This window comes from Kitasatospora phosalacinea (genome assembly GCF_000716545.1).
Taxonomy (GTDB): Bacteria; Actinomycetota; Actinomycetes; order Streptomycetales; family Streptomycetaceae; genus Kitasatospora; species Kitasatospora phosalacinea.
The window spans coordinates 114,359-169,820 of record NZ_JNWZ01000003.1 but is presented as its reverse complement, the minus strand read 5'-3'; the positions used below and the strand labels follow the sequence as shown (position 1 = coordinate 169,820).

Annotated in this window: 55 protein-coding genes and 1 pseudogene (2 of these 56 cut by a window edge); 28 read left to right on the top strand and 28 right to left on the bottom strand. The window is 74.8% G+C overall.

The features are described 5' to 3' along the window. On the bottom strand, positions 1 to 718 hold the 5' portion of the coding sequence (locus tag OO48_RS02760) for a class II fumarate hydratase (protein ID WP_033212378.1). The gene continues 698 nt to the left of window position 1, outside the view; only the first 718 of its 1,416 coding nucleotides appear in the window; its start codon is at positions 716 to 718; its stop codon lies beyond the left edge, outside the window. 205 nt (positions 719 to 923) lie between these two features. Between OO48_RS02760 and OO48_RS02755 the strand changes: the two genes are divergently transcribed. From OO48_RS02755 to OO48_RS02740, 4 genes and pseudogenes are all read left to right on the top strand, one after another. Then, positions 924 to 2,093: an acyl-CoA dehydrogenase family protein gene (locus OO48_RS02755; protein WP_033212376.1), complete on the top strand. Its 1,170-nt coding sequence runs from the start codon at positions 924 to 926 to the stop codon at positions 2,091 to 2,093. Positions 2,094 to 2,208: 115 nt separating this feature from the next. After that, positions 2,209 to 2,331 (top strand): annotated as a pseudogene (locus OO48_RS37185) (ADP-ribosylation/crystallin J1); the annotation flags it as partial. Positions 2,332 to 2,501: 170 nt separating this feature from the next. Next, entirely contained in the window at positions 2,502 to 2,969 is a 468-nt protein-coding gene (locus OO48_RS02745; RefSeq protein ID WP_051731654.1) for a hypothetical protein, read from the top strand. Positions 2,970 to 3,041: 72 nt separating this feature from the next. Beyond that, positions 3,042 to 4,313, top strand: coding sequence for a multidrug effflux MFS transporter (locus OO48_RS02740; RefSeq protein WP_033212374.1), 1,272 nt, complete (start codon positions 3,042 to 3,044; stop codon positions 4,311 to 4,313). Positions 4,314 to 4,341: 28 nt separating this feature from the next. Here the strand turns inward: OO48_RS02740 and OO48_RS02735 are convergent, their stop codons facing one another. The 12 genes from OO48_RS02735 to OO48_RS02680 form a co-directional block, all read right to left on the bottom strand. After that, entirely contained in the window at positions 4,342 to 6,390 is a 2,049-nt protein-coding gene (locus OO48_RS02735) for a glycosyl hydrolase family 18 protein (RefSeq protein WP_033212372.1), read from the bottom strand. 328 nt (positions 6,391 to 6,718) lie between these two features. Beyond that, positions 6,719 to 7,657, bottom strand: a complete 939-nt coding sequence (locus OO48_RS02730) for an ABC transporter substrate-binding protein (protein WP_033212370.1) — start codon at positions 7,655 to 7,657, stop codon at positions 6,719 to 6,721. Next, on the bottom strand, positions 7,654 to 8,409 hold the full coding sequence (locus tag OO48_RS02725) for an ABC transporter permease (protein ID WP_033212513.1): 756 nt from the start codon (positions 8,407 to 8,409) through the stop codon (positions 7,654 to 7,656). The genes OO48_RS02730 and OO48_RS02725 overlap by 4 nt, the downstream gene beginning before the upstream one ends. Beyond that, the gene (locus OO48_RS02720) at positions 8,406 to 9,068 is read right to left on the bottom strand and encodes an ABC transporter permease (RefSeq protein ID WP_033212368.1); all 663 of its coding nucleotides are present in this window, start codon (positions 9,066 to 9,068) and stop codon (positions 8,406 to 8,408) included. The genes OO48_RS02725 and OO48_RS02720 overlap by 4 nt, the downstream gene beginning before the upstream one ends. Then, positions 9,055 to 10,107 (bottom strand): ABC transporter ATP-binding protein, encoded by a 1,053-nt coding sequence (locus OO48_RS02715; protein WP_033212366.1) that lies wholly within the window; start codon positions 10,105 to 10,107, stop codon positions 9,055 to 9,057. The genes OO48_RS02720 and OO48_RS02715 overlap by 14 nt, the downstream gene beginning before the upstream one ends. A gap of 124 nt (positions 10,108 to 10,231) precedes the next feature. Further along, entirely contained in the window at positions 10,232 to 10,627 is a 396-nt protein-coding gene (locus tag OO48_RS02710) for a rhodanese-like domain-containing protein (RefSeq protein WP_033212511.1), read from the bottom strand. Next, a complete protein-coding gene (locus tag OO48_RS02705; RefSeq protein ID WP_033212364.1) occupies positions 10,627 to 11,154 on the bottom strand; it encodes a cysteine dioxygenase in 528 nt (175 codons plus the stop codon). Before OO48_RS02705 ends, OO48_RS02710 begins: the two co-directional genes overlap by 1 nt. Positions 11,155 to 11,557: 403 nt before the next feature. Beyond that, positions 11,558 to 11,761, bottom strand: a complete 204-nt coding sequence (locus OO48_RS02700; RefSeq protein ID WP_033212362.1) for a hypothetical protein — start codon at positions 11,759 to 11,761, stop codon at positions 11,558 to 11,560. Then, on the bottom strand, positions 11,758 to 12,141 hold the full coding sequence (locus OO48_RS02695; protein WP_033212361.1) for a hypothetical protein: 384 nt from the start codon (positions 12,139 to 12,141) through the stop codon (positions 11,758 to 11,760). The genes OO48_RS02700 and OO48_RS02695 overlap by 4 nt, the downstream gene beginning before the upstream one ends. Positions 12,142 to 12,322: 181 nt before the next feature. Beyond that, positions 12,323 to 13,777: a sensor histidine kinase gene (locus OO48_RS02690; RefSeq protein ID WP_033212359.1), complete on the bottom strand. Its 1,455-nt coding sequence runs from the start codon at positions 13,775 to 13,777 to the stop codon at positions 12,323 to 12,325. Further along, the gene (locus OO48_RS02685; protein WP_051731668.1) at positions 13,774 to 14,472 is read right to left on the bottom strand and encodes a response regulator transcription factor; all 699 of its coding nucleotides are present in this window, start codon (positions 14,470 to 14,472) and stop codon (positions 13,774 to 13,776) included. The genes OO48_RS02690 and OO48_RS02685 overlap by 4 nt, the downstream gene beginning before the upstream one ends. A 107-nt stretch (positions 14,473 to 14,579) precedes the next feature. After that, positions 14,580 to 15,182, bottom strand: coding sequence for a TetR/AcrR family transcriptional regulator (locus tag OO48_RS02680; protein ID WP_033212358.1), 603 nt, complete (start codon positions 15,180 to 15,182; stop codon positions 14,580 to 14,582). 154 nt (positions 15,183 to 15,336) lie between these two features. Between OO48_RS02680 and OO48_RS02675 the strand changes: the two genes are divergently transcribed. After that, complete coding sequence (locus tag OO48_RS02675) at positions 15,337 to 16,608, top strand: MFS transporter (RefSeq protein ID WP_063830594.1); 1,272 nt, start codon at positions 15,337 to 15,339, stop codon at positions 16,606 to 16,608. Positions 16,609 to 16,762: 154 nt separating this feature from the next. On the opposite strand, the gene OO48_RS02670 is transcribed toward OO48_RS02675, so the two are convergent. Then, complete coding sequence (locus OO48_RS02670; protein ID WP_033212357.1) at positions 16,763 to 17,179, bottom strand: Cif family virulence factor; 417 nt, start codon at positions 17,177 to 17,179, stop codon at positions 16,763 to 16,765. Positions 17,180 to 17,264: 85 nt separating this feature from the next. On the opposite strand from OO48_RS02670, the gene OO48_RS02665 reads away from it, so the two are divergent. The 11 genes from OO48_RS02665 (at position 17,265) to paaE (ending at position 26,788) form a co-directional block, all read left to right on the top strand. Further along, on the top strand, positions 17,265 to 17,633 hold the full coding sequence (locus OO48_RS02665; RefSeq protein WP_033212356.1) for a VOC family protein: 369 nt from the start codon (positions 17,265 to 17,267) through the stop codon (positions 17,631 to 17,633). A 209-nt stretch (positions 17,634 to 17,842) separates the two neighbouring features. Beyond that, entirely contained in the window at positions 17,843 to 18,397 is a 555-nt protein-coding gene (locus OO48_RS02660) for an RNA polymerase sigma factor (RefSeq protein WP_033212354.1), read from the top strand. Positions 18,398 to 18,408: 11 nt separating this feature from the next. Then, complete coding sequence (locus OO48_RS02655; RefSeq protein ID WP_033212507.1) at positions 18,409 to 18,699, top strand: hypothetical protein; 291 nt, start codon at positions 18,409 to 18,411, stop codon at positions 18,697 to 18,699. A 240-nt stretch (positions 18,700 to 18,939) separates the two neighbouring features. Then, positions 18,940 to 19,971, top strand: coding sequence for a terpene synthase family protein (locus OO48_RS02650; RefSeq protein WP_033212352.1), 1,032 nt, complete (start codon positions 18,940 to 18,942; stop codon positions 19,969 to 19,971). 185 nt (positions 19,972 to 20,156) lie between these two features. Then, entirely contained in the window at positions 20,157 to 20,423 is a 267-nt protein-coding gene (locus OO48_RS02645; RefSeq protein ID WP_033212350.1) for a GlsB/YeaQ/YmgE family stress response membrane protein, read from the top strand. Between the two features lie 1,370 nt (positions 20,424 to 21,793). Further along, positions 21,794 to 22,972, top strand: a complete 1,179-nt coding sequence (locus OO48_RS02640; RefSeq protein ID WP_209439418.1) for a M20 family metallopeptidase — start codon at positions 21,794 to 21,796, stop codon at positions 22,970 to 22,972. 88 nt (positions 22,973 to 23,060) lie between these two features. Beyond that, the gene (paaA, locus tag OO48_RS02635; RefSeq protein WP_033212348.1) at positions 23,061 to 24,026 is read left to right on the top strand and encodes a 1,2-phenylacetyl-CoA epoxidase subunit PaaA; all 966 of its coding nucleotides are present in this window, start codon (positions 23,061 to 23,063) and stop codon (positions 24,024 to 24,026) included. Next, positions 24,023 to 24,316, top strand: a complete 294-nt coding sequence (paaB, locus tag OO48_RS02630) for a 1,2-phenylacetyl-CoA epoxidase subunit PaaB (RefSeq protein WP_030913761.1) — start codon at positions 24,023 to 24,025, stop codon at positions 24,314 to 24,316. The genes paaA and paaB overlap by 4 nt, the downstream gene beginning before the upstream one ends. A gap of 32 nt (positions 24,317 to 24,348) precedes the next feature. Beyond that, positions 24,349 to 25,230 (top strand): 1,2-phenylacetyl-CoA epoxidase subunit PaaC, encoded by an 882-nt coding sequence (gene paaC, locus OO48_RS02625; protein WP_033212343.1) that lies wholly within the window; start codon positions 24,349 to 24,351, stop codon positions 25,228 to 25,230. After that, entirely contained in the window at positions 25,224 to 25,721 is a 498-nt protein-coding gene (gene paaD, locus OO48_RS02620) for a 1,2-phenylacetyl-CoA epoxidase subunit PaaD (RefSeq protein ID WP_033212341.1), read from the top strand. The genes paaC and paaD overlap by 7 nt, the downstream gene beginning before the upstream one ends. Further along, positions 25,721 to 26,788: a 1,2-phenylacetyl-CoA epoxidase subunit PaaE gene (gene paaE, locus OO48_RS02615; protein ID WP_051731653.1), complete on the top strand. Its 1,068-nt coding sequence runs from the start codon at positions 25,721 to 25,723 to the stop codon at positions 26,786 to 26,788. Before paaD ends, paaE begins: the two co-directional genes overlap by 1 nt. On the opposite strand, the gene OO48_RS02610 is transcribed toward paaE, so the two are convergent. After that, complete coding sequence (locus OO48_RS02610) at positions 26,776 to 27,483, bottom strand: alpha/beta fold hydrolase (RefSeq protein WP_033212340.1); 708 nt, start codon at positions 27,481 to 27,483, stop codon at positions 26,776 to 26,778. The two genes, paaE and OO48_RS02610, sit on opposite strands and share 13 nt — an antisense overlap. Before the next feature lie 182 nt (positions 27,484 to 27,665). Between OO48_RS02610 and OO48_RS02605 the strand changes: the two genes are divergently transcribed. Then, positions 27,666 to 28,661: a helix-turn-helix transcriptional regulator gene (locus OO48_RS02605; protein WP_033212338.1), complete on the top strand. Its 996-nt coding sequence runs from the start codon at positions 27,666 to 27,668 to the stop codon at positions 28,659 to 28,661. Between the two features lie 178 nt (positions 28,662 to 28,839). Here the strand turns inward: OO48_RS02605 and OO48_RS02600 are convergent, their stop codons facing one another. Both OO48_RS02600 and OO48_RS02595 read right to left on the bottom strand, forming a co-directional pair. After that, a complete protein-coding gene (locus tag OO48_RS02600; RefSeq protein ID WP_051731652.1) occupies positions 28,840 to 29,961 on the bottom strand; it encodes an NAD(P)-binding domain-containing protein in 1,122 nt (373 codons plus the stop codon). Beyond that, entirely contained in the window at positions 29,958 to 30,857 is a 900-nt protein-coding gene (locus OO48_RS02595; protein ID WP_033212335.1) for an ATP-grasp domain-containing protein, read from the bottom strand. The genes OO48_RS02600 and OO48_RS02595 overlap by 4 nt, the downstream gene beginning before the upstream one ends. Positions 30,858 to 31,194: 337 nt before the next feature. Between OO48_RS02595 and OO48_RS02590 the strand changes: the two genes are divergently transcribed. Then, positions 31,195 to 32,025: a YhjD/YihY/BrkB family envelope integrity protein gene (locus tag OO48_RS02590; protein WP_081951863.1), complete on the top strand. Its 831-nt coding sequence runs from the start codon at positions 31,195 to 31,197 to the stop codon at positions 32,023 to 32,025. Positions 32,026 to 32,177: 152 nt separating this feature from the next. After that, complete coding sequence (locus OO48_RS02585) at positions 32,178 to 33,293, top strand: vWA domain-containing protein (RefSeq protein ID WP_081951862.1); 1,116 nt, start codon at positions 32,178 to 32,180, stop codon at positions 33,291 to 33,293. Positions 33,294 to 33,343: 50 nt separating this feature from the next. On the opposite strand, the gene OO48_RS02580 is transcribed toward OO48_RS02585, so the two are convergent. Then, positions 33,344 to 33,715 carry a YbjQ family protein gene (locus tag OO48_RS02580; protein WP_033212333.1) on the bottom strand — a complete coding sequence of 124 codons (372 nt, stop codon included), beginning with the start codon at positions 33,713 to 33,715 and terminating at the stop codon, positions 33,344 to 33,346. A gap of 143 nt (positions 33,716 to 33,858) precedes the next feature. Here OO48_RS02580 and OO48_RS34840 point away from each other — a divergent pair, with 143 nt between their 5' ends. Together OO48_RS34840 and OO48_RS02570 are read left to right on the top strand one after the other, a co-directional pair. Next, the gene (locus tag OO48_RS34840; protein ID WP_157845364.1) at positions 33,859 to 34,776 is read left to right on the top strand and encodes a hypothetical protein; all 918 of its coding nucleotides are present in this window, start codon (positions 33,859 to 33,861) and stop codon (positions 34,774 to 34,776) included. A 50-nt stretch (positions 34,777 to 34,826) separates the two neighbouring features. Beyond that, a complete protein-coding gene (locus OO48_RS02570) occupies positions 34,827 to 35,555 on the top strand; it encodes an aminoacyl-tRNA hydrolase (RefSeq protein ID WP_051731667.1) in 729 nt (242 codons plus the stop codon). 828 nt (positions 35,556 to 36,383) lie between these two features. Here OO48_RS02570 and OO48_RS34835 read toward each other — a convergent pair. The 10 genes from OO48_RS34835 to modA all read right to left on the bottom strand — a co-directional run bounded on the left by OO48_RS34835 (position 36,384) and on the right by modA (position 48,094). Beyond that, positions 36,384 to 38,783 carry a glycosyl hydrolase family 8 gene (locus OO48_RS34835; RefSeq protein ID WP_051731649.1) on the bottom strand — a complete coding sequence of 800 codons (2,400 nt, stop codon included), beginning with the start codon at positions 38,781 to 38,783 and terminating at the stop codon, positions 36,384 to 36,386. Positions 38,784 to 39,531: 748 nt separating this feature from the next. Continuing rightward, positions 39,532 to 40,365 (bottom strand): SAM-dependent methyltransferase, encoded by an 834-nt coding sequence (locus OO48_RS02555; RefSeq protein WP_051731648.1) that lies wholly within the window; start codon positions 40,363 to 40,365, stop codon positions 39,532 to 39,534. A gap of 151 nt (positions 40,366 to 40,516) precedes the next feature. Then, positions 40,517 to 40,849 carry an STAS domain-containing protein gene (locus tag OO48_RS02550; RefSeq protein ID WP_033212330.1) on the bottom strand — a complete coding sequence of 111 codons (333 nt, stop codon included), beginning with the start codon at positions 40,847 to 40,849 and terminating at the stop codon, positions 40,517 to 40,519. Continuing rightward, positions 40,846 to 42,177: a PP2C family protein-serine/threonine phosphatase gene (locus OO48_RS02545; protein ID WP_033212326.1), complete on the bottom strand. Its 1,332-nt coding sequence runs from the start codon at positions 42,175 to 42,177 to the stop codon at positions 40,846 to 40,848. Before OO48_RS02545 ends, OO48_RS02550 begins: the two co-directional genes overlap by 4 nt. After that, complete coding sequence (locus OO48_RS02540; protein ID WP_033212324.1) at positions 42,177 to 42,980, bottom strand: alpha/beta fold hydrolase; 804 nt, start codon at positions 42,978 to 42,980, stop codon at positions 42,177 to 42,179. Before OO48_RS02540 ends, OO48_RS02545 begins: the two co-directional genes overlap by 1 nt. A 77-nt stretch (positions 42,981 to 43,057) precedes the next feature. Further along, positions 43,058 to 44,041 carry an acetylxylan esterase gene (locus tag OO48_RS02535; protein ID WP_033212323.1) on the bottom strand — a complete coding sequence of 328 codons (984 nt, stop codon included), beginning with the start codon at positions 44,039 to 44,041 and terminating at the stop codon, positions 43,058 to 43,060. 174 nt (positions 44,042 to 44,215) lie between these two features. Further along, the gene (locus OO48_RS02530) at positions 44,216 to 45,148 is read right to left on the bottom strand and encodes a DMT family transporter (RefSeq protein WP_033212322.1); all 933 of its coding nucleotides are present in this window, start codon (positions 45,146 to 45,148) and stop codon (positions 44,216 to 44,218) included. A 224-nt stretch (positions 45,149 to 45,372) separates the two neighbouring features. Further along, entirely contained in the window at positions 45,373 to 46,461 is a 1,089-nt protein-coding gene (locus OO48_RS02525; protein WP_051731647.1) for an ABC transporter ATP-binding protein, read from the bottom strand. Further along, complete coding sequence (locus OO48_RS02520) at positions 46,458 to 47,303, bottom strand: ABC transporter permease (protein ID WP_033212321.1); 846 nt, start codon at positions 47,301 to 47,303, stop codon at positions 46,458 to 46,460. Before OO48_RS02520 ends, OO48_RS02525 begins: the two co-directional genes overlap by 4 nt. Continuing rightward, complete coding sequence (gene modA, locus OO48_RS02515; RefSeq protein WP_033212320.1) at positions 47,300 to 48,094, bottom strand: molybdate ABC transporter substrate-binding protein; 795 nt, start codon at positions 48,092 to 48,094, stop codon at positions 47,300 to 47,302. Before modA ends, OO48_RS02520 begins: the two co-directional genes overlap by 4 nt. Before the next feature lie 268 nt (positions 48,095 to 48,362). Between modA and OO48_RS02510 the strand changes: the two genes are divergently transcribed. The 7 genes from OO48_RS02510 to OO48_RS02480 form a co-directional block, all read left to right on the top strand. Then, positions 48,363 to 49,721, top strand: a complete 1,359-nt coding sequence (locus OO48_RS02510; protein ID WP_033212318.1) for a cytochrome P450 — start codon at positions 48,363 to 48,365, stop codon at positions 49,719 to 49,721. Positions 49,722 to 50,019: 298 nt separating this feature from the next. After that, a complete protein-coding gene (locus OO48_RS02505; RefSeq protein ID WP_033212316.1) occupies positions 50,020 to 50,802 on the top strand; it encodes an MHYT domain-containing protein in 783 nt (260 codons plus the stop codon). Positions 50,803 to 50,911: 109 nt separating this feature from the next. Then, the gene (locus OO48_RS02500) at positions 50,912 to 53,437 is read left to right on the top strand and encodes a sensor histidine kinase (RefSeq protein ID WP_033212315.1); all 2,526 of its coding nucleotides are present in this window, start codon (positions 50,912 to 50,914) and stop codon (positions 53,435 to 53,437) included. Beyond that, entirely contained in the window at positions 53,434 to 53,835 is a 402-nt protein-coding gene (locus OO48_RS02495) for a roadblock/LC7 domain-containing protein (protein ID WP_033212313.1), read from the top strand. The genes OO48_RS02500 and OO48_RS02495 overlap by 4 nt, the downstream gene beginning before the upstream one ends. A 39-nt stretch (positions 53,836 to 53,874) precedes the next feature. After that, entirely contained in the window at positions 53,875 to 54,300 is a 426-nt protein-coding gene (locus OO48_RS02490) for a DUF742 domain-containing protein (RefSeq protein ID WP_051731646.1), read from the top strand. After that, positions 54,281 to 54,874: a GTP-binding protein gene (locus tag OO48_RS02485; RefSeq protein WP_033212311.1), complete on the top strand. Its 594-nt coding sequence runs from the start codon at positions 54,281 to 54,283 to the stop codon at positions 54,872 to 54,874. Before OO48_RS02490 ends, OO48_RS02485 begins: the two co-directional genes overlap by 20 nt. A gap of 159 nt (positions 54,875 to 55,033) precedes the next feature. Continuing rightward, on the top strand, positions 55,034 to 55,462 hold the 5' portion of the coding sequence (locus OO48_RS02480; protein WP_033212310.1) for an MFS transporter. The gene runs 738 nt beyond the window's last position; only the first 429 of its 1,167 coding nucleotides appear in the window; it begins with the start codon at positions 55,034 to 55,036; the stop codon falls past the right edge of the window.

Sequence of the window (55,462 nt, the reverse complement as noted above, 5' to 3'; positions counted from 1 at the left end):
GCGGGGTGTTGATGCCGGTGCCCACGGCCGTGCCGCCGAGCGGGAGTTCGGCGACCCGGGGGAGCGTCGCGTGCAGCCGCTCGACGCCGTACCTGACCTGGGCCGCGTAGCCGCCGAACTCCTGGCCGAGGGTGACGGGGGTGGCGTCCATCAGGTGGGTGCGGCCGGACTTGACCGTCTCGGCGAACTCCGCCGACTTGGCCTCCAGCGCGCCCGCCAGGTGCTCCAGGGCCGGGACCAGCTCGTGCAGGACGGCGCCCGTCGCCGCGATGTGGATCGAGGACGGGAAGACGTCGTTCGACGACTGCGAGGCGTTGACCTGGTCGTTCGGATGGACCGGGCGGCCCAGCCGCTCGGCGGCCAGGGTGGCGATCACCTCGTTGGCGTTCATGTTGGAGGAGGTGCCGGACCCGGTCTGGAACACGTCCACCGGGAACTGGTCGTCCCAGCGGCCCTCGGCCACCTCCTCGGCGGCCGAGCGGATCGCCGCGGCCGTCTCCCCGTCCAGGACGCCCAGTTCGGCGTTGACGGTGGCCGCCGCCGCCTTGATCCGGGCCAGCGCCGCGATGTGGGCGCGCTCCAGGCGCTGCCCGGACACCGGGAAGTTCTCCACCGCCCGCTGGGTCTGCGCCCGCCACTTCGCCGCCGCCGGGACGCGCACCTCGCCCATCGAGTCGTGCTCGGTCCGCCACTGCCGTTCCTGCTGTCCGTCCGCCATGGTCGGTACACCTCCTGGACCGGTCAGCCTTCCACGGGCGCCCGGCATTCCCGGCGCGCCGCGGCAGCGTGTCGGCGAACCGGGCCCGCCGTGGCGCCCTTGACCGCGCGGCGTACCGACCGGTAAGGACGGCGTGACGCACCCGCGCACCCGTGTGCCCCGTGCCCCCTCGCTCGCACCCCCGAACCCTCCGAGGAGCCCGACCGTGACCACCCCCGACCCGCTCGACCTGCTCGGCGTCGACGAACTGCTCACCGAGGACGAGCGGCTGATCCGCGACAGCGTCCGCGCCTTCACCGGCCGGCGGGTGCGCCCGCGGATCGCCGACTGGTACGAGCGGGGCACCTTCCCGGTGCGGGAACTCGCCCCGGAACTCGGCGAGCTGGGCGTCCTCGGGATGCACCTGGAGGGCTACGGCTGCACCGGCTCCACGGCCACCGAGTACGGGGTGGCCTGCATGGAGCTGGAGGCCGCCGACTCGGGGCTGCGCAGCTTCGTCTCGGTGCAGGGCTCGCTGGCGATGCGCTCCATCCACGCCTTCGGCTCCGAGGAGCAGAAGCGGCACTGGCTGCCGGAGCTGGCCGCCGGCCGGGCCGTCGGCTGCTTCGGCCTGACCGAACCGGAGGCCGGCTCCGACCCGGCGTCGATGCGCACCCGGGCCCGGCGCGACGGCGGCGACTGGATCCTCGACGGCACCAAGACGTGGATCACCAACGGCTCGGTCTCCGACGTCGCGGTGGTCTGGGCCGCCACCGAGGACGGCGTGCGCGGCTTCCTCGTCCCGCGCGGCACCCCCGGCTTCACCGCCCACGACATCCCCGGAAAGCTCTCCCTGCGCGCCTCCGTCACCAGCGAACTCGCCTTCGACGGCGTCCGGTTGCCCGCCGACGCGATGCTGCCGCAGGCCCGCGGCCTGCGCGCCCCGCTCTCCTCGCTCGGCGAGGCCCGCTACGGGATCCTGTGGGGCACCGTCGGCGCCGCCCGCGACTGCTACCGGGCCGCCGTCGAGTACGCCCGCGACCGCGTCCAGTTCGGCCGTCCGATCGGCGGCTTCCAGCTCACCCAGCAGAAACTCGTCGACATGGCACTGGAGTTGGAGAAGGCGTACCTGGTCGCCGTGCGGATCGGCCGGCTCAAGGACGAGGGCCGCGCCCAGAGCGCGCACATCTCCTTCGGCAAGCTCAACAACGTCCGCACCGCGCTGGAGATCGCCCGCACCGCCCGCACCGTCCTCGGCGCCAACGGCATCACCACCGCCTACCCGGTGCTCCGGCACGCCAACAACCTGGAGTCGGTGCTCACCTACGAGGGCACCGCCGAGATCCACACCCTGGTCCTCGGCGAGGCGATCACCGGCGAATCCGCCTACCGCTGACGGAAAACCGCTGGTCCGCAGGCGGCCGGGCGGCCAGGATGGGCGGCATGACGACGCGACAGGCACCGACCACCACCCGCTGACGGGGACCCGGCGCTGGTCGAGGCGCCCGGAGCGGTACCCCGTGCGCCGGGCCGGTGGCGAGACCATCCTCGAACTGTGGGTGCCCGCGGAGGAGCTGGAGGAGTTCAACCGGCACCTGGTGGGGGAGATCCAGGTGGTGCGCGAGTACCGCTGAGTCCCCCTCGCGGGGGGTGCCGGGTCCGCCGGAAGTCCTGGTCCCGGGAGGCGGGGTCCGACTTGCGGTGGACCGGGGTCGGTACCTGGTGCGCATGGATCCCGGGGGTGGGCGCCGCCACCATGGAAGGACGGGGACGGGGACGGGGACGGCGAGAAGGGGCGAGGACGATGCGCGGCGGACGGGCGGCGACGGTGGTGCTGGGGGCAGCGGCCGCCGTGATGCTGCTGGTGATGGTGGCACCCGCGGCGTTCCAGCGGATGCAGGACCGGATGGACCACACCGCCCGCTACCCCAGCGGGGCCGCCGCCAAGGCCGACCGCCGTGGCGCGGCGCCGGGCTGGCTGCCGGACTCCGCCACCGGGGTCGTCCTGCTCGGCTCCGACCGGCAGGGCGACCGGCTGATCCGCGCCACCCTGCCGGAGCGCGCGCTGCCCGCCGGATGCACCAGCGGAGGCCCGCTCGGCGGCGTCCGCCTCAGCGCCCCCTGGTTCCCGGCCGACGCCCCGCAGCGGGCCACCGCGCACTGCGGCCTGTACGACGTCGCCCTGGTCGGCGACCAGCTGTACGGCTGGCAGGACGCCGCGGTGGTCGCCGCCAGCCGCAGCGCGGCCCCGAACGGTCCAGTCGTCCCCTAGGACTCCGGCTTTCCCGGGTGCGGCCCGATGGGATAGGACGGTGCGCGTACCCCGCCACCCGTGAGGAGCCCCATGCCAGGCCCGACCGTCGGCCCCGACGGCGACCGGAGCGCGACCGCCGTCCCGTTCCGGCCGGAGGAGGTGCGCCCGGAGACCCCGGGGCGCGCCCCGTTCGCCGCCGCCACCGTGATCACCCTGGGCAGCCTCGTCGCGCTCGGGCCGTTCACCACCGACCTGTACCTGCCCGCACTGCCCGACCTGACCGCCGACCTGCACTCCACCGCCCCCGCCGCCCAGCTCACCCTGACCGGTTCGCTGCTCGGCATGGTGATCGGCCAGCTGCTGTTCGGCCCGCTCAGCGACCGCCTCGGCCGCCGCCGCCCGATGCTGGCGGGCCTGGCCGCGTACACCGCCGCCAGCCTGCTGTGCGCGTTCGCCGGCTCGATGCCGGTGCTGGTCGCGGGCCGGGTGGTGCAGGGCGCCGCGGGCTCGGCCGCGCTGGTGATCGCCCGGGCGGTGGTCCGCGACCGGCTGGAGGGGGCCGCGATGATCCGCTTCCTGGCCACCATGGGCCTGATATCCGGGCTCGCCCCGATCGTCGCCCCGCTGGCCGGCGCCCAACTGCTGCACGTCACCGACTGGCGCGGCACCTTCGTCACGCTCGCCCTGCTCGGCGCGGTGCTCACCGTCGCCTGCGCGTTCGGCGTCCACGAGACGCTGCCGCCCGAACGGCGGCACGGCGGCGGCCTCGGCACCACCGTCCGGGCGATCGGCGGGCTGCTGCGCGACCGGCTGTTCCTCGGCTACCTGCTGACCGGCACCTTCGCCTTCGGCGCGCTGTTCGCGTACGTCGGCGGCTCCTCGGTGGTGCTGCAGGAGGTGTACCGGATCACCCCGCAGACCTACAGCCTGGTGTTCGCCGTCAACTCCGTCGCGCTGCTGGTCGCCACCCAGTTCAACGGCCGCTTCCTGGTGCAGCGGTACTCCGAACGGGCGCTGCTGCTGGGCGGCCTGTCCGTCGCCGCGGCGGCCGGCGGGGCCGTGGTGCTGTGCACCACCGTGTGGGACCCCGGCCTGGCCGGGGTGTGGCCCGCGCTGACGCTGCTGATGGCCTCGATGGGCGTCATCCTGCCGAACGCCAACGGCCGGGCGCTGACCATGGCCCCGCACGCCGCCGGCTCGGCGTCCGCGCTGCTGGGCACCGGCACCTACCTGTGCGGCGCGGTGGTCGCCCCGCTCAGCAGCCTGGGCGGCCGCCCGTCCGCGACGGCGCTCGGCGCGGTCGTGCTGGGCTGCGCGCTGCTGGCGCTCGGGTCGTACCTGCCGCTGTGCCGGGAGCGCTGACGGGCCCGGCCCTTCGGCTGAGCGGGGGTCAGGCGATCGAGAAGTCGTCGCCGTAGACCGCGCCCTGGCCGTACCAGCCGTGCAGGTAGACCGTGACGGTGCCGTTGGCGCCGGTGGTGAACGGGACGGTCAGCTTGGTCCAGGAGGAGCCGTTCGCCCAGGAGGAGGCGGTGGCGCCGCCGCTGACACCGACGTACGAGTACGGGCCCTGGACCCAGGCGGTCAGGGTGTACGCGTGGTTCGGGGCCAGGGTGACGGTCTGGCCGCACTCGCCGGTGGCGCCGGCGGTCGGGACGGCCTTCAGGGCCTTGGAGCCGCCGTGCACCGGGGAGGTGACGACCGCGCCGCCGCTCTGGCAGGTCCACGGGGCGAGGTTGCCGCTCTCCAGGTCGCCGTTGCTCAGGCCGGTGGGGGGCGGGGTGGTGCCGTTGACGGTCAGCGCGTAGGTGGCGGTGTGGGTCTTGCCCGCGCCGGTGCCGGTGACGGTCAGGGTGTAGGTGCCCGGGGCCGCCGAGGCGGTGGTGGAGACGTTCAGGGTGGCGGAGCCGCCCGCGGTGACGGTGGAGGGGCTCAGCGAGGCGGTGACGCCGGCCGGGGCGCCGGAGACCGTCAGGTTGACGCTCGCGGCGGTGCCGGAGGTGACCGCGGTGCTCACGGTGCTGGAGACCGCCGAGCCGGCCTGGACGGAGCCCGCAGCGGGCGACAGGGAGACCGAGAAGTCGGAGGCGGTGGTGCCGCCGGTGACGGTCAGGGTGTACGTCGCCGAGTGGGTGCCGCTCGCGCCGGTGCCGGTCACGGTCAGCGGGTAGCTGCCGTTGGCGACGCCCGAGGTGGTGGAGACGTTCAGGGTGGCGGAGCCGCCCGCGGTGACGGTGGAGGGGCTCAGCGAGGCGGTGACGCCGGCCGGGGCGCCGGTCACCGACAGGTTGACGCTCTGGGCCGAGCCGGAGGTGACCGCGGTGTTGACCGTCGCCGAGGTGGCGGAGCCGGCCGCGACCGAGCCGGAGGCCGGGCTCAGCGACACCGAGAAGTCGTTCGCCGGCACCGAGGAGCTGGTGAACTTCGAGAAGATGCGGCTGAAGTCCCAGGTGCCCTGCGCGATGCCGGAGCAGCTGTCCGATCCGCTGGTGCCCGGGCAGCCGCCGTTGTCACGCTGCAGCGCCCAGAAGGACAGCGTGTTGATGCCCTTGGAGACGGCCCAGTTGTAGACCGTGGTGGCGTTGGCGACGGTGAAGGTCTCGGCGGCGCCGAAGTCGTCGATGCCGACCATCTCGGTGATGCCGATCATGCCCCACAGCTGGGCCGCGGTCTTCGTCGGGTACAGCTTCGCCAGCTGGTTGTACAGGCCCTGCGCGGAGGTCTGGGTGTCCGCGGCCATGTCGTGCGACTGGTTGTCGTAGTAGTCGAACGTCATCATGTTGACGACGTCGATCCGCGCGTTGTTGGTGACCGCGTTCTTCAGCACTGCCAGGCCGCTGGAGGCCAGGCCGCTGGTGGTGGTCGGCAGGGTGTAACCGAACTGGATGCTGCGGCCGTTGGCCGCCGCCCAGTCCTCGACGATCTTGATCGCCTTGTTGCGGCGGTCGATGCCGGCCGTGTTGGTCAGCGAGTTGTCCTCGATGTCCAGGTCGATCCGGGAGACGTCGTAGGTGGTGATGACGTTCTCGAACTGCGCGGCGATCTGGTTGACGTCCGTGCAGGAGTCGGCGATCTCGGTGCCCGTGTTGTCCGCGGTGTAGCCGCCGAAGGACGGGATCACGTCGCCGCCGTTGGCGCGGATGGTGTTGATGTCGGCGCCGAAGACGGAGCTGGACACCGGCATCGAGGTGTCGCCGTTCCACAGCGCGGTGCAGGAGCCCTTGGTGGCGGCCTGGAGGAACGCCATGGTGAGGTGCTTGGCACCGGACTGCGCGGCCAGGGCGGCCGGGCTCTCGCCCGTCCAGGCCTCGAAGTACGGGGCGAAGACGTGCTGCGGCAGCGGGGTGGCGGCCTGCGCGGGGGCGGAGATCAGCCCCAGCGAGGCGGCCGCCATCGCGCCCGTGGCGAGCAGCGCTTGGAGTGGTCGGTGAAGGCGCATCGAGTCTCCATCAGGCATGGAAGGGTGGCCCGCGTGCCGGTGTTCGGGCACGGGGCGGGGGTCGGCCTGGTACAGGGATTGCCGGGGTGGTGCGGGGCAGTACGGCTCGCCCCGGCCGGTGGTCACACCCCCACGATGCGTCCCGGTCGGGAAGTACAGCGGACTCATGGTTGGTCTGGACCACTGCGTCTGTCAAGACTCTTTCCAGTTCCCCGGCGAGGCCGGCCCGGAGCTTTGCCAAGCCTTGGGGATGGGGCCCTTGACGTGCCGTCGGCCCCGCCCCCGACTGCTCGGGGCGGGGCCGACGGACGGCTCGCGGCGGCGCGGATCAGCTCAGGCCGGCGCCCTTCAGCCAGCTCTTGGCGACCGCCGACGGGTCCTCCTTGTCGACCGCGACCCGCTTCATCAACGCGGTCAGTCCGGCCGTGTCGAGCTTCGCCGAGACCGCGTTCAGCGCGGCCGTCCCGGTGGCGTCCAGACCGGCGGTGTTCACCAGCGGGGTGACGTTCTGCGAACTGAACAGGTTCTTCGGGTCGTCCAGCGGCACCAGCTTCAACTGGACGATCTTCGGGTCGGTGGTGAACACGTTGCCGACCTGGATCCCGCCGTCCTTCAGCGCGTTGGCGGTGGTGTCGCCGGTCGGCTTCCACTCCTTGAACGTCAGCCCGTAGACGTCCTTGAGCTGCTGCTCGCGGCGGGACTTGAACTCCGGCGGGCCGCCGATCACCAGGTCCTGCGCCTTGCCCGCCAGGTCGGCTATCGACTTCACGCCCAGCTTGTCGGCGGTCTCCTGGCTGACCGTCAGCGAGTCCTTGTCCTCGGCTGCGGCCGAGTCCAGGATCGCCAGCCCGGCCGGCAGCTTCGCCTTCAGCTCGGTGTTCACCGCGTCCTTGCCGGTGGCCGCGGACTTGGCGTCCAGGTAGCCGAGCAGCGCGCCGTTGTACTCCGGCAGCACCGTCAGCGCGCCGGACTGCAACTGCCCGTACAGCACCTCCCGGCTGCCGACGTTGAACTTCTCCTCCACCTTCACGCCCTTGGCCTGCAGGGCCTGCGAGTAGATCGAGGCCAGCAGCACGTTCTCCGGGAAGTTCGCCGAGCCGACCACCACGGTCTTCCCGGACGCGGCACCCGCCCCGGAGGCGGAGGTGGACGGCGCCGGGGCGGGCGACTTCGCGGCCAGCGGGTCGCTGCCGCCGGAGGAGGAGCAGGCCGCCGCACCCGCCAGCAGGGCGACGGCGAGGGCGATACGGACCGGACGGGGCGTCATGGGGTTTCCTTCACGAGTGCGGGAGGGCTTGCGGGATCGTCGACGGGTACGGGTTCTTCGGTGCGGCCGGTGCGGCCGGCGCGGCGGGCCCGGGTGCGGGTGCCGGGCGGCGCGGCGAGCCGGATCAGCAGGGCGAACAGCAGTTGGACGGCCACCGCCAGCAGCACCACCAGCAGGGCGCCGCCGACCGTGGTCGGGTAGTTCCGGGTGGCCAGCCCGTCGATCACGTACCGGCCCAGGCCGCCGAGGCCGACGTACGCGGCCACCGTGGCGGTCGCGATCACCTGTACCGACGCCGTCCGCAGGCCCGCCAGCAGGGTCGGCGCGGCGGCCGGCACGCACACCCGCAGCAGCGTCTGCGGGTGGGTCAGGCCGATGCCGCGGGCCGCGTCCCGGACGTCCGGGTCGGTGCCGCGCACCCCCTCGGCGGCGGCCACCAGCACCGGCGGCGCGGCCAGCGCCGTCAGCGGCAGCAGCACCGCCGCGTCGCCGACGCCCGCCAGCAGCACCGCCAGCGTCACCAGGCCCAGCGTCGGCAGCGCGCGGGCGACGCCGGCCAGCGCCGTCACCACGAACAGGCCGCGGCCCGAGTAGCCGATCAGCAGCCCCAGCGGCAGCGCCACCAGCACGGCCAGGCCCAGCGCCTCGGCGGAGAACGCCAGGTGCTCCAGCACCCGGTGGACCACCGAGTCCGGGCCCGAGCGGTGCGCCGGGTCGGCGAAGAAGTCGTGCAGCCAGCCCAGCCAGTTCACCGCGCCACCCCCCGGGCCCACGGCGCCAGCACCCGGCGGGCCGCCACCAGCAGCAGGTCGGTGGCCAGCGCCAGCAGCGCCACCAGGGCGATCCCGGCCAGGATCGGGGTCGGGAACGTCCGCTGGAAGCCGTCCACGAACAGGTAGCCCAGGCCGCCCCGGCCGACCAGCGCGCCCACCGCCGCCAGCGAGATCGAGGACACCGCGGCGACCCGCAGCCCGCCGATCAAGTACGGCACGGACGCCGGTAGTTCGACCGCCGCCAGCCGCCGCCACGGCCCGTAGCCCATCGCGGTGGCCGCCTGCCGCACCGGCTCCGGCACCGCCCGCAGCCCGTCCACCGCCGTCGGCAGCAGCACCGCCAGCGCGTAGCACGTCAGCGGCACCATCACCGTCTCGCGGGTGGCCAGGCCGGTGTACGGGATCAGCACCACGAACACCGCCAGCGAGGGCAGCGCGTACACCACGTTGAACACCGCCGCGAGCGGCTGGTACATCCGGGGGAAGCGCGCGCAGGCCAGGCCCAGCGGCACCGCGAGCAGCAGCGCCAGCAGCACCGGGACGAGCGCGATCACGGCGTGGTCGGCCGTCAGGTCGGCCAGGTAGCCGAAGTGGTCGCCCAGCCAGCGCCAGCGGACCAGCGGCTCACCGTCCAGCATGCGGCACCTGCCCGGGGACGGGGCCGGCGGCGGCGAGCGCCTCGACCACGGCGGCGCGGCTCGCGGTGCCGACCGCCCGGCCCTCGGCGTCCACCGCGACGGCGTGGCCGGAGGGGGCGAGCAGCGCGGCGTCCAGCGCCGAGCGCAGCGAATCCCGGTCCGGGGCGAACACCGGGGCCGGGTGGCGCTCGCCACCGCGCCGCCAGTGCTCCGGGCGGCCCTCCTGGTCGAGCACCAACTCCCACGCGTCGTAGGAGGGGCGGAGCGCGGCGAGGGGGACGGCGCCGGCCGGGCGCAGGCCGAGCCCGCGCAGGCCCCGGTCGCGGCCCAGGAAGGCGGCCACACCGGCGTCCGCCGGAGCTGTCAACAAGGTGTGCGGGTCCGCCAGTTGGGCGATCTCGCCGTGCTCGCGGAGCACCACCACCCGGTCACCGAGCCGGACCGCCTCCTCGATGTCGTGCGTCACGAACAGCACGGTCTTGCCCAACTCGGCCTGGAGTCGCAGCAGTTCCTCCTGCAACCCGGCGCGCACCAGCGGGTCGACCGCGCTGAACGGCTCGTCCATCAGCAGCACCGGTGGATCGGCCGCCAACGCCCTTGCCACGCCCACCCGTTGCTGCTGGCCGCCGGAGAGCTGGGCCGGGTAGCGGCGGGCCGTCTCCGGCGGCAGGCCGACCAGCTCCAGCAGTTCGGCGGCCCGGGCCCTGGCCCGCTTGCGGTCCCAGCCGAGCAGCCGGGGCACCGTCGCCACGTTGTCGATCACCCGGCGGTGCGGGAACAGGCCCGCCTGCTGGATCACGTACCCGATGCCGCGCCGCAGCCGGGCGGCGGGCAGCGAGGCCACGTCCGCCCCGTCCAGCAGCACCCGGCCGGCGGTCGGCACCACCATCCGGTTGACCATCCGCAGGATGGTGGTCTTGCCGCAGCCGGACGGCCCCACCAGCACGGTGGTCCGGCCCGCCGGGACGTCCAGGTCCAGGCCGCGGACGGCGACCGTGCCGTCGGGGTGGCGCTTGGCGGCGCCCTCGAATCTGATCACGGAAGCGTCCTCGGAGGGTCGGCCGGAGCGGTGCTGCGACCGGCGGCTGCGGCCGGCCCCGGGCCGGCCGCAGATATCGAACAATGATCTGAATGTATCGACTGTCCGGCTTCCCGTCCCGCTCTCACCGCAAACCTTGATCCACCGAACGCGTCGTGGGCAGTCCGGCCGCCGCCCACGCCACGAAGCCGCCGTCCAGGTCGGTCGCCCGGTGCAGCCCCAACTCCCGCAGCGAGGCCGCCGCCAGCGAGGACGCGTACCCCTCCGAGCAGACCACGATCCAGCGCACGCCGTGGTCCACCGCCTCCGGGATCCGGTGGCTGCCGGTCGGGTCCAACCGCCACTCCAGCACGTTCCGCTCGATCACCAGCGCCCCGGGGATCTCCCCCTCGCGGGCGCGCTGCGCCGCCGGACGGATGTCCACCAGGCGCGCCCCGTCGGCGAGTTCGGCCCAGGCCCGGGCCGGGTCCGGCCGGTCCAGGCCCGCCCGGGCCTTCGCCAGCAGCTGGTCCACCGTCATCACCACTGCTCCGGTCCTTCCGTGGAGGTCTGCACCAGGCCGTTCGCCCGCAACTCGTAGCGCGACATCTCGCTCAGCGGCGGCGAGTACGCGTGCAGCGTCACCGCCGGGCCCTGCGCCGTGTTGCGCACGTCGTGCAGGTACTGCGGGCCGAACGCCCGCTCGCTGCCCGACGGCAGTCGGCGCACCGTCAGCCCGTGCTCCGGGCCGGCCAGCGCCAGTTCCTCCAGCTCGCCCAGCGCCACCGTGAACGCCCCGCGCGAGCCGCCGTGGTCGTGGAACCCGGTGGACTGCCCCGGCAGCCAGCTGATCAGCCACACCTCGTAGTCCTCCGCCAGCTCCAGGCGCTCGTACCAGCGGTCCTCCGCGGACAGCCGCACCCGGTGCAGCCAGCGCTCGGGGCGCTCGGCCAGGTCGCGGACGATCCGGCGCAGCGCGTTCGGGGACAGCGGCGGGCGGGCGGCGGTGCCGGGCTCGGGCGCCGGGGCGGGGGCGGTGGCGGGCGTGGTGGCGAGGTCGATGCTCATGGGTTCCTCCGGGGTGTGCCGGGGTGGCCGCCGTCACCGTCGCCGGGTGCGCGTGCGGGGGAGGGCACGGGCGGACGGCGCGCGGACGGCAGGGGAAGGGGGTGCGACTGGCGGGCGGGTGCGCGGCGCCCTGGCCGACTCACAGGGCGCGCGCGGAGGTCACGCGGAGAGCGTCAACAACAGGCACACATGTCGCTCGCCTGGCGTCGCAGATCGACGTGCAGGCGGCAGACCAGGAAGGTGCCGGGATTCATGCCGCCGATGGTTCACGACCCGGCGGCGGCCCGTCAAGTTCCGCCACGCCGAGGGTCGCATCGTGGACTTCCGCGTCCCGGTGCGTGGACATGCCGGTGGCCCGCGCTCCGGGGAGAACGCGGGCCGCCGGGGTCCGGTGGGTACTGCCTCAGTCGTCCTGGCCGGCGTTGTCCTCGGCCTGGGCGGCGGCGCTGTCCGCGGCGTCCACCTTCTGCTGCATCTGCTGCACCTGCGCGTCGTCGGCCCCGCCCCCGGACTTGCCGGAGGAGGCCGGGCCGCAGGCCGCCAGCAGGGCGGTGCAGGCCAGCGCCAGCCCCGCCAGGGCCGCGCGGGCGGCGGGCCGGCGGGTCACTTCCCGGCCGCCGGGGCGTTCTTCGCGCACCAGTCGGCCACCGCCGTCAGGTCCGCCTTGCGGGTCTGCAGCGCCGGCAACAGACCGCGGCGGAAGGTCAGCCGGTCGTTCAGGTACTTCTCGACCTCGGCGTGCCCCGCCTTGTGGGCGTCGTCCACCCGCTGCTGCAGCCGGGCCACCGAGCCGTTGACGGTGGCGTCGCCGTTCAGCCGCTCCAGCGCCTTGTCGACCCGCTCCTGGGTCTTCGGCAGCCGCTTGCAGACCGCCTTCGCCCCGTCCCCCTTCGGCGCCCCGCCCGCCGCCTGCGCGGGCCCGGCGGCCAGGAACGCGCCCGCCAACGCCAGCACCCCGACAGCGGCCGCCGTCCGGTTGATGCGCATGGGTATCCCCTTCCACTCCACTGCGGATCCGGGCCGGTTCTCCGGCCGGGCCCGAGAGTAGGGAGCCTTCTTGTGGAAACCCTGTGGAACGGCGGCCGGTCTCCGGCGCAGCCGGACGCGCCGGTGACGACCCCGAAATGCTCCGCTCCGACCCGGGGCGGGCGGCTGTGCTCGCGCGGGCCTAGCCGGGAGCGCGGTCGCTCAGCCAGTCGCGGGGGGACGGGAGCCGGGCGGCCGGGGCGTCGGGGTGCGGCAGGGGGAGGCGGACCTCGAAGCGGCTGCCCGGGCCGTCGGGGCGGTCGGTGGTGCGGGCCGAGCCGTGGTGCAGGGCGGCCTGTTGGGCGACCAGGGTCAGGCCGAGGCCGGAGCCGGGGCTGTCCGGGCGGCGGTGGAAGCGGTGGAAGACGGCGGTGCGTTCGGCGGGCGGGACGCCGGGGCCGGTGTCGTCCACGGTGAGGAGGGCGGCGCCGTCCTCGACGCGCAGGCGGATGTCCACCTCGGCGGCGCGGCCCGCGGTGCGGCCGTGCACGGCGGCGTTGTCCAGCAGGTTGGCGAGCAGGATGTGCAGGCCCGCGTCCCAGCCGAACACCCATGCCTCGGACGGGAGTTCGGCGCGGTAGGCAGTGCCCGGGTGGCGGCGGGCGGCCTCGGCGACGGCGGTGTCCACCAGCTCCGCGAGGTCGACCGGGCCGAACGCGGAGACCTCCACCAGATCGCCCCGGGCCAGCGCGGACAGCGCGGACAGCAGGTCCAGCATCCGGGCGTGGTCCCGCTGCGACTCGGCCAGCACCTCGGCGCGCTCGTCGGCCGGCAGGTCCGGGTGCGCGGCCAGCACGTCCAGGTTGGTGCGCAGGCTCATCAGCGGGGTGCGCAGCTCGTGCGAGGCCGCCGAGGAGAACGACCGGGCGGTGTCCAGGGCCTGCGCCGTCCGGGCCGCCTGCTCGTCGTACCGGGACAGCAACAGGGCGATGGCGCCGGACAGTTCGTCCACCTCGGCGGTGCCCGTCCGGGCGTGTGCGAACGCCGCGTGCCCCGCGCCCGGGTCCAGCGCGGCCGCCCGGCGGCCCAGCCGGCGCAGCGGCCGGGTGGCCCGCTCGGCGAGCGCGAAGGCGATCAGCCCCGAGAGCGGCGCCGCGACCAGCGCCACCAGCAGCACCCGCCGCCGCACCGCCCGCAGCTCGTCCGCCGGCTCCTCGGCCGGGGCCAGCACCCACAGCGTCCCGCCGGTGTTCCCGCTGTCCACCCGAACCGCCAACACCCGCCACGCGGAGCCGTTCTGGCGAATCGTCAGCGCCGTACCGCCCGGTGCCGCCGGGAGCAGCCGCGGGTCGTCCGGCTGCGAACCCGCCGAGAGCAGCACCGTGCCGTCGGCGGCGGTCAGCCGGACGCCCGCGTCCAGCGCCGCGTCCGCCAGCTTGCGCTGCTGGTTCTGCTCGGCCTTCGGGCGGCCCCGGCTGTCCGCCGCGAGCAGTGCCCGGGCGCTCGGCAGCACGGCGGCCGCCCGGGTGTTCAACCGGGCGTCCTGGCGCCGGTGCAGGTCGGCGCCGACCAGTGGCAGCAGCAACAGCCCGGCCGCCGCCACCAGGAGCGGCACCAGCACCGCCGCCCCGATCGCGATCCGCGTCGACAGCTTCACCGGCTGGCCCCGTCCCCGTCCGGGGCCCGCAGCACGAACCCCACCCCGCGCACCGTGTGCACCGTCCGGGGGCGGCCGCCGGCCTCCAACTTCCGCCGCAGGTACGAGACGAAGGTGTCCACGGCGTCGCTGCGCACCTCGAAGTCGTAGCCCCAGACCCGGTCCAGCAGCACCTCCCGGGACAGGACGATGCCCGCGTTCCGGGCCAGTTGCGCCAGGAGCTCGAACTCCCGTCTGGTCAACCGGAGTTCCTCCTCGTCCCAGAACACCTGCCGGGTCTCCGGGCGGACCCGCAGCGGGCCGACCCGGATCAGGTCCGAGGGCTGCGGCGGACGGCGGCGCAACAGCGCGTGCAGCCGCAGCACCAGCTCCTCCAGGGCGAACGGCTTCACCAGGTAGTCGTCCGCGCCCGCCTGCAACCCGGCCACCCGGTCGGCGAGTTCGTCCAGCGCGGAGAGCATCAGCACCGGGGTGTCGTCCGACCTGGCCCGCAACGTCCGGCACACCTCCGTCCCCGACGCCCCCGGCATCCCCACGTCCAGCACCAGCACGTCCGGCGGCTCCGCGTCGACCGCCGCCAGCGCCTGCGCCCCGTCCGCCGCCACCGAGACCCGGAACCCGCTCAGCCGCAGTCCGCGCTCCAGGCTCCGCCGGATCGCCGCGTCGTCGTCCACCACCAGCACCCGTCCGGCCACGCCGCTCACCTGCCGCACCTCCACCCGGCCAGCCCGCTTCCACGGGGCCACGACTCTCGCACAGGTGGATGCGCGGGGAGAGGGCGGGGGTTGCGGGGGAGGTGCGGTCAGGTGGCGCAGGTGCCGGTGTGGTGGCGCAGGAGGTCGTCGACGAGGCGGCGGGCGTCGGCGGCCTCGACCGGGCCCAGGTTGAGGATGACCCGGAAGTACAGGGGCGCCAGCAGGTAGTCCAGCGCCTGGCCGAGGGTGGGCGCCGTCTCGCCCCGCTCCTCGGCCCTGGCCAGGACGGTGGCCAGCTGCTGTTCGCGCGAGGCCATCCGGGGGGTCGGGCCGGGGCAGGTCGCCGACTGACCGACGGCGTGGCGCAGCAGCGCCCGGACCTCCGGCGTGGTGACGGCGGCCCTGGTCCGTTCGGCCCACTGGAGCAGGTCGGTGCGGAGGTCGCCGGTGTCCGGCGGGGGGTCCTCCGGTGCCAGCCGGGTGGCGGTGACGTCGGCCAGCAGGCCGTTGAGGTCGCCCCACCGCCGGTACACGGAGGTGGGGTTGACGCCGGCCCGGGCCGCGACGACCGGGATCGACAGCGGCTCGGCGCCGTCCTCGGCGATCAGCTCGGTCACGGCCCGGTGCACGGCGGCGCACACCCGCGCGCTGCGGCCGCCCGTGCGGCGGACGGGTTCGGCCGGGACCGGCTCCGGTGGCTGGCTGTTCACGCCCCCATGGTAGGGCTCCCGCGGCGGGGCTCCCAAGTTAAGGCAAAGAGATTCGCTTTAGCGTCGGCGGTCGCTTAGCATGCACTAAAGCCAACCCTTTTGACTTAAGGGGCCGTGCTTCCGGTCACCCGACCGGCCTGCCATCGAGGTTTCCATGCCGAACTCCCGCCGGCTGACCCGCACCCCGGCCTTCTGGCTGGTCGCGGCAGCCCTGCTGCTCCTGACCTTCGCCGCCGCCGCACCCTCCCCGCTCTACGTCGTCTACCAGGCCGCCTGGGGCTTCTCCTCCGGCACGCTCACGGTGATCTTCGCCGTCTACGCGGTGTTCCTGCTGCTCGCCCTGACCACCGTCGGCCGGCTGTCCGACTTCCTGGGCCGCAAACCGCTGCTCTACGGCTCGCTGCTCCTGGAAGCGGGAGCGATGCTGCTGTTCACCACGGCGGACGGCGTCGGCCCGCTGCTGGTGGCCCGGGCCGTCCAGGGCTTCGCCACCGGCGCCGCGACCGGCGCCCTCTCCGCGACCCTCGTCGACCTGCAACCGCAGCGCTCCCCGGGCCTCGGCGCCCTCATCAACGGCGTCGCCTCCACGCTCGGCCTGGCCGTCGGCGCCTTCGGCTCCGGCCTGCTGGTGCAGTACGGCCCCGCTCCGCGCGTCCTCGTCTTCGCGCTGCTCGCCGCCGGGTTCCTGCTCGCCGTCGCCGCGCTGACCCTGGTGCCCGAGACCGCCGAACGGCGCCCCGGCGCCCTCGCCTCCCTGGTGCCGCGGGCCCGCGTCCCCCGCCCGGCCCGCCGCGCCTTCCTCGCCGCGACCCCGGCCCTGATCGCGGTCTGGTCGCTCGGCGGCCTCTACCTCTCGCTCGGCCCCTCGCTCGCCGTCGGCGTGCTGCACCTGCGCAACCACCTGGTCGGCGGCCTGGTCATCACCACCATGACCGCCGGCGGGACGCTCGGCTCCCTCCTGCTGCGCGGCCGCCCCGCCCGCACGGCCCTGCGGTTCGGCTCCACCGCGCTGGCCCTCGGCGTCCTCGGCACCCTGGCCGCCCTCGGCGCCCACAGCACGCCGTTCTTCTTCGCCATGACCGCGCTGGCCGGCCTCGGCTTCGGCGCGACCTTCCTCGGCGCGCTCTCCGGCGTCGCCCCGCTGGCCGCCCCCGCGGAACGCGCCGAACTGTTCGCGGCCGTGTACGTCCTCAGCTACCTCGCCTTCAGCGCCCCCGCGGTGGTGGCCGGCTTCACCTCCCCGCACCTGGGCCTCCTCACCACCGCCACCGGCTACGGCGTCGCCGTGGCCTGCCTCGCGCTGCTCTCCCTCGCCACCACGTTCGCCCGGACCCCGGCCGCCGCCCCGCCGGCCCCCGTGGCGGCGGCGCCGGTGCGTCCCGCGGAGGCCCGGGGAGCGGCGTGCCCGGCCGCCGAGGGCCGCTGACGGCCGGAGCACGGGCGGGGGTGCCGTCGTAGGCGACGGAGCCGCGGGAACCGTCGCCCCCGGGGCCCCCGCCGCTTCGCGTTCGGCTCGTGGCGGCTGCGGTGGCTGCCGGTGCGCGGCGGCTGTGGTGCGCGGTGGCTGCGGTGTGCGGTGGCTACGGTTCGTCGTGCCAGGAGAAGGCGGTGATCCGCCAGCCGTCCGGGGTGCGGGCGAACTGGAAGGTCTTGGTGCCGGTGCCCTCGTACGGTTCGCCGTCGAGCAGGCCGGACTTGCGGTAGGTGCCGATCCGGCAGGCCACGCCGTCGGCGGTCTCGGTGCGCTCGCTGGTCTCCCACTCGTGGAAGTCGGTCAACCGGCCGTCGGAGAGCAGGAGTTCGCGCGGGACGATGAACTCCTCGAGGGTGTAGGAGGCGTAGCGGGGGGAGGTCACCACGATGACGCTGTCGGGCAGCATCAACCGCCGGAGCCGTCCGACGTCGGCCGGACCGCCGTGCCGGTTGTCGAAGGCGGCGAAGAACTCGGCGGTGAGGCGGTCGAGTTCGGACTTGGCGGGGGAGTCGGTCTCGGGCACGGGGTGAACGGTAACAGCGGACGGGCGGGGGCGACAGGAGGAAACGGGGTTGCCGGTCCTTACCCGGCGGTCGAGAATCCGGCGCATGACATCTGTGATCAGGCACGTGACCATCGACAGCCTCGACCCCTACCGCCTCGCCTCGTTCTGGTCGGAGGTGCTGGGGCAGCCGCTGAGCCCGGACGACTTCCCGGGAGACCCGGAGGCCCTGATCGAGGGGGCGGGCCTGCTGTTCGTGACGGTGCCGGAGGAGAAGGCGGGCAAGAACCGGATCCACTTCGACCTCCAGCCGCAGGAACGGACCCGTGACGAGGAGGTCGAGCGCCTGGTCGGCCTGGGCGCCGCGCTGGTGGACGACCGGCGCCGGGAGGACGGGACGGGCTGGGTGGTCCTGGCGGACATCGAGGGCAACGAGTTCTGCGTGGAGCGGAGCAAGGGGGAGCGCGGCGACTGACCGGGGGCGGAACGGGGGTGAATCCTTTTCGGCGGGCCGTGCCTCTTATGGGCATCACGCCGGACGGTGAACGCGGGCACGGGAACGGACGCGGGCGCCGGGCGGCACGGGCAAGCCTGGAGGAACCATGATGGTCGTCGTCGCGGTCGGTGCGGGTGCGGTGCTGCTCTGCACCTGCGTGCTGGTGCTCAAGCGGAAGCGGGGGAGCCGTGGTTGAGACCGCCTGGCCCGGTGAGGAGGTGATCCGCGCGGCGCGCGGCGGCGACCGGGAGTCGCTGGCCGTCCTGGTCGCGGGGGCGCACCCGAACGTCCGCCGGTTCGCGCACTCGCTGTGCGCCAGCCCGGAGGACGCGGAGGACGCCGCGCAGGAGGCGCTGATCGTCCTGTACCGGCAGATCGGCATGCTGCGGGCCAGTGGCGCGCTCGCGTCCTGGCTGTTCCGGATCGTCCGCAACGAGTGCCTGCGCCGGATCAGGGCGCCCCGGCCGGTGACCGCCGAACCGCCGGGCCGGGCGGTGGAGGTGGCGGACTCGGCGGAGCAGGAGGCGTTGCGGCGGCTCGACACCGAGCGGGTCGCCGCCGCGATCGCGGCGCTGCCCGCCGACCAGCGCCGGGTGCTGATCATGCGCGATCTGCAGGGGCTCGGCGGGCGGGCGGTCGCCGACGCGCTCGGGCTGAGCACGGCCGCGATGAAGTCCCGGCTGCACCGGGCCCGGGCGGCCGTCCGGGCCGAACTCGCCGACCTCCCGGGCGGTGTGCGGTGACCGGGCGGTGGGTGAAGGGCGGTGAGCGCGCGGCGGGCGGGCGGTCGGACTTCGCGAGTGCCTCGCTGCCGCGTCACCTGCTGCGCGGCGCGGTCGGGTTCGGGGCGATCGCGGCGGGTCTCGGTCTGCTGCCGGTGCTCGGCGCGGTGGTGCTGCTGCTCGTTCCGGTCGGGCTGCTCGCCCTGCGCGGCTGTCCGATGTGCTGGGCGATCGGACTGCTCCAGACCGTCTCCCGGGGGCGGTTGCGGCGCGACTGCGCGGACGGCCGGTGCAGCCTCGCGGTCCGGACGGAGGGGCGGTAGCGGGCGGATCATCGGATGAGCGCAGGGATCCGCCGGGTGGGGGAACGGCCGACGGTTCTGCGCCGCCCGGCCCGGACGGTCGACCAGACTCGTCCCCGTCGGGCGGCCCGCACCGGACGGACCCGCACCGGACGGACCCGCTCCGGACGGGCCCGTACCGGACGGGCCGCACCCACCGGCCCGGCGCGCCCGGACGTCCGGCGTGCGCGCCGGACGCACGCACCCGAGGAGGATCCCGCCATGAGTTCCGCCGCGAGCCCCGCCGCCGTGCACCGCCCCCCGGCCGGACCGCTCCCGGCCGGACCGCTCACCGAACTGCTCGAACGGGTCCCCCTGCCGTCGCTCCACCCGCACGCCGACGCGCTCCGCGAGGAGGCCGAGCACTGGCTGACCGGCACCGGCCTGCTCGACCGCGAGGGCGTCGAACGGCTCCTGGAACAGGGCCACTTGGAGCTGGCCGCGCGCTGCTGGGGCGACCTCCCGCTCGGGCCCGCGCTGCGGGCCGGCACCCAGTGGCTGCTGCTCGGCTGGATCCTCGACGACCGGTTCGACCGGCACTGGCTCGGCGACGCGTCCGACGAGGCCGACCGCACCGTCCGCGAACTCGCCGCGCTGCTCGGCCCGGAACTCGTCCCCGGTACCGCCCCGCCCGTCCCCGCGACCGCCCTGGCCCGGGCGTTCCGCACCCTCTGGCAGGACAGCATCGCCCTGGCCGGACCGTCCTGGCGGGCCCGCCAGACCGCCGACTTCCGCAGCTACCTGGAGAGTTCGCTCGACTTCCTGCGCCTGCGCGGCGCCACCCCCACCGTCTCGCAGTACCTCTCCCACCGCGACCAGGACGGCGCCGTCCGCTGCGCCACCGGCACGGTCGAGCTCGTGCACCGCCTCGACCTGTCCGCGCAGTTCCACCGCCACCCCCAACTCGTCGACCTGCGCGCCAGGTTGGACCACCTGATCGGTTGGGCCAACGACCTGTGCTCCTACCGGGTGGAGAACGCCGCCGGGCACGGCAACAACCTGCTGAGCGCCCTGGAGGTGCACGAGCGGCTGCCCCGGGACACCGCCGCCGCCCGGGTCACCGCCCTCTGCGAAGCCGAGCTCACCACCCTGGAGTTCCTCGCCGAGGGCATCGCCCGCGGCTCCCACTGGCCGCCGCAAGTGCGGTGCTACGTGCGGGCGTTGGTCCGATTCGCGCACGCCATGCTGCACTGGACGGCGACCACCGCCCGCTACCGTCCGCAACCCCTCCCGCCGCCCCGGGGCCGCGCGTAGGCCGACGGCGACGAGCGGTGGCGCCGCCCCGGCCCGGAAGCCGTCCCCCCATCCCGGAAGCCGCACCCCGGCCCGGAAGCCGCCCCGGTCCGCCGGTGGCCGGAACCGCGCGGTGCGGGGCGCGCGTCCCCGGCCGTGACGGGCGCGCGGGGTTGCCCGGCGACGCCGTAGGGCAGGAGAACGCCATGTCAATCCTCAGTTGGATCATCCTCGGGCTCCTCTCGGGAGCCATCGCCAAGCTCCTGCTGCCCGGGAAGGATCCGGGCGGCCTGATCGTCACCACCCTGATCGGCGTCGCCGGGTCCTTCATCGGCGGCTGGCTGTCCTCGGAGATCCTGCACAAGTCGGTGGACGTCGGCTTCTTCGACCTGCCGACCTGGATAGCCGCCATCGCCGGCGCACTCGTCCTGCTCATCGCCTACCGGCTGGTGTTCGGCAAGTCCCGCGACTGACCGGGCCGTCGGAGGACTCCGACGGCCCGGCCCGAGCCCCCGCCACCGCCCGGTCACGGCGGGGGCAGGGGCTCCTGCGCGTCCAGCCGGCGGGCGGGGACACCGCCGGGACCGGTGCGGGCGGCGACCACGCCGCCCGCGACGGCGCGGGTGGTGTCCGTGTCGCCCCAGCCGGCCGGGGTCCGCCACAGCGCCTCGGGGAGGCCCCCCGGCCGTCGAACAGCTCGGCGGTGACCGCGGCGTGGCCTGCTCCGCCCCGCCCCGCCCCGCCCTGCACCGCCCGCAGCGCCCGCTGTGTCGACGGTCCGTGCTTGCGGTGCGGGAAGGCCGGGTACTCGGCCGTGAACTCCCTTGCCGGCGTGGCTGGTTCGACCTCGTCGCGGTCACGCGGGCGCCGGGCGGACGGTCCGGGCCGCGAGCTCCGTCGGGGCCTGCCCCACCGGCGGGTGGACCCAGCGGTCGCCGAACGCGTCGCCCAGGGCCGGCCTCAGTCAGCCCCAGCCAGCCCCCGCAGGCCGGTGGCGGCGGACGGCGCGAGGGGCCGGAAGGCGGGCCCTGGAGCTCCAGGGCGGGAAGAAGGACTGGTCGGGGCGATCGTCCCGGTCGGGGACGAACGTTCGCCGACGGATTTCCCGGACCGGGCCGTCCGCGCGCCACCGCCCGCCACCGTCCGCGCGCCACCGCCCGCCACCGTCCACGCGCCACCGCCCGCCACCGTCCGGCACCGTCCGCCCGCCACCACCCGACTGGTACCAAAGGCTTATCCGCGGTCACCCATCGGACGGGGTTCGCTCGATCGTGGGCGGTTCGTGCTGCCGAACCGCCCCCGTGGGTCCAAGGTGGGAGCAGGACGCACTCGGAAGACCGCGTCCCGCTCGTCGTGCCAGGCTCCGGCCCGTGCGCGGGCCCGCCGGACGCCGTCCGCCGGGCCCGCGCCCCCGGACCCGCCGCGACGCGCTGAGCGGCAGGCCACCTCGCAGGGAGACGAACCGATCTTCTAGGCTCGCTCATCGGTCCCCTGCCACGGTGCCCGTCCGCGCCGAGGAGCGGAGACCGACGTCCCCGGGCCCCGGGCCGAGCCGGAGCCGCGGACCGAGCGAGGAGGACGCAGTGTTGCCCAACCCCAGGACGCACCGTACGTCGCGACCGAACCCGACGCCGCGCAGGAGCCCCCGGCCGCTCGCCCCACCGATACCACCGGATGCCGTGCGACCCGCCGGAGGTGAACGGTGAGTCCCCATACGGTGAGCCCCCGCCCGGTCGCCCCCGAACCGCATCCCGCCGGCACACCCGGCACACCCGTCGCGCCACCGGCCGCCGACGCCGCCGGAACCAGCGACAGCACTGAACCGTCCGCCGCCACAGCGGCGTTGACCCCCACCGCCGCCCTGCCCGGCCTCCCGCGCACCCTCACCAAGCGCGCCCGGACCCTCGCCGCGGCCGTCCGCAAGCGCTGCGCCGACCTGGCCGGGATCGAATCCCCCTCCGGCGACGCGGCCCGGCTCGACTCCCTCGCCGAAGAACTCGCCGCCGGGTACGGCGCGACCGGCGCCACCGCCGTCCGGCAGCGCTGCGACCACGGCGACCACCTCGTCCTGGACTGGCCCGGCCAGCAGGAGGACCTCCCGCACCTGCTGGTGGTCGGCCACCACGACACCGTGTGGCCGGTCGGCACGCTCGCCGACTGGCCCGTGGAGGAGCGCGACGGACGGCTCACCGGCCCCGGCGTCCTCGACATGAAGGGCGGACTCGCCCTGCTGGAAGGCGCGTTCGCGCTCCTCGCCGACCTCGGGCAGCGGCCGCACCGGCCCGTCCGGATGGTGATCGTCTCGGACGAGGAGGTCGGCAGCCCCGACGGCCGCCGCCAGGTCGAACGCCACCTGCGCGGCGCCGCCGCCGTCCTCGGACTCGAACCCGGGCACCCCGACGGCCGGCTCAAGACCGCCCGCCGCGGCTCCACCCGCGTCCGGCTCACCGTCACCGGGCGCGAGGCCCACGCGGGCAACGACGCCGCCGACGGCGTCTCCGCCATCGACGAACTCGTCGACCAGTTGATCGCCGTCCGCGGCCTCGCCCGCCAACCGGGCACCGAGCTCAACACCGGACGGATCCACGGCGGCACCCGCGCCAACGTCATCGCCGGACGCGCCGAAGCCGAACTCGGACTGCGCTTCGCCACCACCGAGGCCCAGCGCCGCACCCTCGACACCCTCGCCCACCTCACCGCCAACCGGCCCGGCGCCGACGTCCGCACCGAGGTCCTCTCCAGCCGCCCGGCCTGGCCCGAGCGCACCGGCAACCCGCTGCTGCGCCACGTCCGCTCGCTGGCCGCCGCGCTCGGCCAGCACCTCGACGGCGCGCCCGCCGGCGGGGCGGGCGACACCAACCTGGCCGGCGCGAGGGGCCTGCCGACCCTGGACGGCCTGGGCGCGGTCGGCGCCGGCCCGCACGCCCGCCACGAACACCTGCGCATCGACCAACTGGGCCCCCGCATCGCGCTGCTGGCCGCGCTGCTGGCGGTACCGCTGCCCCGCTTGCGCGAGCGGTAGGGGCGCGGCAGGACGTGCGTCCAGGGGCCCGCCGTTCCCCGGGCCCCTGGACGCACGTGCTTGTCACGGCGCTGCCCCTGTGTACAGAATGGAACCGACCGAACGGTCAGTCGGGAGGTGGGTCGTGGAGGCGCAGTTCGAAGCGGTGATCGCCGCGGACGCGCGGGTGGAGCCGCGGGACTGGATGCCGGAGGCGTACCGGGCGACGCTGGTGCGGCAGATCGCGCAGCACGCCCACTCGGAGATCATCGGCATGCAGCCCGAAGGCAACTGGCTGACCCGGGCGCCCTCGTTGCGGCGCAAGGCGATCCTGCTGGCCAAGGCCCAGGACGAGGCCGGGCACGGGCTGTACCTGTACGCGGCGGCCGAGACCCTCGGCGTCGACCGGGCCGAGCTGACCGAGAAGCTGATCGACGGGCGGCAGAAGTACTCCTCGATCTTCAACTACCCGACGCTGACCTTCGCGGACGTCGGCGTGATCGGCTGGCTGGTGGACGGCGCGGCGATCTGCAACCAGGTGCCGCTGTGCCGGTGCAGCTACGGGCCGTACGCCCGGGCGATGGTGCGGATCTGCAAGGAGGAGTCGTTCCACCAGCGGCAGGGCTACGAGCTGCTGATGACCCTGATGGCCGGGACGGACGCCCAGCGCGCCATGGTGCAGGACGCGGTGGACCGCTGGTGGTGGCCGTCGCTGATGATGTTCGGCCCGCCGGACGGGGCCTCGCCGAACAGCGAGCGGTCGATGGCCTGGCGGATCAAGCGGCACAGCAACGACGAGCTGCGCCGGCGCTTCGTCGACATGACCGTCCCGCAGGCCGAGCACCTGGGCGTGACGCTGCCCGACCCGGACCTCGCCTGGAACGAGGAGCGCGGCGGCTGGGACTTCGGCGAGCCGGACTGGTCCGAGCTCCAGCAGGTGATCAAGGGCGACGGCCCGTGCAACGCGCAGCGGATCGAGCGGCGCCGGGCCGCCCACGAGGACGGCGCGTGGGTGCGCGAGGCGGCCTCGGCGTACGCGGCCAAGCAGCCGGCGAGGGAAGGGAGTGCGGGATGAGCGGGGAGCGGGCCTCCTGGCCGCTGTACGAGGTGTTCGTGCGGCCCCGGCGCGGGCTGAACCACGTGCACGTCGGGTCGCTGCACGCGGCGGACGACAAGATGGCGCTGCTCGCGGCGCGCGACCTGTACACCCGGCGCAACGAGGGGGTGAGCCTGTGGGTGGTCCGTTCGGACGCGATCACCGCGTCCAGCCCGGACGAGCAGGACCCGTTCTTCGCGCCGAGCGGCGACAAGGTCTACCGGCACCCGACGTTCTACCCGATCCCCGAGGACGTCCCGCACATCTGACTGGGCGTCAGAAATCGAGCAGGGAAGGCGACATGAGCGACGACCACGTGTACCTCTCGCTGGCCGAGGCGGGCCCGGGGCCGGACGGCGAGGCCCGCTGGGCGTACGGCACGGGGTTCGCCGACCCGCTGCTGGGAGTGGACGCCGCGCCGCCGGTCGGCATCGATCCGGCCGACCTCGCCGCGTACTGCCTGATGCTGGGCGACGACGCGCTGGTGCTGTCCCAGCGGCTGATCCAGTGGATCACCCGGGCGCCCGAGTTGGAGGAGGAGGTGGCGCTCGCCAACCTCGGCCTCGACCTGCTCGGCCAGGCCCGCCGGCTGCTCACCCGGGCCGGACAGCTCGACGGCAGCGGCCGCGGCGAGGACGAACTCGCCTACTGGCGCGAGGAGTCCGCGTACCGCAACGTGCGGTTGGTGGAGCTGGAGAACGGCGACTTCGCGCAGTGCGTGGTGCGGCTGCTGCTGTTCGCCACCGCCCGGGAGGAGCTGTACCGGCGCCTGGTCGGCCACGCCGACCCGGTGCTGTCGGCCGTCGCGGCGCTCGGCGTCAAGGAGTTGGCGTACCACCGGGAGTACGCGGCCGCCTGGACGGTGCGGCTCGGCGACGGCACCGAGGAGTCGCACCGGCGGATGCGGGCCGCGCTGGACGCGCTCTGGCCGTGGCTGGAGGAGCTGTTCACCCCGCACGAGGTCGAACTCCGGCTCGGCGTCGACCCGTCGCCGCTACGCGCACCCGTACTGGCCGCCCTGGAAGGGGTGCTGGCCGAGGCGACGCTGCCCGTCCCCGAGGTGGTCGGCCGGGCGTACGTGAACGGCCGGGGCGGGCGGCACGGGGTGCACACCGAGGCGATGGGGCCGCTGCTGGCGGAGTTGCAGGTGGTGGCCAGGGCGCACCCGGGGGCGACGTGGTGAGCACCGTGCTGGAGCGGGCCAGGGAGGTCGCCGCCGCCGTGCCCGACCCCGAACTGCCCATGCTCACCCTGGCCGACCTGGGCGTGCTGGCCGACGTCGAGGAGACGGACGGCAGGGTCACGGCCTGGCTGACGCCCACCTACTCGGGCTGCCCGGCCGTCGCCGAGATGGCCGCCGACGTGGCCCGCCGGCTGCGGGCCGCCGGGTTCGCGGAGGTCGAGGTGCGGTTGCGGATCGACCCGCCGTGGTCCAGCGACCGGATCAGCGCCGAGGGCCGCCGCAAGCTCGCCGAAGCCGGCATCGCGCCGCCCGCCCCCGGCGGGGCGCCCGGCGGACTGCTGCGACTCGGCCCGACCAGGCGGGCGGTGGCCTGCCCGCAGTGCGGGTCCGAGGACACCGAGGAACTCTCCCGGTTCGGCTCCACCGCCTGCAAGTCGCTGTGGCGGTGCCGCAGTTGCCGCGAACCCTTCGACCGGATCAAGGAGATCTGATGGCCGTCCGCCGCCCGCGGTTCCACCCGCTGCCGATCGGCGCCCTGGAACGGCTCTGCGAGGACGCCGTCGCGGTCACCTTCGACGTCCCCGCCGAACTGGCCGAGGAGTTCGCCTTCCGTCCGGGCCAGAGCCTCACCCTGCGCCGGATCGTCGACGGCGCCGACGAACGCCGCTCCTACTCGCTGTGCTCCCCGGTCGGCGGCCCGCTGCGGATCGCCGTCCGCGAGGTGCCCGGCGGCCTGTTCTCGCACTGGCTGGTGAGCGGGGCCGAGACCGGCGAGGTGGTCGAAGTCCTGCCCCCCGCCGGGGCGTTCACCGCCGACCCGGCCGAGCCCGGCCGGCACGTGCTGATCGCGGCCGGCTCCGGCATCACCCCGATGCTCTCCATCGCGGCCTCCGTCCTGGCCGGGCACCCCGACTCCGAGGTCACCCTGCTGTACGGCAACCGGCGCAGCGACACGGTGATGTTCGCCGACGAGCTCGCCGACCTCAAGGACCGCTACCTGCGACGCTTCCAGCTCGTCCACGTGCTCTCCCGGGAGAGCCGCGACGCCGAACTGCTCAGCGGCCGGCTCGACCCCGAACGGCTCACCGCCCTGCTCGGCGCCCTGGTCGACGTGCCCGCCGTCGACCACTGGTGGCTGTGCGGGCCGTACGGGATGGTCACCGGGACGAAGCGACTGCTGGCCGAACTCGGCGTCCCCGCCGGGCGGGTGCACCAGGAGCTGTTCCACGCCGAGGACGAGCGCCCCGAGGAGCGGCACCCCGAACCCGAACCGGACGCCGCCGCCAGCGAGGTCACCCTCGTCCTCGACGGCCGCTCCAGCACGCTCGCGCTGCCCCGGGACCGCTCCATCCTGGACGGCGCCCAACGCGCCCGCCCCGACCTGCCGTTCGCCTGCAAGGGCGGCGTCTGCGGCACCTGCCGGGCCCTGGTGTGCGACGGCAAGGTCGAGATGCGGCGCAACTTCGCCCTGGAGGAAGCCGAGTTGGCGGCCGGCTACGTCCTCACCTGCCAGGCCCGGCCGGTCTCCGACCGGGTGACGGTCGACTACGACCGCTGAGCGGGCTCAGCGCGGGCGGCCGCCGCGTCGATCAGGGCGGCCAGCTCGGCGGGCCGGCTGAACATCGGCCAGTGGCCGGAGTCCAGGTCCACGTACTCGACCCGCTCCATCCGGGACACCTCCGGGGCCGCGCCCGCCGCGATCCACCCCCGGACCTCCTCCGGGGAAGCCTCGGCGCACAGCATCGTCACCGGCACGCCGAAACGCCGCTCGTCCGACAGCCGGACCGGCGCCAGCGCGACACCCTCCGGCACGGGGACGGCGCTCGCCTCGAACCGGGCCCGCGCTGCCTCGTCCAGGTCCGCGCTGGTCGGCCCCTCGAACGGCTCCCACCCCGGGAACGGCACCACGCCGTCGACCACCGGGAACAGGTCCGCGTACGGGTGCCCGTCCTGGTGCGGGAACCCGTCCACCAGCACCAGCCCCGCGACCCCGCCCGGCCGGGCGTCCACCGCCATCCACCCCAGCGTGCAGGCCGCCGAGTGCGCCACCACCAGCGGCTTCCCCTCGGCCGCGTCCACGGCGGCCAGCACCGCAGCGAGCTGCTCCGCCAGCGTCGCGTCCGCCCGCCCGTCCCCCTGCCCGGGCAGGGTCAGCGGCACCGGTCGGTGGCCGCGTCCGACGAGAGCGGGCGCGACCGCGTCCCAGGCGGTGGTGCCGTTCAGCCAGAGGCCGCCGATCAACAGGACGTCCATGGGAGTCCCCTCCGTTCAACGGGGCCGCGAGCGGCCCGTCCGAGCAGGTCACCGCCCATGCTAGGAAGGGTTCCGGACGATCGGCTTCCTGAACCGGGGGAGCACTTCCCGGGGCGCGGAACCCGGGGACGGCCGTTCCCCGGGTCCCCGGTGCCGTTCCGGTCTTCCGTACGCTGTCGGGTGTGTCGGACACGGAGACCAGCCCCACCGCCCGGGCGCTGCGCACGCTGGAGATCCTGCGGGAGCGGCCCGGGACGACGGCCGAGCAGCTCGCCGCGCGGCTCGGGGTGACGGACCGGGCGGCGCGGCGGTACGTGGCGATCCTGCGGGAGGCCGGGGTGCCGGTGGAGTCGGAGCGCGGGCCGTACGGGGGCTACCGGCTGGGGCGGGGGGCCCGGCTGGCGCCGGTCTCGTTCACGCAGGAGGAGGCGCTCGGGCTGGTCATGGCCGTGCTGGACGGGCGGCCCGCCGCCACCGACCCGGACGACCTGGTCGGGTCCGCGCTGGGGAAGGTGGTCCGGGCGCTGCCCGAGGCGATCGGGCGCCAGGCCGCCGCGCTGCGGGCGCACGCCGCCGCCGCGCCCGACCCGTACCCGGCGCACCCCGATCCGGCGGTCGCCAGCACGCTGGTGGAGGCGATCGCGGCCCGGCGGCGGGTGGTGGTCGCCTACCGGGGCGGGAGCGGCGAGGAGCGCCGGACGGAGGTCGACCCGTGGGCGGTGGTGGTGCGCCGATCGCGCTGGTACCTGCTGTGCCACTCGCACCGGGCCGACGCCGTCCGCACCTACCGGATCGACCGGATCCGGGCCGCCGAGCGCAGCACCGTGCCGTTCGACCCGCCGGAGGGGCTCGACCCCGTCGCCGTGCTGGAACGGCACCTCGGCACCGGCTGGGCGTTCCGCACCCGGGTGCTGTTCGACGCGCCGATCGAGCAGGTCGCCCCCTGGGTCGGTCCCACCATGGGCCGGCTCGAAGCGGCGGGCGCGCAGTGCCTGTTGGAGGGCAGCACCCGCAACCCGGCGATGTACGCGGGCGAGTGGCTGGCGGCCGTCCCGTTCCCGTTCCGGGTCCTGGACGGGCCCGAACTGCGGGCGGCGGTGGCCGCGCTGGCGTCCCGCTTCGCCGCGGCGGCCGAGGAGCCCGGGCCCCGGGGCCGGGCCGCGCACCGGCCGGTCTAGGCTGCCGATCACGACGCAGGGGCGGCCGCGGGGCGCACGCGCCCTCGAGGAACCGTGCGCGGCGGGCCCGGACGGCGCTGGAACACCTCGGGTGACAAGAGGGGGCACGGCTCCGATGGTGCGCTTCGACGCCACCGTGACCGCGGACGTCGGCACCGACCCTCGGTCGCCGGGCCGTTCAGACCGTGGCGGGCTGCGCCGGGGCCCCCAGCAGGCGGACCACCTCGTTGACCGCGGCGCGGCCCGCCCGGTTGGCGCCGACGGTGGAGGCGGACGGGCCGTAGCCGAGCAGGTGGACGCGGGGGTCGGCGGCGACCCGGGTGCCGTCCATCCGGATGCCGCCGCCCGGGGCGCGCAGACCCAGCGGGGCGAGGTGGGTGAGTTCGGCCCGGAAGCCGGTGGCCCAGATGATCGCGTCGGCGGTCGACTCCTCGTCGCCCCAGGCGACTCCGCGTTCGGTGAGGCGGTCGAACATCGGGCGGCGGTGCAGCACGCCCAGCTCCTCGGCGCGGCGGTAGGCGACGCTCGGGCCCAGGCCGGTCACCGAGACGACGCTGCGCACGGGCAGGCCGGCCCGTACCCGCTCGTCCACCCTGGCGACCACCTCGCGGCCGAACTCCTCGGTGAACGGGCCCTGGTGGACCACCGGCGGGGTGCGCGTCACCCACACCGTCTCGGCGACGGCGCCGAGCTCGGAGAGCACCTGCACCGCCGAGGCGCCGCCGCCCACCACGACGACGCGCTGTCCGGCGAACTCCGCCGGGCCCCGGTAGTCGGCGTAGTGCAGCTGCCGCCCGGCGAAGCGGCCGGGGTAGCGGGGCAGGAAGGGCCGCGTCCAGGTGCCGGTGGCGTTCAGCAGGGCGCGGGCGGCCCAGCGGCCGGCGTCGGTCTCCACCAGCAGGCGCCCGTCCGGCCCGCCGTCGGGCCGCCCGTCGGGCCGGTCGCGGACCGCGAGCACCCTGACCGGGCGCAGCACCGGCAGCGCGTGCCCGGCCTCGTACGCGGCGAAGTAGCCGGGGACGGCGACCCGGGCCTCGGTGGCCGGGTCGGTGGCGGGGAGCTCGAAGTCCGGCAGGTCGTGGAAGCCGTGCACGGTGGCCATGGTGAGCGAGGGGGAGCGGTGCGCCCAGGCGCCGCCCGGGGCGTCGTCCGCGTCCAGCACCACGAAGCCGGTGTGCGGGGCGAAGCCGCGGCGGCGCAGGTGGTAGGCGGCGGACAGGCCGGCCTGCCCCGCGCCGATCACCAGCGCGTCCACCTCGCGGACGGCGCCTCCTGCGGTAGTTGCGCGCTCAACAGTCACGCCGGTGAAACACCGGGGCGCGGCCGGGTGTTCCCCGGCAGCAGCGCGCGGGTCGCGGCGGCCAGCCGCTCCGGGCCGTCCGGGCGCAGCGCCAGGAACAGCCGGGGCTCGGTCAGCTCCAGCTCGATCAGCGCGGGCGAGCCGTCCGCCAGCCGGACCAGGTCGACCCGGGCGTACAGCAGCTCGCCGGGCTCCGCCGACGCCGCCAGCACCCGTTCGGCGAGCGCCAGTTGGTCGGCGTCCGGCTCGCGGGCGACGTCCTCGAAGCCGCCGCTCAGCATCGGGCCGCGGCGCACCGCGTGGCTGAACTCCCCGCCCAGGTACAGCAGCGAGGTCTCGCCCTCGTCCTCCACCATCGCCAGGTACGGCTGCACCATCGCCGTCCGCCCGGCCCCGGTCAGCGCGGCGACCTGCGCCAGCGCCTCGGCCCGGTCGGCGGTGCGGACGGTGTCCCGCGCGCCGGAGGAGACGGTGGGCTTGACCACCAGCTCCGGCCAGTCGACGGCCGCGACCGCGCCCAGCGGATCGCCCGGGGCGACCCAGAGCGTCGGCACCACGGGCAGCCCGGCGCCGGCCAGGTCGCGCAGGTAGGTCTTGTCGGTGTTGCGCTCCAGCACCCGGGCCGGGTTGGCCAGCCGGGTCAGCGCGGAGACGCGGCGCGTCCAGGCGAGGAACTCCTCGTGGTACAGGATGTAGTCCCAGACGCTGCGCACCAGCACCAGGTCGTACCCCGCCCAGTCCACCGCCGGGTCGTTCCAGTACACCGCCTGCGCGTCCACCCCGAGCCGGGCGAAGGCCGCCAGCACCGGCAGCTGCTCCACGTCCTCCACCCCGCGGCAGGTGGCGTACGCGACCCGCGCGGGTCGGCGGACGGGCGGGTGCGGGGCGGTGCTCACGGTGGCTCCTGGCGTCGGGGGGAGGGCGGTGCGTAGCGAGCGTCCACCGGGCCGCTGAGCAGTGTCAATCGGTATTTCGTACCGGCGGACGAAATGATCGCCGAGTGTTCGCACGGCCCCGGAACGTGATCGTCCGGGCGTCCCCACCGCCACCTCGGCGCGTGCGGCGGTCCGGCCGGCCGCGGCTCCGGGCGGTTTCGCGGAGTGCGGGGCGGGAATCCGGTCCGGGCGGTCGGTGGAGCGCGTTCGGCTTCTCAGCGGGTGGGGGTTTGCGGTGGCTCGGTCGGCGGACGGGAGCAGACGTTGGGGGCGGGCGTTGCGGCGCACGCCGTTGACGATGTGGAACGACGACATCACCGACTTCGCGGCGGCGCTGACGTACTACGCGATCCTGGCGATCCTTCCGGCCCTGCTGGCCACCGTGGTGGGCTTCGCGCTGATCAGCCCGGCGGCGGCGCGGGAGGCGGCGGTGCGGTTGGCGGCGCTGCTGCCCGGCCAGGCCGGCTCGGAGGTGGGCGGGGTGCTGGCCCAGGCGCTGGGCGGTGGTTCGGCCGGTTGGACGCTGCTGGTGGCGGGCGCCGGCAGCGCGCTGTGGTCGTGCTGCAGCTACCTGGCGGTGTTCCGGCGGGCGCTGCACCGGATGCACGGCACCAGCGACCGGCGTTCCCCGTTGCGCAAGGCCCCGCGGATCGTGGTGACCGCGGCGGTGCTGCTGGTGCTGCTGGCGGTGAGCGCGCTGGCGCTGATCCTGAGCGGTCCGGTCGCGCAGGGGGCCGGCCGGGTGCTGCACCTGGGCGGGACGGCTCCGCTGGTGTGGTCGGTGGTCCGCTGGCCCGTGCTGCTGGTGGTGGCGGCGGTGCTGGTCATGATCGTCTTCCGGACCGGTCCCGAACAGGCGTGGCGGCGGTGGGGCAGCCTGCCGGGCGGCGTGCTGGCGGCGGCGCTCTGGCTGGTCTTCTCGGCGGGTTTCGCGCTGTACACCAGCGTCCTGGGGACGTACCGCCACCTCTACGGTTCGCTGGCGGGGACGGTGGTGTTCCTGATCTGGCTCTGGCTCTCCAACCTGGCACTGCTGGCGGGCGCGCAGTTCACGGCGGAACTGCGCCGGGCCGCCGCCGGGCGCCTCCCCGAGGCGGAGCGGCCCGGCGCGCCCGATTCCGCCGGGTAGCGGCCGGCCTTCTCCGAAAGGGCAGGAAACGGGCCGGAATTGACGGGCCCTCGGGCCGGGCGGAATTGTCAGTGCCCCGCCGTAGTGTGGGAACAACGCTGGAGGGGGCGCCGGGAAGGCGCCGCGAAGGGCGTTGGAAAAGGGGCGAATCCATGGCCGCGAGCGTTTCCGCGAGCATTTCCGCGAACCGCATCCACCACAAGGTCAACCACGTTTCGCTGGTGGTCGACAAATCCGGTTCGATGCGCCGGCACGAGGCACAACTCGTCCGGGTGGTGGACGAGTTCGTGAAGGGCCTCCAGGAGGAGTCCGACCGCCTCGGCCACGAGACCCGGATCAGCCTCTACGCCTTCGACCACGAGGTGCACAACCTGGTGTGGGACATGGACGTCAAGCACCTGCCGTCGCTGCGGGGCCTCTACGCGGTCGACAACGGCGCGACGGCGCTGATCGAGGCGGCGGTGAAGTCCGTCGACGACCTGAAGCACATCTGGGAGGGGTACGGCGAGCACTCCTTCCTCCAGGTCGTCGTCACCGACGGCGAGGAGAACGCCTCCGGCTGCTCGGAGCACGGCCTGATGCACACCCGGATGAAGAAGGCCGCGGGCACCGCCGTGCTGCGCGGCTGGATGGACCGCATCCGCGCCGCCATGGACGAGCTCCCCGAGCACTGGACGTCGGCGATCCTGGTCCCCAACTCGCTGGCCAAGCGCACCGCCCAGGAGTACGGCTTCCCCGCCGGCAACATCGCGGTCTGGGACGCCGACTCCAGCGGCGGCGTCGAGGAGGCCATCGACACCGTCAAGACCGCCGCCACCACCTTCCTGCGCGGCCGCGAGAAGGGCGTGCGCGGCACCAAGCGGCTGTTCGCCATGGGGCAGGACTTGAGCGCCGCCGAGGTGAAGGCCGAGCTCGACGCGCTGGAGACCGACACGTACGTCCTCGTCCCGGTCGACCGGCAGGCGGCCGTCCGGGAGTTCGTCACCGGCGCCGGGCACCCGTACCGCACCGGCTGCTCCTTCTACGAGCTGTCCAAGCGCGAGAAGATCCAGGGCGGCAAGCAGATCGCCGTCGCCGAGAAGGACCCGGCCACCGGCGCGCTCACCGGCCGGGTGTTCACCGGCCCGGCCGCCCGCGGCCTGCTGGGGCTGCCCGCCGCGGAGACCACCGTGAAGCCCGGCGACAACCCGGCGTACACCGTGTTCGTCCAGTCGACCTCGGTCAACCGGAAGCTGGTGCCCGGCACCCGGCTGCTGGTCATGCTGTAGCCGCGCCGGGCGGCCCCGGAGCGCCCTGCTCCGGGGCCGGGGGCGGGGTGTCAGCCGATCGGCTCGATCACGGCGGCCGTGCCGTACGCGCACACCTCGGTGCCGACGTCCGCGGCCTCCGTGACGTCGAAGCGCATCATCAGCACCGCGTTGCCGCCCCGGGCCTTGGTCTGCTCCACCAGGCGCTCCATGGCCTGGTTCCGCGTTTCGACGAGCGTCTTCGTCAATCCCTTGAGCTCGCCGCCCATCAGGGACTTCAGGCCCGCACCGATCTGCGAGCCGATGTGCCGTGACCGCACCGTCAGCCCGAACACCTCGCCGATCACCTTGACCACCCGGTGCCCCGGCACGTCGTTCGTGGTCACCACCAGCACGCCACCGGCCGGGTCCTGCCCGCCGCCGAAATCGCTCAGTTCGCTCATGCCCCCAGCCTCCCGCCCCACCCGGCCGGTCGGCTACCCCGGCGCGCCGGGCGGACGCGTTCCGCGCCCGCGCGCCACCGTCGCCGGGCACCGGATCGGGAGAGCTGATGGACACCGGCCACCGGGTTTGTCAACCTTGTCGCATGGGCGAGCGAAACGATCAACCACAGGGGTCGCACGCGGCGGAGGAATCCGGCGCGCAGGAGATCGAGGCCACGGTGGTACTGGGCCTGCGGATCACCGACTGGCCGGCCTTGCGGGCCGCCGCCCGGGCGGCCGTCGAGGAACTGGAGTTCGACGGCATCGACCCGGAGGGCCAGCGCGCCCAACTGCTGCGCGAAGTCGCCGAGGACCCCAACGCCGCCCTCGGCGCCCTGCTCCACCCCGACCGGCTGGTCGCCGCGCTGCCCGGCGTCGAGGCGCTCGGCGGCACCCTGGAGATCAGCGTCACCGACGACTTCGCCCCCGACTTCGCCGAGCTGTTCCCGCTCGACGACGACGGCGACACCGGCGACTGGACGCTCACCCCGCGCACCGCCTGCCTGCTCCACACCCAGCTGATCAGCCTCGCCGACGCCGCCTACGAAGACCTGGAGGACCACGGCGACGCCCCGGTCACCGTCGCCGACGAGAGCGACTGGGCGGTCTTCGGCCGCCTCCCGCAGCGCACCTGGAACCTGCACCGGGGCTGGCGCCGCTCCTTCGCCCGGGCCTTCGACGACCTCGCCGACGACCTCGCCACCGGCGAGTGGCCGCTGCCCCGCTGTCCCGCCGAGGACGTCGCGCTGCGCCTGGCCCTGGCCGACGCCCGCGCCCTGCTCGGCGCCCAGCCCGAATCGGTCGCCGACATGATGGGCGACCTGCCCGCCGACCTGTACGACTACGACTGGGACGGCTGCGCGGACGAACTGTTCGGCGTCTACGGCCCCGACGAGGAGGACGGCGACCTCGACACGGGCCAGCGCATCGACCGGCTGCTCGCCGCCACCCACCCCGAGGGCTGGTTCCTCGCCTACGAGGACGCCGAGGAACGCGACCCCGGCCGGGGCTACCGCCGCTGAACTGGCATCCTGGGAGGGTGAGCTCACCCTTCGACCCGCCCGCCACCGCCGTGCCCGCCGACGCCGCGCCCGTTCCCGCCGTGGGCGGGCACGCCGAGGACCGCGACACCCGCCCGCAGTACGTGCTGCCGCTGGTGGTCCGGCTGGAGCGGGCCGACCCGCCCGCCCGCACCGACGCCCTGGAGACCTCCGCGCGCGCCGTCCTCACCCTGCTCGCCGACCCCCGGGCCACCGACCCGGACGGCGAGTGGGCCGAGCGGGTCGCCGCCTGGGAGGACGCCCGGATCCGCAAGGTGGTCCGGCGCGCCCGCGGCGGCGAGTGGCGCAAGGCCGCCGAACTGCCCGGCATCACCGTCACCGGCGGGGGCGGCGCCGAGGTGCGGGTCTTCCCGCCGATCCCGCTGGACGGCTGGCCCAGGGAACTCGCCAAGCTCCAGGTCTCCGGCACCGACCTCGACGACCCCGAACCGCCCGGCCCCGCGCCCGAGGGCGTCCCCGTCCTGTGGCTCAACCCCGAACTGGAGATGAGCGCCGGCAAGACCATGGCCCAGACCGGCCACGCCGCCCAGCTCGCCTGGTGGGAACTGGACGAGGCGCAGCGCGAGAAGTGGGCGGCCGACGACTTCCCCCTGGCCGTCCGCACCGCCCCGCCCGCCGCCTGGCCCGCCCTCACCGACGGCCGCCTGCCGGTGGTCCGCGACGCCGGCTTCACCGAGATCGCCCCCGGCAGCTGCACCGTCGTCGCCGACCACCCCGCCCTGCGCCTCCGGCGCCAGTAGGCACGTCACGGCTGGCTCTGCCGTTGCTGTCAGCGGCTCGGCGCGGACAGGGAGCGGGCCTCATGCTGAACCATCGCCGGCTGACCTCCCACCAGCAGTGGACCAGGGCCAAGGCGGCCAAGAACCGCGTACGCACCGCGCTGGAAGGGACGGCCCGTGGCGCGGCGCGCTGCATGTCGGGAAACGGGAGCAGCATCCGGTGGACGCGACCGGAGCCTGTCTGCTGATCGACCCCACGACGGAAGACCCCGCTGACCGTCTGGAGCTGCTCCTGGGCAGCGGCGAGTACACGGCGGTCGACGGATCCCCAAGGGCGAGGCCGCTGTCGGCGTTCTCGGCCTCAACCGCCATGACCTCGTGAGAGGACGCCAAGCTGCCTTCCGGAGGGCTTGCCCGAACTGGGGGATGCGGGACCGGCACCACCCGGTCGAGGAGGACGACCCCGAAGCCGACGAGTTGGCTCAGGCGTTGCAGGACTCGTCCTTCATCGACGTTGTCCACGCCATGACCCGCCTCGACCCGGGCCCGGCCCCCGAGCACCAGCCGCTGACGAATCGAGGTCAACGCCCGTTCGGTGCGTTGGGTCCGTAAGGAATACAAGCGGCTCGCGACCAAGCGCAAGGCGTTGGCGAAGCTGCGGGAGATCGCCCAGCGGCACCCCGCGTGCTCGCTCACTGGCGTCTGGTGCCCACGCAAGGTGCGCTGACGATCTGACGACCGGAGCGGCAAGAGCCGTGCAACGGGAGACTGTCACGCACGGTTCCGTGAGGGCCGGGGGGTGAGATTCCCCCCGGCTGCTCGGCGGTCCGGAGTGGGGTTCGTGTGGTGTCAGTTCTTGAAGACGAGGGAGTTGACGGCGACGGGGCCGGTGGCGGTGATGTAGATCGTCTGTACTCCGGCGGGCTTGGGGTAGCAGGTGTTGGACTTGGTGTGCCAGGTGCCGTTGCTGTCGGGGTAGACGGTGCAGGCGGGGGACGCGGTGGGGCTGCCGAGGCGGACCTGGAGGTTGACGCCGGGGGTGGTGGTCGAGGCACGGAAGGAGACGCCGGCCGCGCCGGTGGTGCCGAAGTCGATGTCGGTGAGCGCCAGGCTGCTGCCGGAGCCGGTGAGCTGGACGACGGTTCCGCCGTCGTCGGAGCGGGTGGTGGCCCCGGTGGCGGTCGCGGTCTCGGCTTCGATGCTCTGGTAGGCGCTGCGGTTGGCGGCGGCCGCGGTGGTGGCGGTGGCGCTGTTGGAGGCGGCGCTGGTGTTGCCGGCGGCGTCGCGGGCCTTGACGGTGAAGGTGTAGGCGCTCTGCGGGGAGAGTCCGGCGACGGTGCAGCTGGTCGCGGTGACCTGGGTGCAGCCGGACGCGCCGTCGGTGGCGGTGCCGGTGTAGGCGGTGTAGGAAGCCACGGCGGTGTCGTCGCTGGAGGCCGTCCAGGAGAGAGTGGCGGTGGTGGCGGTGGTGGCGGTGACGGTCAGCGCGCCGGGGGTGCTGGGGGCGGTGGTGTCCGCGCTGCCGCCGGTGCCGGGGCCGTAGATGCGGAAGTTGCCGCTGGTGTGGAGCAGGGCCATGAAGTTCAGCAGGCCGTCGTAGTAGCGGTACTGGCCGGTGGGGGGCTGGAGGTTCCACAGCGCCTGGACGAAGGGCCATGCCTGCTGCTTGCCGGCGGCGAGGGAGGCTGCGGCGTTGGAGGCGATGAGGCCCGGGGAGCGGTCGCTGGACAGCGCGGTGCCGCTCAGCGAGTACTGGTTGACGTAGGCGTTGGCGCCCTGGGTGGTGAAGAAGCCCTGGAGCCGGTCGGTGAGGGTCTTCTGGCCCGCGTCGGCGGCCCACCAGGCGTAGTCGACGGACCAGTTGACGGCGGTGCGCCAGGCGTCAAAGCGGAAGTCGCCGTGGTTGCCGGTGTTGTTCGGGGCGCCGGTGAACTCGGCGTAGTCGGGGTTCAGGCCGGTGGTGGCGTTGGTGGTCTTCGTGAAGAAGGCGCGTCCGGCGGTGGCGGCGTCGTGCCAGAACTGGCGGTCGGCGACCTGGTTGCCCTGGTATCCGTCGGCCCAGCGGGACCACAGCTCGTAGAAGGCGGGCAGGACGTAGGAGGGGTCGGAGAACCGGGCGGCGCTGCCGTAGGGGACGAAGACCGGCAGCTTGGCCTCGCTGTCGAACATGTTGGTGACGCTGTCGACGCTGCCGCCGTTCATGTCCTGCTTGTGGAGCATCGTGTCGAGGATGCCGTTGGCCTCGGCGGTGTAGTCGAAGATGCCGGTGCCGTTGCCCCAGCGGTTGCCCGCGAAGAACAGGGCGGTGGCGAAGTACTCCTCGCCGTCGGTGGCGGGGTTGTCGTCCGTGCAGGAGCCGCTCTCGGACGCCTGCCAGCAGAAGTAGCCGCTGCGGGCGGTCTTCTGGTGCTGCATGTTGCTCTTGGCCCAGTTCCACAGGGCGTCGAACTCGGCCTTCTTGTCCATCTGGACGGCGATCATCATGCCGTAGCTCATGCCCTCGGAGCGCACGTCGCCGTTGCCGGTGTCCTTGATGTACGCCAGCGCGCCGTTGCCGTTGGTGCCGGCCGGGTAGTAGAGGCGCTTGGTGTCGTCGGTGCCGGTGAAGAAGGCGTTCCAGTAGGCGGTGAGTTTGTCGGTCACGGCCGCGTCCGTGATGGTCGGATCCATCTCCTTGAACAGGTTGCGGTAGGTGCCGCTGGCGTAGGCACCCGTGTCCGGCGGGACGGGCGCGGGGGGTGCGGCCGGGGTGGGGCCCTGGTAGGCCAGTTCGAAGCAGTCGACGTAGGTGTCGTTCTGCCCGTTGTCGGTCTCCAGCTTCAGGCGGATTTCCTGGGAACCGGCGGCGGCGACGTCGAAGACGGCGCTCTGGCGGGTGTAGGAGGTGCCGGTGAAGGTGAGGGCCGCGACCTTGGCCGAGCCGGCGTACACGCTGATGCCGGCGGTGCTGTTCTGGCTGGAGGCGCCGACGACGGTGATGCTGTAGCGCCCGGCCTGCGGGAACGCATACGAGATGGAGGTGCTGTCGTTGTTGCAGTAGTAGACGGTTCGGGTGCTGTCCGTGGAGGTGCAGCCGCCGTTCTTGGTCATGGACTCGGCCTGCACGGTGGTCAGCAGGGTGTCAGCGACGGCGGCTTGGGGCACCGCGCCGTACAGGGTGAGGCAGGCGCCGGCGGTGGCCGTAGCCAGCGCGGTGCGCCACAGCGGTCTGGTCGCCGTCGTACCGGCAGGCGGGAGTGCTTTGTTCATGGTGGTTCCCATCAGGACAGGTGGGGGGCCGCGGTGTGCGGTACTGCCTTCGCTGCAAGGGCCCGGCTGCCGGCCGGACCGTCGCTGAACCCTGCCGTGGTGTGTGGGCGCCCGCGGTTGTGGCCGCGCGGGGCTGCCTGCCGCCCAGTTGGTGGAGGTCGGGCCCGGGCCCGGCCCGGTGGCGGGCGGCAGGCCAGGAGACGTCGCCCGGGCGGTGGGGGTGGGAACGCCTGGGTGACGACTGCACGTCGGACCACTGCGATCGACGCTGGCTGAGGGCTTGGCTGAGGAGAGTATGCGGTGACCGCAGCGACGCGTCAATGAAAACTTCCGGACTCTCGCCTGAAACTTTTTGCCCTCAGTTCGAGGGTGATCGCGCCCCAGGGAAGCCGATCGGGGGATCCGTATCCTGCCGATACGAGTCCCTCCTGGTCTCCCCGCCTCCGCTGGCGAGGAGCCGGCATGGCCTCAACCAGCAGGAATCTCCCGTGCTGCCGGCTCTCGCCGCGATGGCGCCCTTCCGGCGGCCCGGATGCGGCCGGGCCGACCGCTCGCGAATCTCGGCAGCGCACGCCCGTTGACTGGGCAAGATTTCCAGGTCTAAGTTCAAGCCTGTTCGGCAAGATTTACGAAAGTTTCGGACCGTTTCCCTTCTTCTTGTGCCTGGATGCACCGCACCCTCACCGCCCCGGCCGCCAGCGGCAACACATGGCGGAGAAGGCCGTACCGCCGCCCTCCGTCCCCCGGTTCAGTCCTTCCGCGCGACGCCGCCCGCGATGCAGCGCCGGCCTGCGGTCAGCGGCTTCAGCCGGGGGCCGTCGGGCCGCCAGTCACAGCACCGGACCAGGCCGGGGGCGAGCAGTTCCAGGCCGTTGAAGAGCCGTGCCAGCTCGTCGTGGGTGGAGAAGGTGCCGCTGCCCATCATGCTGTGCAGGAACATCGCCTCCATCTTCCGGGCGGTCCGGCTGTGTTCGTCCTCCGGGTCCAGGAAGTGGCTGATCGCCACGTACGACCCGGGCGGCAGCGCGTCGACGTAGGCGCGCATCACGTCCTGGCGGGTGCGCACGTCCTCGCCGTTGTAGTGGTGCAGCGTGCCCAGTTGCAGCAGGGCGATCGGCCTGTCCCAGTCCAGTGCGGACCGCACCGTCCCGTCCCGCAGCAGCGCCTCCGGTTCGAAGATGTCCCCGGCGACGACGGCGGTCCTCTCGTCGCCCTCCAGCAGGGCGCGGCTGTGGGCCAGCACCATCGGGTCGTTGTCCACGTAGACGACCCGTGCCCGCGGGTCGGCGCGCTGCACCACGGTGTGGGTGTTCTCGGCGGTGGGCAGGCCCGAGCCGCAGTCCAGGAACTGGGTGATTCCGCCCTGGGTGGCCAGGTACCGGCAGACGCGGATCAGGAAGGCGCGGTTCTCGACCGCGAGGTCCACGGCCTCGGGGGCGGCCTTCGTCACCCCGCGAACCACCTCGCGGTCCACCTCGTAGTGGTCGGTGCCGCCCAGGAAGGCGTCGTACACCCTGGCGATGCTCGGCTTCGTCGGGTCGACGTACGGGGGAACGGGCTCGTCGGGGATCGTCTGTGACACGTCAGCGGACTCTAGACCCGCGACGGGAACTCCCGTGGCCGCGACCGCCCGGGACGCACCCGGCCCACCCGTTCGTGTGACCGCCGGCCTCGGGCCGCCCGGCGAGGACCCGCCGGGCCGGGGCAGGACGGCGCCCCGGTCCTCGGCGCGGTCACCGGGCGGGGGCGTCGGTGTGCGGGCGGATGGTGAGGACCTGGTCGAGGCCGACGATCGACAGGAGGCGGAGGGTGCGGGGCGGGACGGCGGCGAGGGCGAAGGCGGCGCCCGCGGTCCGGGCCTGGCCGTGGGCGGTGAGGAGGGCGGTGATGCCGCTGGAGTCGCAGAACTCCAGCCCGGACAGGTCCATGAGCAGGCAGTGGCCGACCCGGAGGACGAGGGTGTCCAGGTGGCGGCGCAGGCGGGGTGCCTGTTCGTAGTCGAGGTCGCCGACCAGGTGCAGGACGGGGCCGGTGGCGGTGTCGCGCTGTTCGATGCTCAGGTTCATGGGGCGTCGGCGGCGGGGTCGGTGGTGGGGCGGGCGGCGCTCACGCCGAGGGCGAGGAGGGCGGTGTCGTCCTCCAGGCCGTCGCCGAAGCCTTTGAGCAGGACGGTCAGGGCTTCGACGAGGCCGCGGGGCGTGGCGGGCGCCTGGTCGGCGGCGAAGGCGAGCAGGGCCTCGTCGCCGAAGAGGCCCTCGCGGGTCGGGCCGGTGCGGGCCTCGGTGAGCCCGTCGGTGTAGAGCAGCAGCGTGTCACCGGGGGCGAGGACGGTCGTCGCGGTGGTGAAGGGCGCCTCGGGCAGGACCCCGACGAGGAGGCCGCCGGGGGTGGGCAGGAACTCGCTGTCGCCGTCGGCGCGCAGGATCAGGCTCGGCGGGTGGCCGCCGGAGGCGACCTTGACGCCGACCCGGCCGTCCTCGGCCTGCTCCAGCAAGCCGAAGACGACGGTGCAGTACCTCGGGTCGCCCGCGGCGGTGTAGTGCTCGTGCAGGACCGCGTTCAGGGTGCGCAGCGCGGCGGCCGGCTCCGGGTCGTGCAGGGCCGCGGCGCGCAGGGTGTAGCGGGTCAGCGAGGTGAGGGAGGCCGCTTCGGGCCCCTTGCCGCAGACGTCCCCGAGGAAGAACGCCCACCGTCCCCCGCCGACGGGGAAGAGGTCGTAGAAGTCGCCGCCGAGCAGGTCGGGGGAGGCGGTGTGGTAGTAGACGGCCGTCTCCAGGCCGGGAACGGCGGGCAGCGAGGAGGGGACGAGGGACTGCTGCAGGGCGCTGAGCGCCTCGGTCAGCCGCTGCCGGTCCGTCTCCGCCTGCCGCAGGGCGGCCTCGGCCCGGGCGTGCGCGCGTTCGGCCTCGGCGCGGGCCTGTTCGGCCTCCCGGCGGCGGCGCAGGAGCTCCGCCTCGTAGGCGCGCCGGTCGGAGGCGTCGAAGACGGTGGTGCGGATCAGCAGGGCCTCGCCGTCGCCGCCGCGCTTGACCGTGGAGGACACCAGGGTCGGGAGCCGGCCCCGGCCCGCGGTCCGCATCTCCAGGGCGATGCCGTGCACCTCGCCCTGCATGCGCAGCAGCGGCGCGAAGTGCGTCTCGTGGTACAGCTTCCCGCCGACGGTGAGCAGGTCGGTGAAGCGCATCCGGCCCACCACCTCGGCACGCTCCAGCCCGAGCCAGCCCAGCAGGGTGTCGTTGATCTTGGCGATGGTGCCGTCCATCAGCGTCGACAGGTAACCGCAGGGCGCCTGCTCGTAGAGGTCCTCGGCGCTGTCCTCGAGCAGCGCGGTGAACGCCGCGTCGGTGGCCGCGCGCTCGTCGGGCGGGCCCGGTTCCTCGCCGACCCGGCACATCACCGTAGACCGTCCAGGAAGGCGAGGACGGCTTGGGCGGTGGCCTCCGGCGCGCTCAGCTGCGGGCAGTGGCCGGTGGCGTCCAGGGTGACCAGCCGGGAGCCGGGGATCGCGGCGTGCACGTACGCGCCCACCTCGCGGGGGGCGATCGCGTCCTGGGTGCACTCCAGCACCAGGGTGGGGACCGTCACCCCCTTCAGGTCGTCGCGGCTGTCGGACAGGAACGTCGTGCGGGCGAAGACCCGCGCCATGTCGGGATCCGTCGCGCAGAAGCTGTTGGTCAGCTCCCGGCCCAGCTCGGGCCGGTCCGCGTTGCCCATGATCACCGGGGCCATGGCGGCGGACCAGCCCAGGTAGTTCGACTCCAGCGTCGCCAGGAGCTCCTCGATGTCCTCGGCGCTGAACCCGCCCCGGTACCCCTCGTCGTCCACGTAGCACGGCGAGGGCGCCACCATCACCAGCGCACCGATCCGCTCCGGCGCCGCCCCGGCCGCCAGCACCCCCACCATCGCGCTCACCGAGTGCCCGACGAACACCGCCTCGCGCAGGTCCAGCTCCCGGCACACCTCCACCACGTCCTGCGCGTAGCCGTGCAGGGAGGAGTACCGCTGCTCGTCCCAGGCCGCCAGGTCCGACCCGCCGGATCCCACGTAGTCGAACAGCGCCACCCGGTACCGCTCCGCCAGGGCGGGCACGACCAGGCGCCACATGTTCTGGTCGCAACCGAAACCGTGGGCGAGCACCACCACGGGCCCGTCACCGGACCCGAGGAGCGTCACGTTGTTCCTGCGGAGGATGTCCATGACGACCATCCTCCCATCCGCCCGGCCGTCGGGGACGGGCGGCCGGTTCCGGCTCCGGTTCCGTCGAGGCCGCCCGGCTACGGCGTGCGGCCGGTGACCCGGGCCACGAAGGCGACGTGCTCGGCGAGTTGGTGGTCGCCGCCGCCCTCGTGGGCGGCGTACTCCCAGACCCGGACGTCCTTGTCGGCGCCGCCGGCCCGCTCGCCCCAGCGGTGGTAGGCGGCGAAGACGGTGGAGGGCGGGCAGACCGGGTCCATCAGGGCGACCGAGAAGCGCACCGGGGCGGTGGCCCGGGCGGCGTGGTTGGCGCCGTCCAGGTAGGACAGCGTGGTGAAGACCTGCTCCACCTCGGCGGGGCGGCCCTGGAGGTAGTCGGTGATCTCCCGGTACGGGTAGGCGTCGGTGACGTGGGTGGCGCGCCGGAAGTGGCACAGGAACGGCACGTCGACGCAGGCCCCGGCCAGGCCGGGGTGCAGCCCGGCGGCGGCGATGGCGATCCCGCCGCCCTGGCTGCCGCCCACGGCCACGATCCGGCCGGGGTCCACCTCGTCCAGGGCGGCGACGGTGTCGACGGCCCGGACGGCGTCGGTGAACAGGCGCCGGTAGTAGTGGTGTTCGGGCCCGCTCAGGCCGCGGGTGAGCACCCCGCCGACCTGCGGGGCGATGTCCCCGTCGGGGGTGTCGGCCGCGCCGTGCGGGCTGGAGTGGCCGCGGCTGTCCATCAGCAGGTGGGCGTAGCCGAGCGAGGACCACAGGGTCGGGCGCAGGGCGGTGCCCCGGGCGCAGCCGTAGCCGAGGTACTCCACGACGGCGGGCAGCGGGCGGCGCACCCCGCGCGGCAGCCGGAGCCAGGCGCGGACGGGCTGGCCGTCGAAGCCGGAGAAGGTGACGTCGTGGGTGTCGACGTGGATCAGGCCGTTGTCGACGCGGCGCAGGACGGGCGGGGTGGCGGCGGTGCGGGCGGCGGCGAGCGTCTTCGTCCAGAAGGCGTCGAAGTCGGCGGGTTCGGCGCCGTCGAAGCGGTAGGCGTGCAGGTCTGCCAGGGGAAGGTCGGTGAACACGGGGACCTCGGAGGGGTGCGGACTCGTCAGGGCGGGGAGCCTGGCGGCGGGCCGCCGCGGTGGCGGAGGCCGGCCGGAAGGACGCCCGGCGATCATGCCGCACCGGGGCCGGGCCCGGACCGGCGGGGCGGGGGCGCGAGCGGGCGGTCCGCCCGGCCGCGCCCCCCACGGAGGTCAGGCGGCGGGCGTCCGCAGCTCGGACCGGGCCAGCGCCGTCACCGACAGCAGCAGGACCGCCGTGCCCAGCAGCGCCGCCGGGGTCAGCGGTTCGTCCAGCACCGCCGCCGCGAACACGGTGGCGCTGAGCGGCTCGATCAGCGCCACCACCGAGGCCGTCGCCGCCCGGACCACCGCCGCGCCCGCGAAGTACAGCGCGTAGGCGAGCGCGGTCGGCACGGTCGCCAGGTAGCCGAGCAGCAGCAGCGTCGAGGGCAGCGCGCCGGTGGACGGCAGCGCGCCCTCGGCCAGGGCGAACGGGAACAGGCACACCGCGCAGACCCCGAACGACCACAGGGTGGTGGCCGCCGGGTCGTCGGCGGCGCCGGTGCTCGCGGCCCGGTGGCGGGTGGCCACGGTGATCGACGCGTAGCCCGCCGCCGAGGCCAACGCCCAGGCCAGGCCCGCCGGTTCGACCCCGCCGACCCCGCCGGAGCCGCTGCCCAGCACCAGCACGCCCAGCCCGAGCACCGCCCCGGCCACTGCGGCCAGCCCGGCCCGGCCCAGCCGCTCACCCATCAGCAGCCGGCCGCCGAACGCCACCAGCACCGGCGCCGACCCCAGCGTCACCACGGTGGCCACGGCCAGCCCGGTGTGCCGGACGGCCAGGAAGTACGCGGCCTGGAACAGCGTCAGCCCCAGGCCGTTGAACAGGATCCGCCCCGGGGCGGGCCGGGTCGCGGCGGGTCGGGCACCGGTGAACGGGCGCAGCGCCAGCAGCACCGCCGCGCCGCCGACCGAACGCCAGAAGGTCAGCGCGAGCGGGCCCAGGCCGCTGCGCTGGAACAGCAGCGCGGCCGCCGCCCCGGCGGTGCCCCAGGCGGTGGCGGCGAGTGCGACGTACAGCAGGCCCCGCCGCGCGGGCAGGGCGGAGGAAGGGATGGAGGACAACGGGTGACTCCCGGAAAGCCGTCGTGGTCGGTGGGCCTCGGAAGCGGGCAGCACCGAACGGCCCGGGGCGGACGTCCGCGGAGGGGACGGGCCCGGGCGGGCTCAGGAAGTGGCCGGCCGCCCGCTCAGCGGGCGGGAGGGGGCAGGACGCCGCGATGCATGCCCGCCACTGTACGGGACGGGCCGGGGCGGTCCGGGGGTGCGGTTCACGAGGGGAGGGGTGCTCAGGCCGGGTAGGCGTGGGTCTGGGTGGCCTTGACGGCGGCCCAGACCCGGGTGCCGGGGGACAGGTCGAGCTCGGCGGCGGCGGTGGGGGTGAGGTCGGCGGCCATCGGGAGCGGGCCGGTGAGGTCGACCCGGAAGCGGTCGCCGTGCAGGTCGAGCCCGGCGACGGTGCAGGGGAACAGGTTGCGGGCGCTGGTCTCGGGGCGGTGGCGGTGCAGGGTGACCGCGTCGGGCGGGAAGGCAACGAACGCGGGGCCGGTCAGCTCCTCGTCGGTGGCCAGCGCCTGCCCCTCGGGCAGGGTGACCCGGCGGCCGTCGGCGGTGCCCTGGTACAGGTTGAGGCCGACCAGCCGGGCGATGTAGTCGGTGCGCGGGTGCCGGGCCACCTCGGCGGGGCGGCCGCTCTGCACGACCCGGCCGCCCTCGATGACGACGAGGCGGTCGGCGAGCACCATGGCGTCCAGTGGGTCGTGCGTGACCAGCACCGCGACCGCCTCGAACTCGGCCAGGTGGCGCCGGAGTTCGGCCCGCACGTCGAGCCGGGTACGGGCGTCCAGCGCGGCCAGCGGCTCGTCCAGCAGCAGCAGGCGGGGGCGGACGGCCAGCGCCCGGGCCAGCGCGACGCGCTGGGCCTGGCCGCCGGAGAGCTTCGCGGGGCGGTGCCCGGCGTGCTCGGCCAGGCCCATCCGCTCCAGCCAGGGCAGCGCTCCGGCCCGGGCGGCGGCCCGGCGCAGGCCCCGGGCGCGCAGGCCGAAGGCGACGTTGTCGAGCGCGGACAGGTGCGGGAAGAGCAGGTAGTCCTGGAAGACCACGCCGATCGGCCGCTGCTCGGCGGGCCGGAACAGGCCGTCCGCGGGGGAGTCCAGCGGGGCGCCGTCCAGCCGCAGGTGCCCGTCGGTCAGCGGCAGCAGTCCGGCCAGCGCGCGCAGCGCCGTCGACTTGCCGGCGCCGTTCGGGCCGAGCAGGGCCAGCACCTCGCCGGGCTCGGCGGCCAGCGGCACGTCCAGGGTGAACGCGCCCCGGGAGACGGTCAGCCGGGCGTCCAGGGCGGGGGTTCCGGCGCGGGGGTGCGCCACGGGGCGGGTCACGGGGTGGACATCCAGCGGTCGCGCAGCCCGGCGAGGACCGCGACGGAGACGGCGAGCAGGACCAGGCTCAGGGCGATCGCCGCCTCCGGGTCGGACTCCATGGCCAGGTAGACGGCCAGCGGCATGGTCTGGGTGCGGCCGGGGAAGTTCCCGGCGAAGGTGATGGTCGCGCCGAACTCGCCCAGCGCCCGGGCCCAGGCCAGCACCGCGCCCGCCCCGATGCCCGGGGCGACCAGCGGCAGGGTGACCCGGCGGAACGCGGTCAGCCGGGAGGCGCCCAGGGTGGCGGCGGCCTCCTCGTAGCGCGGGTCGGCGGCCCGCAGCGCCCCCTCCACGCTGATCACCAGGAACGGCATCGCGACGAAGGCCTCGGCGACCACCACGCCGGTGGTGGTGAACGGCAGGGTGACGCCCGTCCAGGCGTCCAGCCAGCGGCCCAGGATGCCGTTGCGGCCCAGCACCAGCAGCAGCGCCACGCCGCCGACCACCGGGGGCAGCACCAGCGGCAGGGTGACCAGGGCGCGCACCAGGCGCCGCCCGGGGAAGTCGGTGCGGGCCAGCAGCCAGGCCAGCGGGACGCCCAGCACCAGCGCGACGCCGGTGGCCAGCGTCGCCGAGAGCAGCGAGAGCTTGAGCGCCTGCCACACCTCGGGGCCGGTCAGCAGCCCGGGCAGGGCGCTCCACGGGGCCCGGACCAGCAGGCCCAGCAGCGGCAGCACCAGGAAGGCGAGGCCGAGCAGCGCGGGCAGCAGCAGCGCGGCGGGGGCGCGCCCGGCCCCCCGGGGCCGCCGTCGGCCCCGGGGGTGTGGTGCGGTGGTGGTGCGGGGGGCCTCCGGCGTCACGGTGCCTGGAAACCGGCGTCGGTGAGCACCCGGCGGGCGTCCGCGGAGCCGAGGTAGCCGAGGAAGGCGGCCGCGCCGTTGGCGTTGGGCGCCTTGGCCAGGTGCACGATCCGGTAGTCGTTGACGGCCTGCGCGGCCTCGGGGAAGTTCACGCCCTCGATCTTGGCGGAGTCGGCCTTGACGTCGGTCTGGTACACCAGCGACGCGTCGACCTCGCCCAGCTCGACCTTGGTCAGGGCGCCCTTGACGTCCTGCTCGTAGGTGGCCGGGGTGAGCTCCACGCCGGCCGCCGCGAGCGCGGTGGCGGCGGCGGCGCCGCACGGCACCTCCTCGGCGCACAGCGCGGTCTTGACGCCCTTGAGGTCCTTCAGGCCGGCGATGTGCTTCGGGTTGCCCTTGGGGACGGCGATCTCCAGGGTGTTGCGGGCGAACACCGTCGGGTCGCCGCCGGTCAGCTTGGCGTCGGTGACCGTCTTCATGGTGGCGGGGCTGGCCGCGGCGAACACGTCGGCCGGCGCGCCGGAGACGATGTTCCGGGCGAGCGCGGAGGAGCCGCCGAAGTCGAAGGTCACCGTGGTGCCCGGGTAGGCCGCCTCGAAGCGCTTGCCCAGCTCGGTGAAGGACTCCTTCAGCGAGGCGGCCGCGAACACCGTGACGGTGCCCTTGACGTCGGGGCGGGACGGGGCCGGGCCGACCGAGGCGGAACCGCCGTCGGAGCCGCTGCAGGCCGTCAGGCCGGCCGCGAGGGCGAGGACGGCGGAGGCGGCGAGGAGTCGTCTGACGCTGCGCATGGATGGTTTCCCCTGGTCGTGTGGGCGGTGGCGGGAGAGGGTGGGGAGCTGATCAGGTGATCATAGTCCCGCAGCTGCGGGGCTCAAGACTGCTGTCTCATCGCACAAGCGACCTTAAGGCGAACTTAAGGGTGGCATGTGCAATGCCTCAAGTCCTCTCCGGGGCCGGGCCGGTGCCCCCTCGCCCGCCGCCGTCGGCCGAGGGATACTGACGCGGTTTCAGCGAACCGCCGCGGCAAGGCGGTTCGGTCACCGAAGGAGGGGACCCATGACCGCCACCCGCGTGCCCGGCCCGCCCGGCCTGCCGCTGATCGGCTCGCTGCTCGACCTCAAGCGCGACCCGCTCTCCACCTACCTCGCCGCCCACCGCGACCACGGCGACGTGGTCCGCATCCAGGCCGGCCCGCCCGGCCTGCGCGCCGAGATCTGGATGGTCTTCTCGCCCGAGGCCGTCCAGCAGGTGCTCGCCACCGACGCCGCCAACTTCCGAAAGGAGAACGTCTTCTACGGCGAGATCCGGGAGAGCTTCGGCAACGGCCTGCTCACCTCCCAGGACGCCGACTACCTGCGCCAGCGCCGCCTGGTCCAGCCGCTGTTCACCCGCAAGCGGGTCGACCAGTACGCCGACGCCATCGGCACCGAGGCCGAAGCGCTGACCGCCCGCTGGGCCGCCGCCCCCGGCGCCACCGTCGACCTCGGCGAGGAGATGAACCGCTTCGCGCTGCGCACCGTCTCCCGCATCCTGTTCGGCCAGGACGTCGAGGAGGCCGTCGAGACCGTCCACCACGCCTTCCCCGTCCTCAACAGCTTCGTCCGCGACCGCGCTCTCTCCCCGCTGCGCCTGCCCCGGCAGTGGCCGCTGCCCGGCCACCGCAAGGCGCTCGCCGCCGAACGCGCCCTGTACGAAGTGTGCGACGGCATCATCGCCCGCCGCGCCGCCCAGGGGGAGAACGGGGCGGACGACCTGCTCGGCCTGCTCGCCGACGCCCGCGACGAGGACGGCGAACAGCTGGACGCCACCGAACTGCGCGAACAGGTGCTGGTCTTCCTGCTGGCCGGCCACGAGACCACCGCCACCTCGCTGATCTTCGCCCTGCACCTGCTCGGCAAGCACCCCGAGGCGCAGGCCCGGGCCCACCGCGAGGTCGCCGACCTGCTCGGCGACGGCCGCCGCCCCACCGCCGCCGACTACACCCGGCTGCCGTACCTGACCCAGGTGCTGAAGGAGGCCATGCGGCTCTACCCGGCCGCCCCCGCGGTCGGCCGCCGGGCCGTCGCGGACACCGTGATCGGCGGCGTGCCCGTCCCGGCCGGCGCGGACGTCCTGGTCGCCCCGTACGTCACCCACCGCCACCCCGCGCACTGGGAGGACCCGGAGCGCTTCGACCCCGAGCGCTTCGCCCCCGAGCGGGAGGCCGCCCGGCACCGCTACGCCTGGTTCCCGTTCGGCGGCGGCCCGCGGGCCTGCATCGGCCAGCACTTCTCGATGCTGGAGTCGGTCCTCGCGCTGGCCGTCCTGCTGCGCGAGTTCGAACTCACCGCGGTCGACCGGGAGGTGCCGCTCGGGCAGGGCATCACCCTGGAACTGCGCGGCCCGGCCCGGGTGAAGCTCGCCCCGCGCGGCTGACCGCGGCAGCGGGGACGGCCCGCCCGGTGGGCGGGCCGTCCCGGTCTCCGGGCCGTCGTCACCCCGGCCGGCCGGTGGGTGCGGGTGGCGCGGGAGCCTGCGCACCTCGCTCAGGGCGACCAGGCCCATCAGCGTCCGGGCGGGCACACGCCGCCGGACCATTCGAGCACACAACCCCCGTGGTGCGGGGTGCTTTTCACATCTTCCGGTGACCATTCATCAGCTCTGGGTAGCGTCCACGGTCCCTGGAAGACAAGAGCACGGGCGAGCGGCAGACACCTCTCGCGGGAGGCACCAGATGGGATCGATGGACCACTTCAGCTTCGGCTGGCTCACGCCGCTGTTCTCCTACGCGATGGCCTGCGTCGGCGCCGCCCTCGGACTGCGCTGCACCCTGCGCGCGCTGTCCGCCACCGGCGCCTCCCGGCGCAACTGGCTGCTCACCGCCGCCGCCGCGATCGGCTCCGGCATCTGGACGATGCACTTCGTCGCCATGTTCGGCTTCACCGTCGACGGCACCGACCTGCGCTACGACGTCCCGCTGACCGTCCTCAGCCTGCTGGTCGCCGTCGCCGTGGTCGGCCTCGGCGTGTTCGTGGTCGGCTACGGCCGCCACCGCGGCCGCAGCCTGCTGCTCGGCGGCCTCACCACCGGCGTCGGCGTCGCCGCGATGCACTACCTCGGGATGTCCGCCGTCCGCATCCACGGCGAACTGCGCTACCAGGCCGGCACCGTCGCGCTGTCCGTGCTGATCGCCGTCGGCGCCGCCACCGCCGCGCTCTGGGCCGCCGTCACCATCCGCAACGTGTACGCCGCCGCCGCGGCCGCGCTGGTCATGGGCGTCGCCGTCAGCTGCATGCACTACACCGGCATGGCGGCCGTCCACGTCCACATGGAACCCGCCCGCACCGGCCTCGGCGGCGCCACCCCCATGCAGTTCGTCTTCCCGCTCGCCGTCGGACTCGGCTCCTTCCTCTTCCTCACCTCCGCCTTCGTCGCGCTCTCCCCGACCGCGCAGGAACGCGCCGCCTACCGCGAGGCCGGCGAACTCGCCGTCGAGGACCTCGGCCGCGCCGCCTGAACCCCGGCCCGCCCGACCCCGGCCGCCCGGCGGGCCGCCCGCCCACGGGCCCGTACGACCGCCGCCGCCCCCGCCCCGACGACCCGTAGCCCGAAAGGCCGCCACACCCATGCGCGCAAGCCGAGGCACCTCCCGCAGCGGACCGCCCGCCCCCAGCACCCCGCGCGGCCCGGCCCGCACCAGGCCCGGCGCACCCCGGCGCGGCGCCCACGCCGGACCGCCCGCCGACGAGACGCCGGTCTTCGTCCCGGCCCCCGCCCGGGTCGGCCTGCGCCCCCGTACCGTCCGGGCCCGGATCGTCGCCGTGCTGATGGTCCCCGTGGTGTCCGTGATGGCCCTGTGGGCGTTCGCCACCGTCACCGCCGCCGGCGACGTCTGGGACCTGCTGCGGATCAAGAACGTCGACGCCACCCTGCGCACCCCGCTCGACCGCACCACCGCCGCCCTGCAGGCCGAGCGCGCCGCCGCCGGCCAGTACCTCGCCGCCCCCGGCCCCGACCGGGAGGCCGCCCTGCGCACCGCCGCCCAGGACACCGACCGGGCCGCCGCCCCGCTCACCCTCGCCCCCGGCTACAACCGCGCCGACGCCGAAGGGCTCGGCCCCGAGGCCGCCGACCGCCTCGACACCCTCGGCCGCGTCGTCGGCGCCCTGCCCGCGCTGCGCGCCAAACTGCTGGAACGTTCCGTCACCTGGGACGACGCCTACACCGTCTACACCGCCGCCGTCGACGACGCGCTCGCCGCCACCGGCTCGCTCACCGCGCTCCAGGACCACCGGGTCGCCGCCGACGCCCGCGTCCTGCTCGAATTCGCCCGCTCCCGGGAGCAACTCGCCCGCGAGGACACCCTGTTGCGCGCCGCCCAGCGCGTCGGCCGGCTCACCGACGGGCAGTACCGGCAGATCGTCCAGGCCGGCTACGCCCGCACCCAGTTCGAGCGGACCGCCGCCCCCGACCTGCGCCCCGCCGACCGCACCGCGCTCGCCGCCGTCACCGGCAGCCCCGAGTACCAGGAACTGCGCCGCTACGAGGAGCAGTTGCTGAACGCCCCCGACCCGGCCACCGCCCTGCACGCCGTCCTGGACACCCGCTGGGCCGCCGCCGCCGACGCCGTCGCGCCCGCCCTGGCCGGGGTCGAACGGCAGGCCGGCGCGGCCGCCGCCGAACGCGCGAACCCGTACGCGCTGGGCCTGTTCAGCACCTCCGGCGCCACCGTGCTGCTCGGCCTGGTCGCCGTCCTCGCCTCGCTGCTGATCTCGGTCCAGATCGGCCGCGGCCTGGTCGCCGAACTGCACGCCCTGCGCAACTCCGCACTCGAACTCGCCGGACGCAAACTCCCCGCCACCATGCGCAGGTTGCGGGCCGGCGAGGAGGTCGACGTGGACGCCGAGGTGCCGCCGCGCGACCACGGCGGCGACGAGATCGGCCAGGTCCACCACGCCCTCGACACCGTCCAGCGGGCCGCCGTCACCGCCGCCGTCGAACGCGCCGAAGTGCTCTCCGGCGTCTCCGGCGTGTTCGTCAACCTGGCCCGCCGCAGCCAGGTCCTGGTGCACCGCCAGCTCACCCTGCTGGACGCCATGGAGCGCCGCACCGAGGACCCGGCCGAACTCGACGACCTGTTCAAGCTCGACCACCTCACCACCCGGATGCGCCGCCACGCCGAGGGCCTGATCATCCTCTCCGGCGCCGCCCCCGGCCGCGCCTGGCGCAAGCCCGTCCCGCTCACCGACGTGGTCCGGGCCGCCGTCGCCGAGGTCGAGGAGTACGCCCGGGTCGACGTCCACCGCCTCCCGTACGCCGCCGTCACCGGCCCCGCCGTCGCCGACCTCACCCACCTGGTCGCCGAACTCGTCGAGAACGCCACCGGGTTCTCGCCCCCGCACACCAAGGTCCAGATCCGCGGCGAGGCGGTCGGCAACGGCTACGCCCTGGAGATCGAGGACCGCGGCCTGGGCATGGGCCCCGAAGCGCTCGCCGACGCCAACCGGCGGATAGACGCCAGCGAACAGGTCGACCTCTTCGACAGCGACCGCCTCGGCCTGTTCGTGGTCAGCCGCCTCGCCAAGCGGCACGGCGTCAAGGTCTCGCTGCGCCCCTCCGCGTACGGCGGCACCACCGCGATCGTGCTGCTGCCCACCGACCTGCTCGACCAGCGCGAGGCCGAACTCCGGCCGGAGGAACGGGAACCGGCCGTCGGCGCGGGTGCCGTGGCCGCCGTGACCGCTCCGGCCGCCGGCACCGGACTCCCGCCCGGCGCCCGCCAGTTGCCGCCCGCCCCGCGCTCCGCCCCGGCCCCGGTCCCGGCCCCCGTGCCGCGCCCGGCTCCCGCCCCCGTGCCGCGCCCGGTCCCCGCGCCGCCGCCCGTGCAGGCCCTGCCCTCGACGGCCGTGCCCGCCGAGCAGGAGGACGAACTCCCGCGCCGGGTGCGGCAGGCCAGCCTCGCCCCGCAACTGCGCGAAACCCCCGAACCGCCCCGCCCCGGACTGCGCCCCGCCGAACCCGCCGACCGGGACCCCGAACAGGCCCGCTCCGCGATGACCGCCTTCCAGCAGGGCTGGCAGCGCGGCCGGGGCCCCGGACCGGACGACAACACCCCCTCCGACCCCTACGACCGAGGAGACCGCGCCCGATGATCGGAACCACCCGCCAGAGCGGCGAACTCAACTGGCTCCTGGACGAGTTGGTGGCCAGGACGGCCCGGGTCAGGTTCGCCGTCATGCTCTCCGCCGACGGCCTGCCGATGGGCAACTCCACCGGCCTCGGGCGCGAGGACGCCGAACACCTGGCCGCCGTCGCCTCCGGCTTCCACAGCCTGGCCAAGGGTGCCGGGCGCCACTTTGAGGCGGGCCAAGTCCGCCAGACCATGGTCGAGTTGGAACACGGCTACCTGTTCGTCGCGGCCGCCGGGCAGGGCTCCTGCCTGGCCGTCTTCGCCGAACCCGACGCCGACCTGGGCCTGGTCGCCTACGAGATGGCCCGCCTGGTCCGCCGCGTCGGCGAGCACCTGCACGCCGCCCCGCGCGGTTACTAGTCCGCCCCGAAACCCCGTACCAGAAGGGGGAGTCCGCCGATGGCCTACCCGCCCCGGGAGTACCTGCCCGGCACCCCGTTCGGCTACCCGCCGCCGCCGGACCGCCCCGTCCAGTGGTACGACGAGGACGCCGGGCCGATGGTCCGCCCCTACGCCCTCACCAAGGGCCGCACCCGCCCCGGCCAGCCCTTCGACCTGATCGCCCTGGTCGTCACCGACGTCCCCGACCCGACCGTGCTGCCGGTCGGCCCCGAGCAGGTCGCCATCCTGGAGATCTGCCGGGGCAACGCCCTGTCCGTCGCCGAGATCGCCGCCGACCTCGACCTGCCGCTCGGCGTGGTCCGGGTCCTGCTCGGCGACCTCCTCGACGGCGAGCACATCCGGGTCAGCCGCCCCGTCCCGCCGGCCCTGCTCCCGCACGAACACATCCTCCAGGAGGTCATCCATGGGCTTCGCGCCCTCTGACAGCACCGACCTCGCCCTGAAGATCCTGGTCGCCGGGGGCTTCGGCGTCGGCAAGACCACCCTGGTCGGGGCGGTCAGCGAGATCAAACCCCTGCGCACCGAGGAGCAGCTCACCGCGGCCGGCACCCACGTCGACGACCTCGGCGGCGTCGAACGCAAGACCACCACCACCGTCGCCATGGACTTCGGCCGGATCACCATCCGCGAGGGCCTGTCCGTCTACCTCTTCGGCACCCCCGGCCAGGACCGCTTCTGGTTCCTCTGGGACGAACTCGCCCAGGGCGCCCTCGGCGCCGTCGTCCTCGCCGACACCCGCCGCCTCACCGACTGCTTCCCCGCCGTCGACTTCTTCGAGCACCGCGGCATCCCCTTCGTGGTCGCCGTCAACCGCTTCGAGGGCAGCCGCACCTTCCGCCCCGAGGACGTCTCCAGGGCACTCGACCTCGACCCCGCCACCCCCGTGGTGCTCTGCGACGCCCGCGAACGCGCCTCCGGCAAGGACGTCCTGATCAGCCTGGTCGAACACGCCGGAAAGGTCCACGCGGCCCGGGTGCTGGCCCAGGCGAGGAGTTGACGCCGCCGCGCACCGCCGCGTTAGCATGCCCGGCATGTTCCTCACCCGTGACTAGGACCCGCACCGCGACCGCCCGCCGCAACCGGCGCCGCGGTCGCTCCGGCGTCCCCGTCCACCGGCGCGCCGCGCGCCGCCACCGTTGAGGAACCCCACTCCGTCATGTCCGCGTCCTACCTGGCCGTGCTGCGCGCTCCCGGCGCCGCCCGGCTGATCCCCGCCGCCCTGCTCGGCCGCCTCTCCTACGGCACCGTCTCGCTCTCCCTGCTGCTCGCCACCACCGACGCCACCGGCTCGTACGCCCGGGCCGGCTGGGTGATGGCGGTGTTCTCCGCGGTCGGCGTCCTGCTGTTCCCGACCCGGGCCGGCCTGGTCGACCGGTACGGGCCCCGGCGGACCCTGCCCCCGATGGCCGTCGGCTACGCGGCCGTCCTGCTCGCCCTGACCGCCGCCACCTGGCGCCCCGGCACCCCGTACGGGCTGCTGCTGGTGCTGGCGGCCGCCGCCGGCGTCCTCGCCCCGCCGCTCGGACCGGTCACCCGGGCCCAGTGGAGCATCCTCGCCACCGACCCCGGACTGCGCCGCCGCGCC

What these genes read in the sequence shown, in the direction of transcription:
- OO48_RS02745 (WP_051731654.1), top strand. Translation starts at nt 2,502, where the DNA reads ATGCGCGGCGGACGGGCGGCGACGGTGGTGCTGGGGGCAGCGGCCGCC.
- OO48_RS02740 (WP_033212374.1), top strand. Translation starts at nt 3,042, where the DNA reads ATGCCAGGCCCGACCGTCGGCCCCGACGGCGACCGGAGCGCGACCGCC.
- OO48_RS02735 (WP_033212372.1), bottom strand. Translation starts at nt 6,390, where the DNA reads ATGCGCCTTCACCGACCACTCCAAGCGCTGCTCGCCACGGGCGCGATG.
- OO48_RS02730 (WP_033212370.1), bottom strand. Translation starts at nt 7,657, where the DNA reads ATGACGCCCCGTCCGGTCCGTATCGCCCTCGCCGTCGCCCTGCTGGCG.
- OO48_RS02720 (WP_033212368.1), bottom strand. Translation starts at nt 9,068, where the DNA reads ATGCTGGACGGTGAGCCGCTGGTCCGCTGGCGCTGGCTGGGCGACCAC.
- OO48_RS02710 (WP_033212511.1), bottom strand. Translation starts at nt 10,627, where the DNA reads ATGACGGTGGACCAGCTGCTGGCGAAGGCCCGGGCGGGCCTGGACCGG.
- OO48_RS02705 (WP_033212364.1), bottom strand. Translation starts at nt 11,154, where the DNA reads ATGAGCATCGACCTCGCCACCACGCCCGCCACCGCCCCCGCCCCGGCG.
- OO48_RS02695 (WP_033212361.1), bottom strand. Translation starts at nt 12,141, where the DNA reads ATGCGCATCAACCGGACGGCGGCCGCTGTCGGGGTGCTGGCGTTGGCG.
- OO48_RS02675 (WP_063830594.1), top strand. Translation starts at nt 15,337, where the DNA reads ATGCCGAACTCCCGCCGGCTGACCCGCACCCCGGCCTTCTGGCTGGTC.
- OO48_RS02665 (WP_033212356.1), top strand. Translation starts at nt 17,265, where the DNA reads ATGACATCTGTGATCAGGCACGTGACCATCGACAGCCTCGACCCCTAC.
- OO48_RS02650 (WP_033212352.1), top strand. Translation starts at nt 18,940, where the DNA reads ATGAGTTCCGCCGCGAGCCCCGCCGCCGTGCACCGCCCCCCGGCCGGA.
- OO48_RS02645 (WP_033212350.1), top strand. Translation starts at nt 20,157, where the DNA reads ATGTCAATCCTCAGTTGGATCATCCTCGGGCTCCTCTCGGGAGCCATC.
- paaA (WP_033212348.1), top strand. Translation starts at nt 23,061, where the DNA reads ATGGAACCGACCGAACGGTCAGTCGGGAGGTGGGTCGTGGAGGCGCAG.
- paaB (WP_030913761.1), top strand. Translation starts at nt 24,023, where the DNA reads ATGAGCGGGGAGCGGGCCTCCTGGCCGCTGTACGAGGTGTTCGTGCGG.
- paaC (WP_033212343.1), top strand. Translation starts at nt 24,349, where the DNA reads ATGAGCGACGACCACGTGTACCTCTCGCTGGCCGAGGCGGGCCCGGGG.
- paaE (WP_051731653.1), top strand. Translation starts at nt 25,721, where the DNA reads ATGGCCGTCCGCCGCCCGCGGTTCCACCCGCTGCCGATCGGCGCCCTG.
- OO48_RS02610 (WP_033212340.1), bottom strand. Translation starts at nt 27,483, where the DNA reads ATGGACGTCCTGTTGATCGGCGGCCTCTGGCTGAACGGCACCACCGCC.
- OO48_RS02590 (WP_081951863.1), top strand. Translation starts at nt 31,195, where the DNA reads ATGTGGAACGACGACATCACCGACTTCGCGGCGGCGCTGACGTACTAC.
- OO48_RS02585 (WP_081951862.1), top strand. Translation starts at nt 32,178, where the DNA reads ATGGCCGCGAGCGTTTCCGCGAGCATTTCCGCGAACCGCATCCACCAC.
- OO48_RS02580 (WP_033212333.1), bottom strand. Translation starts at nt 33,715, where the DNA reads ATGAGCGAACTGAGCGATTTCGGCGGCGGGCAGGACCCGGCCGGTGGC.
- OO48_RS34840 (WP_157845364.1), top strand. Translation starts at nt 33,859, where the DNA reads ATGGGCGAGCGAAACGATCAACCACAGGGGTCGCACGCGGCGGAGGAA.
- OO48_RS34835 (WP_051731649.1), bottom strand. Translation starts at nt 38,783, where the DNA reads ATGAACAAAGCACTCCCGCCTGCCGGTACGACGGCGACCAGACCGCTG.
- OO48_RS02550 (WP_033212330.1), bottom strand. Translation starts at nt 40,849, where the DNA reads ATGAACCTGAGCATCGAACAGCGCGACACCGCCACCGGCCCCGTCCTG.
- OO48_RS02545 (WP_033212326.1), bottom strand. Translation starts at nt 42,177, where the DNA reads ATGTGCCGGGTCGGCGAGGAACCGGGCCCGCCCGACGAGCGCGCGGCC.
- OO48_RS02540 (WP_033212324.1), bottom strand. Translation starts at nt 42,980, where the DNA reads ATGGACATCCTCCGCAGGAACAACGTGACGCTCCTCGGGTCCGGTGAC.
- modA (WP_033212320.1), bottom strand. Translation starts at nt 48,094, where the DNA reads ATGCGCAGCGTCAGACGACTCCTCGCCGCCTCCGCCGTCCTCGCCCTC.
- OO48_RS02510 (WP_033212318.1), top strand. Translation starts at nt 48,363, where the DNA reads ATGACCGCCACCCGCGTGCCCGGCCCGCCCGGCCTGCCGCTGATCGGC.
- OO48_RS02505 (WP_033212316.1), top strand. Translation starts at nt 50,020, where the DNA reads ATGGGATCGATGGACCACTTCAGCTTCGGCTGGCTCACGCCGCTGTTC.
- OO48_RS02500 (WP_033212315.1), top strand. Translation starts at nt 50,912, where the DNA reads ATGCGCGCAAGCCGAGGCACCTCCCGCAGCGGACCGCCCGCCCCCAGC.
- OO48_RS02495 (WP_033212313.1), top strand. Translation starts at nt 53,434, where the DNA reads ATGATCGGAACCACCCGCCAGAGCGGCGAACTCAACTGGCTCCTGGAC.
- OO48_RS02490 (WP_051731646.1), top strand. Translation starts at nt 53,875, where the DNA reads ATGGCCTACCCGCCCCGGGAGTACCTGCCCGGCACCCCGTTCGGCTAC.
- OO48_RS02485 (WP_033212311.1), top strand. Translation starts at nt 54,281, where the DNA reads ATGGGCTTCGCGCCCTCTGACAGCACCGACCTCGCCCTGAAGATCCTG.